Source organism: Dorea sp. AM10-31 (assembly GCF_003435815.1).
Taxonomy (GTDB): domain Bacteria; phylum Bacillota; class Clostridia; order Lachnospirales; family Lachnospiraceae; genus Dorea_D; species Dorea_D hominis.
The window spans coordinates 576,714-631,567 of record NZ_QTUV01000002.1 but is presented as its reverse complement, the minus strand read 5'-3'; the positions used below and the strand labels follow the sequence as shown (position 1 = coordinate 631,567).

The window sequence follows — 54,854 nt, the reverse complement described above, 5'->3', positions numbered from 1 at the left end:
TATGCAGTTTTGAAGGTATATAACTTACAGAAGTGATTGGTATAAAGCCAGTCGCTTTTTTGTTATAAGAAATAAAAACTATTAATCTTTTATTCAGGTATTTTAATATAGATAAATAAAAAGACGACTATCTTTTTCGGACAGTCGTATGAGAGTGACTAAGAATGAGGAAATTATTTCTTCTCTTTTTTATGACAGATTCCATACTTTTGAAGAGATGAGAGAACCTGAACTTCGTCATTACCATGAATCATCAGTAATGCTGGAAGACCCAGTTGGATATTTGCAAGTTCAGAAAGCTTTTTCCCATCAACGGGTTTGTTGTGGTTGGAAATATCGCGTATTTGTACATCAGATGAAACCTTACTGCAAATATTATGAAAGATAATAAATTGACTTGTTGTTGTGAATTTTATATTATTTTTTATCATAGCAGGCCACCTCTGTAAAAATAGATTTTCTTTTTCCTTTTGCAAGTATATAATAGATGACAAGAAATGTAAAATGTATATTCGGCATACCTGATATATAAATAAAATATAGATATGGTATAGATGTGATATAGATGGAGAGAAAAATGGACATTACATACGATTATTACCGGATTTTTTATTATGTGACAACCTATAAGAGTTTTTCAAAGGCGGCAAAAGTATTAGGAAGCAACCAGCCCAATATTACGCATTTTATGAACAATCTGGAAAATCAGCTTGGCTGTCGGTTGTTTGTACGATCTAACCGTGGTGTAACATTGACACAGGAAGGTGAATTATTATATCAACATGTCAGGATTGCTTATCAGCAGCTTCATGCAGCGGAAGTAGAGCTGGCAGGAAAACGTAGTATGGAAAGTGGGAGCGTTACGATCAGTGCAAGCGAGATTGCATTACATTTACGGCTTCTTCCGGTACTTACAAAGTTTCATAAATCATATCCCAATATTCAGCTCCATTTGTTGAATCATAGTACACCAAGAGCAATACGCGCGGTAAAAGAGGGACAGGCGGACCTGGCAATTGTAACGACTCCATTGAAGGCGCAGAAGCCTTTAAAAGTAATGCCACTGATGAAATTTCGTGAGATTGCAGTTGCAAGTCCTGCGTTTTGTCTGGATATACTAGGGAAAGAAAGAGATTCTCAGGTTCATTTAAAAGAAATTGCTTCACATCCCATAGTCAGTCTGGAGAAAGACAGCACATCATACAAATTTTATTCAGAATGGTTTATGGAACAGAATCTGATATTTACACCGAACACAGAAGTAGAGACGATGGATCAGATATTGCCACTGATTTCGTGTGGGCTGGGAATTGGCTTTTTACCGGAATTATATGTAAAACCAGCAATAGAATCTGGAAAATTGCAGATGATATCATTATATGAAAAGATTCCTGAGAGAGAAATTTGTCTGGTGGAAAATATAAATTTCCCACCGGGAATTGCAGAGGAAGCTTTTAAACATTTATTGTTGTAGAAAATGTATTTTTAGCATTGGAAATGGCAGGTGTATGATGCAGAAATGTGATTATATATATAGAACATAGGTGACATGTAAATAAAACATAGGTTATTTATTTGACTTTGAAAAAACAGCTTTCTATACTTAATAAAGTATAGAAGGCTATTTTTGTTATGGAGGCGATAATATGCAAACTGTATTACCGAGAGAAGAAGCTGTAGAAGCAATTTTTTCTAAAATATTTGAATCAAAAGAAGCATGTGGAAGATTAAAAGACGTATTTCAGGAACATCTGGAAGAAGAAAATATATCCGGAGATTCAGCAGGACATTTCGCAGAGGTACTGTTTCATGCATATAAAAATGGTGATGTTACGGCACTTTTATTGGAACTTTGTGGAAGAAGTATGTTTGACTTATTACGGGAAGCATATTTGATCCCTAAAAAATTTCACGGAAAAGCGGGTGCAAATCCGGTGCTTTTAACAGATGTAGATGGCAATCTGTTACAGGAAAAAAAGGTCTCGGCAAGAGAATATACGAAATTCAAAGAAACATACGAGATACATCAATGTGCACCGAGATCAAAAGTATATCTGGCAGATGGATATGATCTTGTACGGTCTTATGAAAAAGGAACAAAAATTGTTGAGAAAAAAGAAAACAAAAGCAGAGGCATATTGATTCTGTATGCTTTACCGGATACATGTAAGATGGGATTGACAGAGGCTGAAGCGTATGCAGTTGTATGGGAAACATTTATGCAGATTCAGAAAGCAGCACCGCGCGCAATTGTATATTACGGACAGGAAACAGGAATTAAAAAGCAAAAAGAGTTTGATGAGATCGGGGTGCTCCTGCCGATTCGCGAATTTGAGAAGAAGATGCTGCATCACTTGCAGGAAGTGGATGGTATCGTGCTGGCATGCCGGGAAAAGATGATGGAAAAAGCAGGACAGGAAAGTCTGGATCTGAATGATTAGGAAGTGATGAGGATGCAGCGAGATCAATTACGAAAAAATCATATGGATATTCTTTGGCATGAGTATACAGATGCAGGAGGAGAGAACAGACCTGTTACAGAAGCAAGCCTTACTGAGAAAGCTTCTATTATCGGCAGAGTGGGTATTATGCTCTTGTCCTGTGGAACCGGAGCATGGAGAGTGAGAAGTTCCATGAATACACTTGCAGAAGTGATGGGGATCACATGTACCGCGGATATTGGACTGATGTCGATCGAATACACCTGTTTTGATGGAGAAGATGGTTATACACAAGCTCTTTGTCTGACTAATACAGGAGTAAATACATCAAAATTAAACCGTCTGGAAAAATTTATCCGGAATTTTGAAAAGGAAGGAAAGCATATATCCGGAGAACAGTTACATCAGCTTCTGGATGAAATAGAGAAAATTCATGGATTATATTCACCTGTGGCACTGGGAATGGCTGCAGCGCTTGCGTGTGGTGGATTCACATTTCTGCTTGGCGGAGGTCCGATTGAAATGCTCTGTGCATTTATTGGCGCAGGTGTTGGAAATTATGTGCGGTGCAAATTGACAAAACACCATTTTACTTTGTTTTTGTGTATTGTATCCAGTGTATCATTAGCTTGTTTTACTTATGCGGGATTTTTAAAACTGGCAGAAATTTTGTGGGGAATATCCGTTCAACATGAAGCTGGTTATATATGTGCCATGCTCTTTATTATTCCGGGGTTTCCATTTATTACGAGTGGCATTGACCTTGCAAAACTGGATATGCGTTCGGGCATGGAACGTTTTGCGTATGCTATATTGGTTATTCTTGTCGCAACAATGGCTGCCTGGATCATGGCATTAATTCTACATTTACAGCCGGTAGATTTTCCAAAAATTTGTTTAACATCAGAAGAGCAGGTGATATTCCGGCTTCTTGCCAGCTTTTGTGGTGTGTTTGGATTTTCCATTATGTTCAACAGTCCACCGGGACTTGCAGCTGTAGCTGCAGGAATCGGAGCAGTTGCCAATACACTTCGACTTGAATTTGTTGATCTTACCGGTATGCCGCCGGCAGTAGCGGCATTTATTGGAGCGCTTACGGCTGGAATATTAGCATCTTTAATAAAAAACAGAGCTGGATATCCGAGAATTTCAGTGACAGTCCCATCTATTGTTATTATGGTTCCTGGGTTATACTTATATCGAGGCTTCTATAATTTGGGAATGATGTCGCTTTCGGTATCCGCATCCTGGTTTGCATCAGCTATGCTCATTGTTATGGCGTTGCCGCTGGGTCTGATATTTGCAAGGATACTGACAGACAGATCATTCCGTTATTGTACATAGATAACAGGAGAGGAAAATATGCGTTTAAAAAACATATTATTGGTGGTAGAAGATGTTGAGCGTTCCAGACGCTTTTATGAAGAACTGTTCGGGTTACATGTGATTACAGCTTTTGACGGAAATATGATACTGACAGAAGGATTAGTCCTGCAGGACCGAGAAATCTGGGAGAAATTAACAGGAAAAAAAGTCAAAAATGCAGGAAATAATGCAGAATTATACTTTGAAGAGAATGAATTAACAAAATTTGCAGGAAAACTGGAGGAATCAGACTGGAATATTACTTATGTGAATCCTCTAAAAGAAGAAAGCGGAGGACAGCAAGTGATCCGTATTTATGATCCGGACGGGCATCTGATCGAGATTGGAGAGTCTTTGGAACATGCAGAAAAAAGGCAAAAAGAAGGGTTTGCAAAGATGGAGAGAAATCTTGTGGATATTATGAAGGAAGAACAGGCAAAACTGGGATTTCGTAAAGAAGCAGTAAGACTGTATTATCCACTCGCTACATTGCAGCATTTCTTTCATGCAGAAGATACGGCAGAAGAGATGCAGGAGCGACTGCAGGCATTTCCGGAAGAATTTACAGACAAACTGGGAAATGTACAGGTGACGCATAAGAAAGACCGGTTTTGTATTCACATTCCGGAAGAAGGAAGTGTCTATGCAAAAGAACAGATGAAAGATAACGAGTTCATAAAAGAACTGATCAGACAGGTACAGCAGTGTGACTGTACAATTGAGGATCTTAAGAAGTTGTTTGAAGCACATTCAGATCAGGTGATTTTTGAAACTATGTCAAATGGAGAGTTTGATTATCTTCTCCGTTTTGCGGACGGGGTACCTGATGACTATTATTACTGCTTCAAAGATGAAGGCTGTCATATGGTTTATCATCGTTTTTTGCCGGAAGATTATAAAGATTTTGACTTTTAAGATTTTAATCTTGAGAATTCTGCCAAGGAAGCAAGAACAAAATTGCGGCATGCCTGAAAATATGCTATATTAAAAGTATCATTTACAAATGGAAATACATGAAGTAATAGGAGTGATCAAAATGTATCAGGAAGAGTATAAACGTTGGCTGGAGGCAGATCTGGAAGATGCAGATCTGAACCCGGAATTAACGAAAATTGCGGGAAATGAAGAAGAGATCAAGGAGCGTTTTGCAGTAGCACTGAAGTTTGGAACAGCCGGACTTCGAGGTGTACTCGGAGCCGGAACGAATCGTATGAACATTTATGTTGTACGTCAGGCAACGCAGGGACTTGCAAACTGGGTAAAGACACAGGGTGGAACACAGACAGTAGCAATCAGTTATGACAGTCGTCTGAAGAGTGATGTATTTGCCAAGACAGCAGCAGGAGTTCTGGCAGCGAATGGAATTAAGGTTCGCATTTATGACGCACTGATGCCTGTACCGGCATTATCATTTGCAACACGTTATTATAACTGCAATGCAGGTGTTATGGTTACAGCATCCCACAACCCGGCAAAATATAATGGATACAAGGCTTATGGACCGGATGGATGCCAGATGACAGATGATGCGGCAGCAATTGTATATGCAGAGATCCAGAAGACAGATGTGCTTACAGGAGCAAAATACATATCTTTTGCAGAAGGTGTAGAAAAAGGTCTGATCCAGTTTGTAGGGGATGACTGCAAGAATGCATTATATGAAGCAATCGAGTCACGTCAGGTTCGTCCGGGCTTATGCAAGAGCGCAGGATTGAAACTGGTATACAGCCCGTTAAATGGTTCCGGACTGGTACCTGTTACACGTGTATTAAAAGATATTGGCATTACGGATATTACAATTGTACCGGAGCAGGAATATCCAAATGGCTATTTTACAACTTGCAGTTATCCTAACCCGGAGATTTTTGAGGCGTTGGAACTGGGACTGAATCTTGCAAAAGAGACAGGTGCAGATCTGATGCTTGCAACCGATCCGGATGCGGACCGTGTTGGTATTGCAATGAAGTGCCCGGATGGTTCTTATGAGCTGGTAAGCGGTAATGAAGTAGGAGTTCTTCTGTTAGATTATATCTGCGCAGGACGTATGGAGAAAGGCACAATGCCAGAGAATCCGGTCGCTGTAAAATCTATCGTGTCTACACCACTTGCAGATGCAGTTGCAGCACATTATGGTGTCGAGCTTCGCAATGTACTGACTGGATTTAAGTGGATCGGAGATCAGATTGCACAGTTAGAAGAAGCAGGAGAAGTAGATCGCTTCATCTTTGGATTTGAAGAGAGTTATGGATATCTTGCCGGACCGTATGTAAGAGATAAAGATGCGGTGATTGGTTCTATGTTAATCTGTGAGATGGCAGCTTATTACAGAAGTATCGGAAGTTCCCTAAAGCAGAGAATGGAAGAGATTTATGCGGAGTATGGTCGTTATCTGAATAAGATTGACAGCTTTGAGTTTCCGGGACTGAGTGGTATGGATAAGATGGCAGGTATTATGCAGGGACTTCGCGAGAATCCGCTGACAGAAGTTGCAGGACATAAAGTTGTATCTGTAACTGATTATCAGAAGCCGGAAGAGACAGGTCTGCCGGCTGCAAATGTACTGATTTACAAGCTGGAAGGCGGCGCAACAGTAATCGTTCGTCCGTCAGGAACAGAGCCGAAGATTAAGATTTATTATACAACACTTGGCAAAGATCTTGCAGAAGCCGAAAGTCAGAAAGAAAAACTTGCAGAAGCATTAAAGCCAATTATGAAATAGTAAGATTGTAGAAAAATTAACAATAAAATAAAGCACAAAAAATAAGTTAAAAAAATATCAAAAAAGCTTCCTTTTTCTGTATTACGGGTATATAATGTGTTTAACAAGTAAAGTTCGGAAATATAGAAAAGGAGGCTTATTTTATGAATATGGATTTATGTAAACTGATCGTGGAACGTCCGTATAAGAAAGTGTATCGCTGTGAAGGCAGTATCGTTAAATTATTTGATGAGAACCATCCAAAAGTTGACATTTTCAATGAAGCAATGGAAACAGCCAGAGTTGAAGCAACCGGTCTTGAGATTCCAAAGCTTCAGAAAATAGAAAATATTGACGGAAAATGGGCGATTTTTCTGGAATACAAAGATGGTAAGACATTAGAAGAGATGATGCATGTGGACCCGGCGAATATTGACAAGTACATGTCCGACTTTGTTGACCTGCAATTACAGATACAGTCTAAGAAAGCACCGATGCTTCCAGATCTGAGAGAGAAGCTTGCAAGACAGATCAACAGTATTACAGAACTGGATGCAAGCCAGAGATACGAACTTCTAACGAGGCTGGAAAGTATGCCACATCACAGTAAGCTTTGTCACGGAGATTTCAATCCGAGCAATATTATTGTCGGAAAGAATGGAAAAATGACAGTCGTGGACTGGGCACATGCAACACAGGGAAATGCCAGTGCAGATGCAGCAATGACGTATTTGCTATTTGCGCTTAAGGATCAGGAAGTGGCAGATCTCTATCTGAAAATTTTCTGTAAAAAATCAGACACAGCAATCCAGTATGTACAGCAGTGGCTCCCGATTGTGGCCGCTTCGCAGCTTGTAAAAGAGAATGAACTGGAGAAAGATTTCCTGATGAAGTGGATCGATGTTATGGATTATCAATAAGAGAATACTTAAAGAATCTGCCATTGGCAGATTCCTGTGGATGCTACGTCAACGAAAAATGGGTAGGATTTTTCCTGCCCATTTTGAATTATAAAGGATGACTGTAAGTGACGGGGAGAGGCAAGGATAATTTGATAGATATTTTAATAAAATTTCATAAATTTAATATTTGGTTACTGTTAAAGTATATGAAATTATGTTATAATAATAACATGGTATTGGCCGCTCAAATCGAAGAATACAATGACAGAGATTTGTAGTTACAATACAACGCCGCAGTATGCGTGTTGCAAATTTTTTTTGTCAAAGAGGAGGAAAAGAAAATGGCAAAAATTACAGAAGGATATATGCCTTTTAAAGGTTATCAGACCTATTACAGAATTGTCGGAGAACAGAAAGACAACGGAAAAGCTCCGCTGATCTGTCTGCATGGTGGACCGGGATCTACTCATAACTATTTTGAAGTTCTGGATAATGTTGCAGATGATGACGATCGTATGATCATTATGTATGACCAGTTAGGATGCGGAAAATCTTATCTGGACGGACATCCGGAGATGTGGACACAGGATCTCTGGCTGGATGAGCTGGACGCATTAAGAGAGCATCTTGGACTGAAAGAATGCCACATCATTGGACAGTCATGGGGCGGTATGATGCAGATCGCATATGCAATCGAGCGTGGAGCAAAAGGCGTAAAATCCTTTATTATTTCTTCCGGACACCCAAGCAGCAGCCTCTGGGCAAGAGAAGGAATGAGAAGAATTAAGATGATGTCTGAGGAAGATCAGGCAGCAATCAATGATGCTCTGGAACGCAATGACTTTACAGGAGAAGCTTACCTGAAAGCAGTTGACAATTATATGGACAGATACTGCAACTACTGGAGAGAAGATCTTCCGGAATGCTGTACAAGAGAAAAGAAATCCGGTGGAGAAGCTTACCTGTATGGATGGGGACCGAACGAGTTCGTTCCATCCGGTACATTAAAAGATTTTGAGTACATTGACAGACTTCACGAGATCAAAGTTCCATCATTGATCATGAGTGGTATTTCTGATCTGTGTTCACCATTAGTAGCAAAGACTATGGCGGATGAGATTCCAAACTCTAAATGGATCCTCTGGGAGAGAGCGCGTCATACTACATTCGTAGACAGACATGATGATTACTGTGTTGAGCTGTTAAAATGGATGAACGAATACGACAAATAAGATTTTTAATATTTGGAAATATGCAGAAATAAGATTTTTTGCGTAAGATAAAAAGAAACGGCGTTTCATAGATGAATGATCATTTGTGAAACACCGTTTCTTCTTTATTATTACAACTCTTCCTGGCGGTCGTGATTGATAGTCTGATAGAATAAGCGGTGGATTTCTTTCGGATTGTTTGTCTGTCCAAGAATCCACATCAATTTGGCAACAAGTGCCTCGGTTGTCATATCCGCAGCCTGGAGGATGCCAGGGTGTTCGCTGTATTTCTTACCAACTTGATAAACTTCCAGATCACAGCCTTCTTCCGGAACCTGTGTCGTGACAGCGAGAGTCTTTCCGGAATCTACCCAACCGAAGATAGCTTTCTCAAAAGAATCATCGTATTCCGGAATACCTCCGATACCGAATGTTTCCAGAATGATCGCATCGTAATGTCCGCGCAACAGTTCAAAAATATCTGCCTTTACTTCTGGCGTCAGCTTCAGAACAAAGACACGGTCGTTCAGCCTCTGGTAAGATACCATATTTGCCTGAGCGGTTGTTGGTGCAATGTAGTGACGGATGATCCGGTCATCATGGATCACGGCAAGAAGTGGAAAGTTCATACTTTCAAAAGCGTCAAAACTTCTTGTTCGCTGTTTTCTTGCGCGGGTTCCGGCAACTACTTTTCCATTAAATACAATAGAAACATCACAGGAGTTATCGTCCAGTGCATAGAGAATACTCTGGTAAATATTGATCTTGGCATCCGTATATGGGTTGCCCATTGGTTTTTGTGAGCCGGTAAGAACGATCGGTTTTGCAGAATTCTGGATCAGGTAAGACAGTGCAGCGGCTGTATAAGCCATCGTGTCTGTACCATGCAGAATAACAAAACCGTCATAATCGTTATAATGTTCTGTGATAGCGTCACGCATCAGTCCCCAGAGATATGGACGCATATTTGTACTGTCGATATTCATAAGCTGCAGTACGGTCAGATCACATTTGTCTTTGATGCCCGGTACGCTGGCTGCAAGCTCTTCACCTGTCATAGCCGGTGTTAATCCGTCTCCGCCTTCTGCGGATGCAATAGTTCCGCCGGTGGCAATCATAAGTATTTTCTTCATATTAAAAACCTCTTACTTAATTGTATAGAATATGTTGTGGCACATTGAGTATTTGCAGCGAATAACTACAGAATTATGTAGCATATTTGCAATGCAAAACAGAATGCCCATAAAATAAGATATCTGTGAAAACGTAAGATGTCAATAGAAATCTGGAAAAAGAAAGCCGTATCGGGTATAATTAAATCAAGAAGTGGAAAAATACAGAAAAGAGGAGAGATTATGACAATCGAAATAGATACACATGCGCATACGCTTGTCAGTGGACATGCTTATAATACAATGCGGGAAATGGTACAGATGGCAGCAGAAAAAGGACTGAAAGGACTGGCGCTTACAGAACATGCACCAAAAATGCCCGGAAGTACGAATTTATATTATTTTGAAAATCTTGGTGTTGTTCCGCGTAAGATGTACGGAATCGATGTGCTTCTTGGATCAGAGTTAAATATTCTGGATGCGGCAGGCAGTGTAGATTTGCCAAAATCCGTGCTTCGGAAACTGGATATTGCTATTGCAAGTATCCACACGCTGTGTTTTGAAGATGAGTGGAAAAAAGAGCCGGTTACAGAAGCTTACTTAAATGCAATGGAGAATCCGTGGATTGATATCATCGGACATCCGGATGACGGAAGATTTCCGGTAGATTATCCGACGATTGTGAAAAAGGCAAAAGAGACAGGAACATTGCTGGAACTTAATAATTCATCATTACGTCCTGGCGGTTTCCGACAGAATACAAAAGAGAACGCCATAGAGATGCTGAGATGCTGTAAAGAGCTTGGAGCAAAGATCGTGCTTGGTTCAGATGCACATGTAGATGCTTTCATTGCAGACTGTACATGGTCGGAACCCATATTAAGAGAAGTGGACTTTCCGGAAGAGCTGATCGTGAATACATCGATCGTAAAATTGAAAGAAGCATTAAAACGTAATAAAAAGCTATAGACTTTACGAATTTAGTGTGTTAAAATGTAACGGTAATGAATACTGTTACAAAGGAGATAATTGCTATGAGTAAAAAAATAAGGACGGAAGCAGTGGATTATCTGTTTGAAGCTGTGCTGAGTCTGGAGAATAAAGAAGAGTGTTATACATTTTTTGAGGATATCTGTACGATCAACGAGTTGTTATCCCTGTCGCAGAGATTTGAAGTTGCGAAGATGCTGAGAGAGCAGAAGACATATCTGGAGATTGCAGAGAAAACAGGAGCTTCCACAGCCACGATCAGTCGTGTGAACCGTTCTTTGAATTATGGGAATGACGGATACGATATGGTATTTGAGCGAATTGCTAAGAATGAAGAGCAGAGTGGAGAATAAAGCGTTTATACGATAGAATAACAAAGAATTTAATAAGAATAGAAAAAAAGAAGTAAGTGAAGTTCTTACTTCTTTTTTTTGCGCTCTTCCGGTTTTGGAAGTTCGTCGATCAGTTTTTCAATGATCTGCTTCTTGACGTATACATCAAAACTCAGATTGCAGATGAAAGCGAAAATCTGAAGATTACGCTGTTCTTTATCTGGAATATCCTGAAACATCTCCATCGCTGCATTATAAGAATGTGTAACATCCTTCTGCATATTCCAAATGCGTGATTTCTCAAGTTCGCAGATATCACTGTAAATGTCTGTAATAGAGAGTCCTTTTGTGTCTGAAAAATACTGTTCCGTCAGAGGAGCAAGAATCGTTTCAATATCCTTGATAGATAAAATGTTTTTAAAATAATAAATAAAGATCATAACAAGAACATGTTCGCGTGAATACTTCTTCTTCACCGGAGGCGGGAGGAGATTGTTCTTCGCGTAATTATTGATCATAGTCTTGGTCAGGATCTTATCATCCGTATAGCGCTTGGTCGAGCGGAGACTCTCTTCCATAAAGGTAGTGACCTGATCCATATACAGGTCAATATTCGGGATGTCTTCCGGCTTGATATAGTCTATTCTGGAGATGCTGGATAAAATACTGTTCAGCAGATCATTTGTATCAATTGTCATATTATCACCTCAATGTAACCATTATATAGTATTCAAAACTAGATGGCAATAGAAATATTTTTATGCTATACTATTTGGGTAAAAAATATTGGGGAATTTGCGCAAAGCAGGGAGGTTATCATGAAGAAAACAGATGAAAAATATCAGGCATACATACAGATATTAAAAGAAGAACTGGTGCCGGCAATGGGGTGTACGGAACCGATCGCACTTGCTTATGCAGGAGCAAAGGCAAGAGAAGTACTGGGATGTGTACCGGATAAAGTACTGGTAGAAGCCAGCGGAAGTATTATAAAAAATGTAAAAAGTGTCATTGTTCCGAATACGAATCATCTGAAAGGAATTCCGGCGGCAGTGACAGCAGGAATCATTGCCGGAAAGGCAGAGAAAGAGCTGGAAGTTATCGCAGAAGTGACACCGGATGAGATTGAGCAGATGATCACATTTTTAAAAGAGACGCCGATTACAGTTGAACATATCGATCAGGGGATTACATTTGATATTGTGCTGACGTTGTATAAAGAAGATTCCTATGCGAAGGTAAGAATCGCAAATTATCATACGAACATTGTACATATTGAAAAAGATGGTGAAGTGGTATTTGACATTCCGGTAGAAGGAGAGAACGAAGAAGGGCTGACGGACAGAAGCCTTCTGGACATGAAGTCTATCTGGAATTTTATTAATACGGTAGATGTTGTCGATATTAAAGAAGTAATCGGTCGTCAGATTGAGTATAATACAGCGATTGCAGATGAAGGTCTGCGCGGGGACTACGGAGCAAATATCGGAAGTGTTCTCTTAAGTGCGTACGAAGATGATGTCCGTACAAGAGCGAAGGCGAGAGCGGCAGCAGGATCGGATGCACGTATGAACGGATGTGAGTTGCCGGTTATTATTAACGCTGGAAGTGGTAATCAGGGAATGACATGTTCGTTACCGGTTCTCGAATATGCAAAAGAGCTGAATGTGACAGAAGAGAAGAAATACCGTGCACTTGCGTTATCAAATCTGACAGCGATCCATCAGAAGACCGGAATTGGAAGACTTTCCGCATATTGTGGAGCAGTCAGTGCAGGTGCGGCAGCAGGGGCTGGAATTGCATACCTGTGCGGTGGCGGCTATGAAGAAGTTATTCATACAGTTGTGAATGCACTGGCAATCGTATCCGGTATGGTCTGTGATGGAGCGAAAGCTTCCTGTGCAGCGAAGATTGCGGCATCTGTAGATGCAGGAATTCTTGGCTATAACATGTACCTGAATGGACAGCAGTTCTACGCCGGTGACGGAATTGTAACAAAAGGTGTGGAGGCAACGATCCAGAATATCGGTCGTCTCGGTAAAGAAGGTATGCGTGAGACGAATGAAGAGATTATTAAGATGATGATCGGAGAATAGGTAATGAGACAGACGGTACTGTGCTACAATTTAAAAGGAACGAAAAAAGGAAGAAAACTCGGAATGATTTTCAGCTATCTCGGGTTTAAAGTGCGTCATATTCTGCCGGAAGAATATCATATTCCGGTAGGAGAACTGGCAGAGGGCAAAACAGATGCGGAGACAAAGAGCGAAGAAACGGACGGCGAAGAGCCATTTACAGACGAGATGCTTATCTTATGTCCGGCATCGGAAGCGTCCCTCGACAAAGCACTATTTATGATGCGCAAAGAAAAAGTGCAGGTTCCGTTAAAAGCAGTTCTCACACCTTCTAATCAGGAATGGGATTCGGTTTCACTGCATGATGAGATTTTGAAAGAACATAAAGCAATGTCTGACAAGAAAGGAAATTAAGAACTTTGAGTATTTACGATACATTAAATGAACCACAGAGAGAAGCCGTATTTCAAACGGAAGGTCCACTTCTTATTCTTGCCGGTGCGGGTTCCGGGAAAACAAGAGTGCTGACTCATCGGATTGCATATCTGATCGAAGAACAGGGCGTAAATCCGTGGAATATCCTGGCAATCACATTTACGAATAAGGCAGCAGGTGAGATGCGGGACAGAGTTGACCAGCTGGTTGGATTCGGTTCAGAAAGCATCTGGGTAAGTACCTTTCATTCGATGTGTGTGCGGATTCTCAGACGTCATATTGAACTGCTGGGATATGATACAAATTTTACGATTTATGATACAGATGATCAGAAGACGTTGATGAAAGATGTCTGCAAGCTACTGGAGATTGATACAAAACGTTTCAGAGAGCGTGCACTTATGAGTGCAGTTTCCCAGGCGAAGAATGAACTGATCACACCGGAAGAGTTCCGGCTGAATGCGGGTGGAGATTTTGCACAGCGGAAAATTGCAGATGTTTACGAAGAATATGAGAAACAGCTCCGCGCAAATAATGCGTTGGATTTTGACGATCTGCTTTTTAAGACAGTACAGCTTTTCCAGACGCAGAAAGATGTTCTGGAATATTATCAAGAACGTTTCCGTTATATGATGGTAGATGAGTATCAGGATACGAATACTGTACAGTTTGAACTGATCCGGTTGCTTGCTGCAAAGTACAGAAATCTCTGTGTAGTAGGAGACGATGACCAGTCCATTTATAAGTTCCGTGGCGCGAACATTAAAAATATTCTGAACTTTGAAAAAGTATTTGAAGATGCGAAAGTGATCAAACTGGAGCAGAATTATCGTTCTACACAGAATATCCTGAATGCGGCGAACGCTGTGATCAGCAACAATGTGGGAAGAAAAGCCAAAACATTGTGGACAGATAATGACGAAGGCGATAAGATCCGTTTCCGTCAGTTTGATACCGCATATGATGAAGCAGAATTTATCGTAGATGATATCCGAGAACAGGTAGATAGAGGAAATGGCACTTATAATGATAATGCTATTTTATACCGGACGAATGCACAGTCGCGTATATTTGAAGAGAAATTTGTCACAGCGAATATTCCATATAAGATCGTCGGAGGAATCAACTTCTATGCAAGACGTGAGATCAAAGATCTGCTGTGCTATCTGAAGACAATTGACAATGGCAAAGATGATCTTGCTGTCCGTCGTGTGATCAATGTGCCAAAACGTGGAATCGGTCTCACGAGCATTAACCGTGTGCAGGATTATGCGGCAGCATATGATATCGGATTTTATGATGCACTTCTTTCTGCAGATGCAATCCCGAATATTGGAAGAGGACTTTCAAAATTAGAATCCTTTGTTGCACTGATTGAACATTTCAAAGTGGATGCAAAAGATATGACGCTGTCCGATCTGATGCAGGAGATTCTGGATGTTACAGGTTATATTGACAGTCTTATGGCAGAGGGGCCGGAAGAAGCAGAAGCGCGAATTGAGAATATTGACGAGCTTAGAAGCAAGATCGCGACATATGAAGAAACATGCGAAGAAAATAACGAACCGGCTACGTTGAATGGATTTCTGGAAGAGGTTGCGCTGGTTGCGGATATTGACAGTCTGGATGAAGACACTGACTATGTTGTGCTCATGACACTTCACAGCGCGAAAGGTCTGGAATTTTCACACGTATATCTAGCAGGACTGGAAGATGGAATATTTCCAAGCTATATGACAATTACGGCAGACAGTCCGGAAGAACTGGAAGAAGAGAGAAGACTCTGTTATGTCGGAATTACAAGAGCGGAGGAGGAACTGACATTAACCTGTGCAAGAAGACGGATGATCCGCGGAGAGACACAGTATAATAAAATATCCCGTTTCTTAAAAGAGATTCCGATGGAACTTTTAAGTACAGGCGGTATTTTCAAGAAAGAAGCGCCAGTGGAAGAACTAGCGAAAGCAAGTGCTTATATGCAGGCAAAACAGGCATTTCACACAAAACCATTTGCGGCATCGAATCCATTTTCCACAGCGAAACCTGCAAAAGAATTTGGCACACCAAAGGGAGACGGACCGGGTTATGATGTGGGCGATCGCGTTCAGCATGTCAAGTTCGGGGAAGGAACTGTGACGGCACTTGTGAAAGGCGGAAGAGACTACGAAGTGACAGTTGATTTTGACAGCGCAGGTACGAAAAAAATGTTTGCAATGTTTGCAAAACTTCGGAAAATTTAACATAAAAAGATAGTAATCTGAAAACGATAGTGTTATAATAAGACCAATAACTGAATCGCGTGAGATCACGAGAAAGGATGTGGGAGCATGAGTAGAGTAGATGAACTTATTGCAGCAACCAAATTAAGCGAGCTGGTGAATAAAAAGGAAGAAGATAAGCAGTGTAAGAACGTATTATGGGCACTGGCAATCGTAGGTGCAATTGCAGCAGTAGCAGGAATCGCCTATGCAGTATACTGCTTCTTTACGCCAGATTATCTGGAAGACTTTGAAGATGATTTTGAGGATGATTTCGATGATGATTTCTTCAATGACGAAGATCAGGTATAAGTCTTACAAAAAAGTAAAAGAAAAGCAGGTTTTTTGCCTGCTTTTTTTCTTGCTATAGTGAGAGAAAAAGTTTTTTCGTTATAGCAGGGAAAAGATAAGAACGAATTTCGGGATAAGGAGATCTTAAGATATGGACGGACAATGCTATGCATTACTCATTGATGCGGACAACGTATCTGCAAAATATATCAAACCGATTTTGACAGAGCTTGCGCGTTACGGCAATATTACTTATAAGAGAATTTATGGAGACTGGACAAGTACACAGCATTCAAGCTGGAAAGATGAACTTTTGAAAAATTCCATCACACCGATCCAGCAGTTCAGTTACACACAGGGGAAAAATGCAACGGACTCTGCAATGATCATTGATGCAATGGATATTTTGTACACGAATGATGTAGATGGATTCTGCATTGTGTCTAGTGACAGTGATTTTACAAGACTGGTAAGCAGACTTCGTGAAAGTGGGAAGAATGTGATCGGTATGGGTGAAAATAAAACGCCGGAGCCGTTTCGCAAGGCGTGTGATAAATTTACTATTTTAGAAAACCTGTTAAATGAACAGGAACCGGGAAGAACAGAGACACCACGGGAAGGTTTGAGCAAAGAGAAGATTGAAGAAGACATTGTGAAGATGATACTGGAAAATGATGATAACAATAAGCAGACAGGACTTGGCGAAGTCGGAAGCCGCCTTGTAAGCCTGCATCCGGATTTTGATGTGCGAAGCTATGGATACAACATGCTTTCCAAATTTCTGGAAGAATTTCCGAAACTGGAGCTTGTAAAAAAAGGTAAGTTCGTTGCAGTTTCTCTGAAAGAAAATCATGGAAAGAAAACGGTTGTTGACCGGTATGTACAGAATCTGGTGAAGAATGCCGGAGAGAAGGGAATTGAGTTGAGCACACTGGGCAACCGTATTTATGAGAAATACAAAGATTTTAAGATCAATGACTATGGATACGCACAGTTTAATCAGTATGTGAAGAGTGTAGACCAGATAAGGGTAGAAAAAGCAGGAACAATACTGATCGCAAAATATAAAGAACAGAAGTAATCCTGTGGGATGAAAATCAAGAAGATAGAATGAATCAAAAAAAGTATTATTTAAACAGGAAGGAATAGAAAACATGAAAAAGGGACAGGTCTGGGAAGGAATCGTAAAAGAGGTAGATTTTCCAAATAAAGGAAAAGTATTTCTGCCGGAAGAAGATCGTACCGTGATCGTGAAAAATACAGTGCCGGGACAGAAGATCAGATTTTCAGTAAATAAGATCCGCAAAGGGAAAGCAGAAGGAAGACTGCTGGAAGTGCTGAAGCCATCAGAGAAAGAGATTCCGTCTGTTTGTCCACATTTTGGACAGTGTGGTGGTTGCACATATCAGAATCTGCCATATGAAGAACAACTGGCAATGAAAGAGTCACAGATTAAGAAAATGATGGATGAAGCTGTGAATGGCAAGTATGTCTGGGAGGGAGTAAAACCAAGCCCGGTAAAACAGGCATATCGTAATAAGATGGAGTTCTCTTTTGGAGATGAGTATAAAGATGGACCAATCGCACTTGGTATGCATAAAAGAGGCAGTTTTCATGATATTGTCAATGTGACAGACTGCCAGATTGTGGACGAAGATTACCGAAAGATTCTTGACTGTACATTAGAGGCAGCAAGGGAGTCGGGACTTCTATATTATCACCGCATGAGACATACCGGATATTTTCGCCATCTGCTTGTAAGAAAAGCTGTGAAAACAGAAGAGATTTTAGTAGATCTTGTAACGACAACGGAAACAGATGCACAGGCATTTCTGGATACATGGGTGAAAAAGCTTCTGGAATTGGAACTCGATGGTAAAATGGCAGGTATCCTGCATACAAAAAATGACAGTGTTGCTGATGTAGTAAAAGATGAAGGAACGGAAGTGCTCTATGGACAGGATTATTTCTATGAAGAACTGTTAGGGCTGAAATTCAAGATTACTCCATTTTCGTTCTTCCAGACAAATTCGCTGGGAGCGGAAGTGCTGTATGAGACAGCGAGAGAGTACATTGGAGATATCAATGAGAAGGTTATCTTTGACTTGTATAGCGGAACCGGAACGATTGCGCAGATCCTTGCACCGGTAGCAAAAAAAGTTGTCGGTGTGGAGATTGTGGAAGAAGCGGTTGAAGCGGCGAAGGAAAATGCTGCGCTTAATGGCCTTGATAACTGCACATTCTGGGCAGGTGATGTGCTGAAAGTGATTGATGAACTGGGCGAAGTGCCGGATCTTATTATGCTTGATCCACCGCGTGACGGCGTGAATCCAAAAGCACTGATGAAGATCCTGAATTTCGGCGTGGATCGTCTTGTATATATTGCCTGTAAACCGACCAGCCTTGCCAGAGATCTGGAGATGATCCAGGGTAGAGGATATAAGGTGGAGAAGATCTCCTGCGTAGATTTATTTCCGAATACGTACCACGTGGAAACGGTCTGTTTGCTGTCGAGAAAAGATAAATAAAGGCTGAAAAGTGGCGTATTTCCGGGCTTTTTGTGAGGTTAGTATTATCATAGAAGCCTTGCGGAAAGCTCGGTTTTCTTATATGGAAACATATCTACTTTTTAGTCTGACCGGAGAAAAAGTGGATGACCGAAAAAATGCAGTAGGGTTTAGGCTGCGGATTAGATGTCATAGGTTGTGGCACTGGGATTGTTGTCAGAGACGACCGCAGTTTAGGCCACTCGATACTAAGGGGCAGACTTGGCAGTGGAATAGATGTTAGTGAAGGAGAAACTTTCATGGGTCAAATATTTGATTTTAGTGAAATTAAAAAAAGTGAAAAGACAATAAGAAAAACTTGGTCAGAATTCCGAGATGCTTTAGCAAAGAATCAAGATTTCTTTTCAATGTTGTTGTCAAATGATGAAATGAAACATCAGGTGATGGGAATTTTTTCTGATGAGATTTATACAAGTCTTAGAGAATCAGTATAAAGGCGGTGAAAGACAGTGTTCGATAAATTTCGACTAAAAGAAGTGCTGGTAGAGTACAAAAAACGCTTTGTGCAACAACAGTGGCCTAATGAAAAATATAAATGGGAGGCTGTGCAATGCTTTCAGTTGAATTGGGATGTCAATTCAGATGATTTTGCACAGATGCTAACAAAGTCACTTGCTCAGACGGCTAATTTGCTGGCGTCGGTAAATAACTTCCCAGCAAGAATGATTACCAAGTTTGCAGAGATTGCGCCAGAAGAAGTGCGCTCAATGTATATTGAATTATATGATGAGAGTAAGGATTTATATGAGAGAGTAGCCAGCTTCAAAAATAAATCTAATATGTTATTAGAGAGGTATGGCAATGGAACAGCTCAGCATTACCAGTATGAAAATGCGATAATGACATATTTATGGCTTCGTTATCCGGATAAATACTACATTTATAAATTGAGTGAAGTAAAAACTGTCTCATCGGAGCTGGAAAGTGATTATCGATTCAAAAAGGGGGCCTATGCTGATAACATCAGGAACTTTGTGGCATTTTATGATGAGATTTGTGGTGAACTTCAGCAGGATGATGAACTTAAAAATCTGCTTAATTCTCAGCTGACATCTACATGTTATGCTGATCCTGAATTACGAACTCTTACAATAGATGTGTGCTTCTTTATTTCTCGCTATTGGAACAAGGAGGAACCAGGTCCTAAAGTGGATGAGTGGTGGCCGACAGATTATACTCCGGCGTTAACTGTTGAAGATTGGGTTGGCCTTCTGGGTGATTCGGAAGTGTTCAATGAAAGTAGTCTGGAAATCATGAAAAGAATGAAAGACTACGGCGGCAAGGCAACATGCACTCAGCTTGCTGTGAAATATGGAGAGACAAAGAACTTCTATAATAGTGGCTCTGTTTCACTTGCTAGAAGAGTTGTTACCAAAACGGGATGCCCAGTTATGGCAAGAGATGAAGAGAATGCTCGTTTTTGGCCAGTGCTTTATGTTGGAAAAAATGCCAACAAAGATGAGGAGGGCTCCTATGTTTGGAAACTTCGTGATGAGTTATCAGAAGCACTTGAACAGGTTGATTTAACGAGTGTGCATCTTTATGCACAGCTTCCTGAAGGAGAAGACGGACAGCGATACTGGTTCTTGAATGCAAATCCTAAAATGTGGAGCATGTCCAGCATGCCCGTTGGAGAAGTACAAGATTATACATTATATAATGATAATGGTAATAAGCGTCGTATTTTTCAGAATTTCTTAGATGCAAAGGCTGGCGATATGATAATCGGCTATGAGTCCACACCGGTAAAGCAGGTCGTTGCAATTCTCAAAATTAGTGCAGAACAAGATGGAAAATCAATTTATTTTGAAAAAATAGAAGGGCTGTCTTCTCCAATTGATTATGCAACTCTGAAAGCTTGTCCAGAACTTGAAAAGATGGAGTACTTTGGTAATCCGCAGGGGAGTCTGTTCAAGCTGACAAGGGGTGAATATGATTTCATTTATGACATGATTCGTGATGAAAATCCAGCACCACCTGCAGCAGATAGTATTGAAAAATATGACAAAGAAAAGTTCTTAAATGATGTATATATGACTGAAGCAAAGTATGATCGCTTAGTTGCAGTTTTGAAAAAGAAGAAAAATATTATTCTTCAAGGTGCTCCAGGTGTTGGAAAGACATTTGCGGCAAAGAGACTTGCATATTCGATTATGGGTGAGAAGGATGATGATCGCATAGAGTTTGTGCAATTCCATCAGAATTATTCCTATGAAGATTTCATGATGGGGTATAAGCCGGTTGAAGATGGATTTGAATTGAAATATGGTATTTTCTATAGATTTTGCCAAAGGGCTGCAAACCATCCTGATAAAGATTATTTCTTTATCATTGATGAGATCAACCGTGGAAATATGAGTAAGATCTTTGGTGAGTTACTCATGTTAATTGAGGCAGATTATAGAGATACGAAAGCAACATTAGCCTACAATGGACTAAGCTTCTCTGTCCCAAAGCGTCTACATATCATTGGCATGATGAATACTGCTGATAGAAGTCTGGCTATGATTGATTACGCACTTCGTCGTCGTTTTAGCTTCTTTGATATGGAGCCAGGATTTGATTCGGAAGGTTTTATTAAGTATCAGGAAGGATTCGCAAATGACACATTCAATACTCTGATTGACCGCATTAAGGAACTGAATAGAGAAATTGCAAAAGATAAGTCGTTAGGTAAAGGATTCTGCATTGGCCATAGTTATTTCTGCAATGCAGATGAATGTACTGATGAGAGGATGCAAGATGTGGTTGATTTTGATGTATTGCCAATGTTAGCTGAGTATTGGTTTGATGATACCGATAAACTGCAGCGTTGGGAGAATATTTTGCACGGTGTATTTCAATGACAAAGGATAAAAGCATTCTAATCAATAATATTTATCACATGCTTTCTTATGCCTTTCAGACGCTGAATCAAGAGACATACGATGATGTTGCAGTGGAGTCTTTTGATGAAATGTATAATCTGCTGGCTGCAATCCTAGCAAAAGGCATAGGGGTGCAGCTGAAGCAGGGACTCTACAGAGAATACATAAGTCGTCAGGAAGAGCTGCCTGTTATGCGTGGTAAAATAAACATGCCAGGAACAATAAAAAACAAGCTGGCACATGAAAGAGTGCTTACCTGTGATTTTGATGAGCTGTCAGAAAACAACACATTAAACCAAATCCTGAAAACGACAGTGATGCTTCTTCTGCGAAACGGAAAAGTGCAGGAAAAATATAAGGATGACTTGAAGAAAAAAATGCTGTACTTCTCCAATGTGGATGTTATAGAGCCTACGGGGATAAAATGGTCGTCCATTCGTTTTCAACGTAATAATCAAACTTATAGAATGCTGGTTAGTATCTGTCAGTTGATTATCGAAGGAATGCTTATTACAACAGATGCAGGTGACTATAGATTGGCGTCCTTTGTAGATGAGCAGCGCATGTGCGGACTGTATGAAAAATTCATTCTGGAGTATTACAGCATACATTATCCAGCATTATCTGTCAGTGCATCACAGATTCCGTGGTCGCTAGATGATGGTGTTGGGACTATGCTTCCAGTTATGCAAAGTGATATTCACTTGCAGCATGGAAATACGGTACTCATAATTGATGCAAAATACTACAGTCACACAACACAGGTACAGTATGATAAACATACTCTTCATTCAAATAATTTATATCAGATTTTTACCTATGTGAAAAACCGTAGCTATCAATTTGGAGAAAAAGAGAATACAGTTTCAGGTATGCTTCTTTACGCGAAGACGGAAGAAGAAATCCAACCGGACAATGTGTATCAGATGCATGGTAGTCAGATAAGTGTTAAGACGCTTGATTTGAATTTACCGTTTGCTGAGATTGCTAGTCAAATGGATAGAATTGTGGAGTCACATTTTTCTGGATTAACAAAGGCATATTAAAGTTATTAAATTTGGTGTGATTTTCAATTGTGAAATGAGATGCAATAAAAAGGAGGCCTCCTATTGAAAAAGAAAAAAGATGAAATAACTATCCGTTCCAGCGCGGCAGAATACCTGACCTATGTTGCCTCAGTTGGCGATCAGCAGGACAGTATTGAGATGCGCTATGAGGATGAGAATATATGGCTGACACAGAAGATGATGGCAACATTGTACGATGTCGGCACTAACACTATAAATTATCATATTAAGAAAATCTTTGAGGACAGTGAGTTACAAGAGGATTCAGTTATTCGAAAATTTCGAATAACTGCCGCCGACGGAAAAAGCTACAGCACAAATCACTATTCCTTAGAGATGATCATTGCAGTAGGATTTAAGGTAAATTCTGAGCGTGCGGTGCAGTTCCGTAAATGGGTCAATCAAATTGCAAAGGACTATACCATCAAAGGCTGGGTTATGGATGACGAGCGTCTCAAACGCGGAACTTATCTGACAGAAAAGTATTTTGATGAGCAGTTAGAACGAATTCGTGAAATTCGAGCAAGCGAAAGAAAGTTTTATCAGAAAATAACTGACCTGTATGCCACAGCCATTGATTACGATAAGAATTCTGCAACTACCAGGAGATTCTACGCAACAGTTCAGAATAAAATGCATTACGCAGTTCATGGTCATACGGCGGCTGAACTGATTGTAGAAAGAGCTGACCATACAAGAGAGCATATGGGATTAACTACTTGGGCAGATGCTCCTGAAGGCAAAATTAAGAAGAGTGATGTTACGGTTGCCAAGAATTATTTGAGTCAGGATGAAATGAAACAGCTGAATCGTATGGTTACTGCATACTTGGATTTTGCTGAGAATATGACATTACGGCATATTCCACTCACGATGCAGGATTGGGAAAAACGGCTTAATAGCTTTATTGAAATGTTTGATTATGGTATTTTACAGGATGCAGGGAAAGTGTCAGCTGAAATTGCAAAGCTTCATGCCGAGACTGAATTTGAAAAGTATCGTGTTATCCAGGACAGATTGTTTATGTCTGACTTTGATAAGTACATGATGGAATTGGAAGAGAATGCGAAGAAATAACGGGATTGTTTCTCCCTTTCAATGCCGCATTTTCAGAATTAATAAGGTCGAGTGCATGGAAACCTGGCTATCAGTTAGGACGAAAAATAGCTGTTGACCTGTTTTTATACGAAGAACAGACAAGGTGGAGGCGATGGCGGTTCTTCGTCAAATTTGACTTTTATGTTGGAATCACTATAATAGTAGAAATGATTAAAAAAGTTGAACTTTTTCCGTAAACGGACGAGGTTCAGGCTGCGATATATATAGCAGAATGTATCAAGATATTTTTGCTACAGAATTTATTGATATGTTTCCGCAAACAAACGGAGATATTTGGGTACATGCTATATTAGTCTGGATCGGTTCCCGAAAACTGACATCAATCTGGACGTATCGTACCATGTGGAGACTGTGGCGGTGATGAGCAGAGAACACGGTTAATAGACCTCCGGACATGAGGATGATTCAGTTATTCGAAAATTTTGGATAACTGTCGCTGATGGAAAAAGCTTGTAAGTAATATATAGAATTTGAAAACAATAGAAAGGGAAATACCTGTGAATTACGATAAAATCGTTCAGGGAATTATGGATATTGGCGAATCGCTGCTGTGTACAGGCGCGGAAATCTACCGGGTGCAGGACAGTATTGATCGCATGTGTGCAAGCTATGGCTTCCTTCGGCAGGATGTATTTGTGATACAGAACAATATTCAGATCACGGTGGAAACAAAAGAGCATGAAATGATCACGCAGATTCGTCATGTCGAGACGACAGGATTCAATTATGACTGGTTGGATGCATTAAACGGGTTATCCAGATATATATGCACCAACAGACCGGACGATGAAGAATTGCAGAAAAGATATCGGGAAATTATGGACGCACCAACACAGAAAGCATGGATAACCGTTCTTGCGCAGATTGTTGGAGGTACCAGTTTTGCGGTGTTTTTTGGATGTAATTTCGGAGACGCGCTGATAGCGCTGGTGCTGTCCGTGTTCATCGTGTTCTTTGGAAAATGGTTGGAGAAGCGGGAAGAAAATCTCTTGATCTACAATCTGATACTTTCTTTTCTGTCAGAAGTATTTGTTGTTCTGGCATTTCGGGCAGGAATTACGGGGCATCCGGACTGGATCATGATTGGTGTTGTAATGCTGCTTGTTAGTTCGCTTGGTCTGATTAACGGAATCAGGGACGTAATGCAGGCAAATTTTATATCCGGCTTTCTGGAAATTATGAATTCACTACTGGGAGCATTTGGAATTGCTTTTGGAATTGCATTTGCCATGATGTTGATGAAATGGAACGGCACAGATCATTTTGTGATAAATCCAAGTGTCTGGATACAGATTGTATCCTGCACAATAGGCTGTATAGGATATGCAAGCTGGTTTGGCATCCGCGGAAAAAAGATGGTATATTCCGGAATCGGCGCATTCATTACATGGGGAATCTATTTGCTTGCAGTTGCATGCAATGGAAATAATTTCTATTCAGTTATTATATCGTCCTGCTTTGTGGCAGCTTATGCGTATATGATGTCCAGACTCATGAAATCTCCTTCAACGTTGTTCCTGACAGGTTCGGTTTTTCCACTGATGCCGGGAGCACGTCTTTACTATATGATGGCGGGGATGGTTGCCGGAAAATATGCAATCGCATTTGAGCATCTGACGGTTATAGCGGAAACCTGCATTGGGATTGCCTTTGGATTCTGGATTATAGATATTGTAGTGAGAAATATAAGGAAAACCGGGAAAAAATTACAGACAGACCATAGTCTGTACATTGGTTTAAACGATAGCAGAAAATGTCGAAAAAGATTGAGGTAAGACGGATTTTGGCATACAATGATTGTATATATATGCAAAAAAATGCATGAACATGGACAGAATACAGATATACGGAATGTTTGTATCATTTTTTATAGAAAATCAGAGTAATGGAGGACATAGAGATGGATATAAGAGAGTGTTATGAAAAAATGGGAGCAAGTTATGATGATGTTCTGCAGAGAATGGGCAGCGATGCGCTGGTAGAACGTTTTACAGGAAGTTTCTTAAGTGACGGAAGCTACCAGATGATCGCAGATGGCATTGAAGCAAAAGATGCAGAGACAGCTTTCCGAGGTGCACATACATTAAAAGGAGTATGTCTGAATCTTGGCTTTCAGAAGTTATACGAAGTGAGCGCTGAACTAACAGAGGCATTAAGAGATCGTGAGCTCAAAGGGTATGAAGAACAGTTTGCAGCGGTACAGAAACAGTATCAGATCACAGTAGAAGCAATCAGGGAGTGGCAGCAGGAACAGAATTAAAAGCCGGAACGGCTAAAAGGAGAATAAATGGATACACAGTTATCAGAGATAAGGCTGACAAAAGAACAGGCAGAAGAACAATTGGAGATTTTTAGACGGATATACAGTAAAGTCCGACTGCTCAGTGCAGAAGAACTCAAAGAAGAAAATACAACGCAGGCAGGAAAAGGCGAAAACTACTGGAAAGAGTCATGCCTTGGCGCAGGGAAATACTGCGACGATTGTGTTTGCGTAGTTGCGTTGAAAGAGAAAGCACGGAAGACACAGCTGAAATATATAGGCACAGAACTATATGAGGTAACTGCACAGTATGTGGAAGTTGACGGGCAGTCCTGTGTATTGGAGATGATACAGAATCTGGGAAATGGAGCAGACATTGCTCAGTCAGATGAGATCAAAGATACGAAAGCATTTTATGAAGCATTGTATACGGATGCTCTGACAGGAGCATACAACCGCAGATATTATGAAGACCAGATCAAGAAGAAATCCATGCATGCCGGAGTTGCAATGTTCGATCTGGATGATTTCAAATTAGCAAATGATACATACGGACATGATATCGGGGATGCATTTTTAAAGACAGAAGTTGCTGTAATCAAGAAGATGATCCGTAAGACAGATGCCCTGATTCGCTATGGCGGTGATGAGTTCTTGCTGATTATGCCGGGAATATCGGAAGATTCTTTTGAACAGAAGCTTCGTGATATCCGCAGACAGATCTGTTTGGTGGAGATGCCGGAGAGTATCGGAAGCAGGATTTCTGCCAGTGTTGGAGCGGTTATGGCTCAGGGAGAGCAGATCTGGGACGCAATTGCACGTGCGGACCGTTATATGTATCAGGCAAAGTCACATAAGAATGCAATCGTGACAGAATGGGGAACCATTGCCATGGATGACAGCCTGCCACAGGTGAACGCAAAGAAGAAAAAGCGCCAGCGGATACTGATTGTTGATGATTCCGAGATGAACAGAGAGATCTTATACGAGATGCTGAAAGATGAATTTGATATACTTGAGGCTGAGAATGGAAAGGAAGCACTGGAAGTCCTGGAACGGTACGGATGCGAGATATCACTGGTGCTTCTGGACATTGTAATGCCGATCATGGATGGATTTGAAGTTCTTGGACACATGAATGAAAAAGATATGATCGAAGAGATTCCGGTTATCATGATTTCCAGTGAAGATTCCGCATCTTTTATCCGTCGTGCATATGAGATGGGTGTATCGGATTATATCAGCAGACCGTATGATGCGCAGATTGTATATAAGCGTGTTTATAATACGATCAAGCTGTATGCGAAACAGCGGAGACTGACAGCAATTCTGACAGAACAAATCCGTGCAAAAGAAGAAAGCCGTAAGATCATGATCGGAATTCTGAGTCATATTGTAGAGTTCCGTAATGGTGAAAGTGGACCGCATGTGCAGCATATCAATGTATTGACACAGTTATTGCTCGGAAGACTGGTTCAGATCTCGGATCAGTATCATTTATCATGGATGGATCGTGATCTGATCGTGATGGCATCTTCCCTGCATGATATCGGTAAGATCGGGATTGATGATAAGATTCTGAATAAAAAAGGCCAGCTTACAGATGAAGAATTTGAGATTATGAAACAACACACTGTGATTGGTGTGGAGATTCTGGAAGATTTACAGTATTATCAGGATGAACCTCTGGTGAAGACAGCGAGAGAGATCTGCAGATGGCATCATGAACGTTACGACGGACGAGGATATCCGGATGGACTGAAAGGAGAAGATATTCCGATCAGTGCACAGGTTGTATCACTGGCAGATGTGTATGACGCACTGGTGAGCAAGCGTGTATATAAGGCAAGCTATTCCCATGAGAAAGCAATGCAGATGATTCTGAACGGAGAGTGCGGTGCATTTAATCCGCTGCTTCTTACCTGTCTCAAAGATATAGAAGGTGAGATACAGGAGATGGTTTACGATACGGATGTTGTAATGTTTGATTCTGCCCAGAAAGAACATGAGAAGATAGGAAAGATAATAGAAATGTCTGAAAAATCTGGGGGGGGGCAGTACTAAAAGTTAGTGAACTTCTGAATATGGACGACAAAATCAGATAACAGAAAGACAGCGGGTCACATCGGGAAAAGTGAGTGGAAATATGAGGAGCAGTTTTGAGATACCGTTATCTGGTACGGCCTGATTTAGAATTATAGGAAAAAGGATTCAGAAAAAAGGGAAGAAATAAGCATTAAAAAAACTGGAAGAACTAAAAAGGAGAAAGTCTTGACAATTGTATTTTTCTATAATATTATAATTGGCAGATATAGGTACTGATTACTGACGGATAATTGTGGAGAACCACAGGGGAATCAAGTATTAGAAAGACAAGCCGACCGTCTGGGCAACATTTATTCGAAAGGATAGATGTTGTCCTTTATTTTACTACTATTGTATAGACAGGAGAAAATAAAGGACCGAGAGAAACTGTCGGTAAAAAGGACACAGATCAGGAGGATATGACGATGAAAACAGATATTGAAATTGCACAGGAATGTACGATGGAACCGATTACGAAGATAGCAGAAAAAGCAGGAATCCCGGATAAATATCTGGAGCAGTATGGAAAATACAAAGCAAAGATTGATTATAATCTGCTGAAAAAGTCAGAAGCAAAAGACGGTAAACTGATTCTGGTGACTGCGATCAATCCAACTCCGGCAGGGGAAGGTAAGACAACAACAACGGTAGGCCTTGCGGATGCGATGCAGAAGCTGGATAAGAAGGTTATGGTTGCTTTAAGAGAGCCTTCTCTCGGACCGGTATTTGGAATGAAAGGCGGAGCAGCAGGCGGCGGATATGCACAGGTCGTTCCGATGGAAGATATCAACCTGCATTTTACAGGCGATTTCCATGCGATTGGTGCGGCAAATAATCTGCTTGCAGCAATGATCGATAATCACATTTATCAGGGAAATGAGCTTGGCATTGATCCGAGAAAGATCGTATGGAAACGCTGCGTGGATATGAATGACAGACAGCTTCGTTTTGTAACAGATGGTCTGGGAGGAAGAGTCAACGGTGTACCGAGAGAAGATGGCTATGATATTACAGTTGCTTCTGAGATTATGGCAGTTTTATGTCTGTCCAATGATATCAAGGATCTGAAAGAACGTCTCGGTAAACTGATTGTCGGATACACATATGGAAAAGTGTCCGAGCAGAAACCGGTAACAGCGCATGATCTGCATGCAGAAGGCGCGATGTGTGCACTTCTGAAAGATGCATTGAAGCCGAATCTTGTACAGACATTGGAACATGTTCCGGCAATTGTGCATGGTGGTCCGTTTGCAAATATTGCACACGGATGTAACTCTGTGACAGCAACGAAGATGGCATTAAAATTAGCCGATTATGCGATCACAGAGGCAGGTTTTGGAGCGGATCTTGGAGCAGAGAAGTTCCTGGATATCAAATGCCGTATGGCAGGTCTTAAGCCGGATGCGGTAGTGATCGTTGCAACTGTACGTGCACTGAAATACAATGGAGGAGTTCCGAAACAGGAGCTTAATGAAGAGAATCTGGAAGCACTTGAGAAGGGACTTCCGAATCTTATGAAACATGTACATAATATTAAACATGTATATGGACTTCCTTGCGTAGTTGCAATCAATGCATTCCCGACAGATACACCGGCAGAACTTGCGTTAATTGAAGAAAAATGTAAAGAAGCAGGTGTGAATGTGGCACTTTCCGAAGTGTGGGCAAAAGGTGGAGAAGGCGGAATCAAGTTGGCAGAAGAAGTAATCCGTCTGTGTGATGAACCAAGTGACTTCCATTACAGTTATGAGCTGGAAGGAACGATTGAAGATAAGATCAACCAGATCGTACAGAAAATTTATGGCGGTAAAGGAGCGGTACTGACTGCAAATGCGAAGAAGCAGGCAGATCAGCTTACAGCACTTGGATTTGACAATGCACCAATCTGTATGGCGAAGACGCAGTACAGTCTGACGGATGACCCAAAGAAACTTGGCGCACCGGAAGATTTTGAGATTACAGTAAGAAATCTGAAAATTTCTGCAGGAGCTGGATTCATTGTCGCACTGACCGGAGATATTATGACTATGCCTGGACTGCCGAAAGTACCGGCAGCAGAGCGTATAGACGTAGATGATGAAGGCAGAATTACAGGTCTTTTCTAAGAATAAGAGAAAATATGGATGCCGCACAGACGAATAGAGTCTGTGCGGTGTTTTGGTTCTGATATTGTTATGGTATACGGAGGAAACTGCCAGTGGCAGACTCTGCATTTTGTGTATTCGGAGAAAAAATATCGGAGAAAGAGCTGACAAATATTATAAAAAATAAGCTTGCATAAAAGAAAAACTCGTGTTATTCTATATTCACTTTTAGGAGAACATTCTGTAATCCAGAAAGTGATTCTTAGCCGTAAGGCATCTTACATTCGGTGTTTTATTTTCAAAACAAGATCCGATGAAGACAGTTAGTTTAATTATGGGAGAGTGATGTTTCTTCGAAGGAGGATTGTATTTATAAGAGACGTAGCTCTGGAACCAATTCTCAAATTATCCTGGGATTGCCATAATGCAAGACAAGGGAAAGGAGAACATTTTATGAAGAAAAGAAGATTAAGTGCATTTGTAATTGCGCTTGCACTGGCAGTGGGAAGCGTATTTCCCGCATTTGCAGCAGAACACATTGTAGACACATCGAAAAAAGGTTCACTTACGATTTACAAGTATGATATAACAGGCGCCGGCAAAGCTGGTATACAGGCAGGAGAACCGGGAAACGGGCGGAAAGATGAATCTGTAGAGAACAAGTTAAAGGATTACGCAATGGAAGGTGTGGAATTTACCTGTCTTCGTGTCGGAGATGTGGATACATACAGTAAGAATGGGGATGTGAAACTAATATATGGAATCCCGGATATTTTGGAGAAGATTTTAGGTCTGGAGAAGAAAGCAGCCACAGAGACAAAAGATGGAACCTGTTATTATACAGCAGATCAGATTCAGACAGCCATGAGGAATGCACTTGCGGATAATGTGACAACGAAGAACCGTTTGGAAGATTATGTAAAAGCCGGAGAGAAGATGACGCTCACGGACACAACCGGAAAGACAACGAAAGCAGGTCTGGAACTTGGTTTGTATCTGCTTGTAGAGACGAAAGTACCCGAGGATGTTACCGATACGACAGATCCGTGGTTTGTACAGCTTCCGATGACGGATGCAGGTGGAGAAAGCTGGTTTTATGATGTGACCTGTTATCCGAAGAACCAGACTGGAGATCCGACACTGGATAAGAAGGTAAAAGACCGGGCAGATGGAAAATCTGGGTACAAAGACACGGTGACAGCTTCAGAAGGTGCAGCACTGGATTATCAGTTTATATCAAAACTTCCGCATATTACAAGCACATCAACTTATCTTAGTAAATACACATTCAAAGATACAATGGCGAAAGGTCTTCGCTATGGAGAAAATGCAGTTCTTGCATTTTATGATTCCGCAGAAAAAGCAACAACAACAAATATAGATAATGTCGCCGGAAGCGGTGCGGTGGCAGTGTGGACGAAGGATTCAGGAAAATTCACACAGGATTATACGAAAAATGAGGATGAAAGTTCCCAGATGCTTCTTGGCATGACAAAAGAAGGATTAAAAGAAATTAACGAAAATTATTCGGATAAATATCTGGTTGTGTATTATACCGCAACCGTCAGATCTGAAGAATCGGTTGTAACCGGAGATAAAGGAAATCCAAACGATGTTACGCTTGAATGGAGAAGAACAAGCGACTCTTATTACGACACGCAGGATGATAAGGCACTTGTTTATACTTATGGGATCCATTTGAAAAAGACATTTTCAGATGGAAAAGGAGATGCCACGCAGGTACAGTTTGTATTGCAGAATCAGACAGATAGATATTATGTAAAGGCGAATGGAACAGACGGTGTCTACTATGTGACAGGAAAAGAAGAAGAAAGAAATAAAGCAACAGACTTTACACCTGCAGCGGACGGAACGCTCTTGATCCATGGACTGGAAGGAGATACTTACGTGCTGACAGAGACACATTCGGATCAGGGATACAGTCTCTTGAAAGAACCACTTCAGATTGTGATCCACGGGACAAAAGGTGTAGTAAGCAGTTCGGCAAAAGGAACAGAAAGCTCGGTGCAGGTTACAGCGGCTTCTGCAACAGTCGATGGGACAAATGCAATAATGGAGAAATCTTCCACTGATCCGGCTTCTACAAATGCGCTTGTGAAAATGGAAGTGCAGAATGCAAAAGGTTTTTCGCTTCCGAAGACAGGAGGAAGAGGGCTGTATCTGCTTACGATCGCAGGTGTGATCCTGGCAGGAACAGGAATGATGTTTACTACCGGAAAAAGAAAAAAAGATGAAAAAACTCCATGCGTAAAATAATACAGATCGGATTGATCCTGGCAGGGATCGGAATGGCTTCTTATCCATGGATCAGTAACAGTTTGTATGAAAAAGAAGCAGGTTCCCGGATACAGGTATATGAAAAAAAGAGCAGGGAACTTCCGAAGAAAAATTATCAAAATCTTATGCGGGAAGCAAGAGATTACAATGCGAATCTTGCAAAAGCGGATGTGATACTGACAGATCCATTTTCATCAGAACAGAGTAAAAAAAATACCGGAAAGGATTACCGGGAGATATTACATATCCCCGGAAGTGAAGTAATGGCATATGTGGATATTCCGGGAATCCGTATATATCTTCCGGTATATCATGGAACGGACGGTGAGGTGCTGGAAAAAGGAATCGGGCACCTCGGTGCGACAAGTGTTCCGGTTGGCGGTAAAGGAACCCATGCAGTACTTACCGGGCATACAGGACTGGATAAAGCAAAATTATTTACAGATTTGGAAGAGGTCAGAAAAAAAGATCAGTTTTATATTCATGTGCTGGGAAAAATCCTGGCATATGAAGTGGACGATATTTCTGTTGTACGTCCCGATGATACGAAGAAACTGTATGTGCAGGGAGAGCAAGATCTGGTGACGCTTTTAACCTGCACGCCGTATGGAGTGAACAGTCACAGATTACTGGTCAGAGGACATCGTATTTCTTACCGGAAGGAAGCATACAGAGAAGAAAAGCATAAGAAAAGGAAGACCAGATGGCAAAAGGAGTATCGGAAAACTTTGCTGATCGCAGCGTCGATGGTTGTGTGCGTTGGAATTTTAAAAAGAAAGTGGACATCTGAGTGATGAAAAAGACAAAGCTTGCGGGGATTGTTTTGTGGTTACTTGGAATATGTCTGTACTTTTATCCGGATGTGGCAACAGATCTGCAGGAGATAAAAGTACAGGCATTTGTAAAAACGTATGAGCGTGAACATAAAAGCAGACGAAGGAGTGTAACAGGAAGCAGGCAGGAAGAATACGGATATATTCAGATCCCGAAAATGAATGTGACGCTGCCACTTTATAGAAATGAGACAGAAGAACATCTTGCGTGGGGAGCTGCTATTTTAAAAGAAAGTGGACTTCCAGAGGAAAAAGGGCAGAATTGTATCATTGCAGCGCACCGGGGATACCGGGGAAAGCCTTATTTCCGGGATATTGAAAAGCTGGAGTATGGTGATGTAATTTATGTGCGGACACCTGAGCAGAAACTGGAATATAGAGTGCAGGATATGGATATCATCCGGCTGGAAGAAACACAGAAAATAAAAAAAGAGAAAGATATGCTTACGCTTCTGACCTGTCATCCATATCGGGGGAATGGAAAATTCCGTTACCTGGTATATTCAGTCAGAAAGCGAAGAAAAGAAGGAGACAGGAGCATGACAGAATGCAGGAAGATACAGAAAACGCAGGATGTACGGGTAGAGCAGTATTTCCGGAAAATCTGCGGAATAATTCTGCTTATATTATTGCTGACCGGAATATGGGGAATGTCTGCAAAGGCTGCCAGACACAGCTTGTCAAAGAAAATAGATACGAGCAGTCACATTGTGACTTATCAGTGGAAAAGTAATGCAAAGTTCAATACCGGAAAAGGGTTACAGTACATAAGGGAAAATGCCTGTGTGCTGCTTCATTATATGGATGGCGAACTGGGGCAGTGTGTCTATGCGGAGCAGGATACACCGGTTGGTCCTGCGAAAGAATTCGATGTGACAAAAGACAGCCGCACAAGCTGGATGTATGAACGGAAAAACGGATATGAGAAATATAAATATATTGGTATCGCACAAGAATATCTGCTTTCAGGAAAAGTCACACTTCGTGGGATTACCGGGAGCAGTAAACTGATGAAACTTCCGAAAAACAAAAGACAGATGCTCGCCCAGGGATTCAGCTGGTATATGCAGCATGCATCCTACAACCGGACGGAAGGAAAGACGGTAAAGCTGATCAGTCAGGTTCCGGATTTTGGTGCATCGAAACAGATCATTCTATATGATCAGATCTATACGGAAGCAAAGAATATACTGGGAGATTATACGATCACAGAGAAAACTTACAAACTGGAGAGGGATGGAAACACTCATCAGCCGATCGCTGTTTTTAAAATTGTGACGAATCCAAAACCGGTCATAAAGAATGTAGAAAGAAAAGGTGCCGGTGAGTCATCCCAGAAAGTATCACTTCGGATCGACAAGAGAGACATTCGTACAGAAAGAGCACTGGAAGGAGCTGTTTTTCAGTTAAGCTGTGACGGAAAAGCGATTGTGGATGTGATAACGGATGCAGATGGGAAAGCGCAGTATATTTATGAGCGGCTGTTGAAGACGAAGACATACACGGTGTCAAAAAAATATGTGTCAAACTGGGATGATCTGGATAAAAAGAAGAAATCAGAGGCGACAGAAAATGGCTATTATCAGAATAAAAGTCTGGCAGAAAAGGCAGCAAAAAGAGAGATAAATAAAAAAGTTCAAGCGGAACTGGCTTCTTTGCAGAGTAAGTTCCACTTATGGAATATAAAAGAGATAAAAGCGCCTTTCGGTCACAGGATTTCCGATGCAGACGGAGTGATGCTCACAGAACAGACGGAGAAAGATCTAAAAGTACAATTGTGGAATTATCCGGAAGACAGAGAACTTAAGCTTGAAAAGATCAGTGCAGAAAAAGAAGAGAGTGCGGAGACATCCCTGGCAGATGCAATTTATGGTCTGTATGCGGAAACAGAAATAATGGACAGTGATAACAAGCGGGTGCTCTATGTACCGGGAGAAGAAGTAACGGAACTTTGCACAAACCAGAAGGGGCAGGCGAATGCAGGAGGACTTCGCCCGGGAAAATATTATTTAAGAGAAAAAGAAGCTCCGAGAGGATTCTTGTTGGATGACACTGCTTATCCGGTGGATTTACGGACTGAAGATCAGAAAATTACTGTACAGGATGCTATGATCAGAGGAAAGATTCGTATACATAAAACATGTGGCAGACAGGATGGTACAGACAGTATGCCGGAAGAAGGGGCAGCGTTTGTACTGTATGACAGTCAGGGAAGAAAGGTTGAGACTCTGCTTACAGATTTAGAAGGAAAGGCAGAATCGGGATGGCTTCCTTATGGACATTATCGTCTGGAACAGATACAGGGAATTGGAGGATACAGTTTTCTGGCACCGCTGACAGTTGCGGTTACAAGAAATCAGAAAATCTATGAGATAAAAGGGCATGACATGCCAGCATATGCAGGTATTGCAATTTCAAAAGTAAAGAAACTATTTGATGCTGAGACAGGAATGAACGAATGTGAAGCAGAAAAAGGTGCTGAATTTGAAATCCTGGACGCATCCGGGAAAAAGGTGGAGAGTCTTGTTACTGATGAGAACGGAACAGCATACAGTCAGGAGATGGAGCCGGGAATTTATACGATACATCAGAGTAAAGGTGCGGAAAATTATAAAAAGATTCCGGATTTTAAAGTGACGATAAAGTCAGGAGAAGAGCGCTTATTATCTTATTATCTGGAAGATGAGAGTACTGCGCAAAAGATACGGATACGAAAAACCAAGGAAAAGGATGGCAAAGAGACACCGGAAGCAGGAGCGGAGTTTGAAGTATTGAATGAGAAAAAAGAGAAGATGCAGACACTTGTAACAGATGAAAAAGGAGAAGCCTGTGCTTTACTGGATATGCTTTCCTCTGGCGAATCATTCTTTGTAAGACAGACAAAAGGAGCAGAAGGTTATTCCTTTGCGGAAATCTTTGATTCGTCCAAAGAAACACCGGTAGAAGAAGACGGTCATCTCGTCTATACATTCAAAGCAAAAGATGTATTTGAGGATTATGCGTTTATTCACATAAAGAAAATGATGGTTACAGATCGTCCGTCAAAGACAGAAACTGTGACACAGCCGGAAGCAGGAGCCAGGTTTGAGATTCGGAACGAGCAGGGAAAAGCAGTGGAGACACTTACGACAGACGAAAAAGGGGAAGCAGTAAGCGGAAAACTTGCATTTGGAACATATATGATTCATCAGATAGAAGGAGTGTCAACGCACAGATTCAGCGAAGACAGGAAAGTCATCCTTGGGAAAGAGCAAAAAGGAAAAACGGAAGTAATTACTATAATAAATGAAGAAAATTTGATTTCTTTTGAATTAACAAAGCGTTCGGCAGAGACCGGAAAGCTTTTAAATGATGCAACTTATCTTGTGCTGGATGAGAAAGGAGAAACGGTTGCCAGATTTACAACCGGACAGGGGGAGGAGACAGAAAAGCAGGGAGCCGGGATGTGTCGTCTGCCTTACGGACATTACACACTGAAAGAAATTGTATCACCTGATGGTTATAAATGCAGTCAGAAGAAAGAATTTACAATTACATTCAAAGACGCGCCGGATGGAATTATGAAAATGGAGGATCAAGATGTCCCGGTTCGTGGGAAGATCCAGATGACGAAGATGGGTGACCGGTTACATGGATTTTCACAGGGGCAGTTCCAATACAGAACTGGGCAGGTGGCAGGAGCTGTCTATGGATTGTATGCAAAGGAAGATATCTGCCTGGATGATGATTCGGTATTGTGGAAGACAGGAACATTGATCGATAAGAAGAGGACAGATGAATCCGGTAACATAAAATTCACACGCAAACAGGCAGATGGAACAAAGACAGAATTATTTCCACTTGGAATATATGAAGTACGGGAGCTGGAAGCACCATATGGCTATCGAAAAGACGAAGAGATATATGAAGTCCGTCTGACATGGGATGAAAATGCCAAAAAGGAGAATAAAGTCACATCGCCGGATGTACCGGATAACAATACGGATGAGTCACTGCCTGTTACATACCCGGAAGCGAGCAAGGGACGTTATATTTTAAAGTCCGGAAGAGAATTCCGAAGAATACTCCACAGCGTGGAAGATAAGCTTGACACAATAACATTTACAAATGAAAAGGCACCGGAAGGAGCGTCATATAAAGATGTATCTTCATTGGAGGATGGAAGTGTTGTGATGTGGATGGAAGATCAGAATTGCATGATTTCCACGCAGACGGAAGAACAGGATGTCATTCTGAACGCAGACAGTTCTGCGGTGTTCAGACAACTGGTTATGTTGGAGAAGATTTATTTTGATGCTATAGAGACTTCCAGTGTGATCAATGCAAATGATATGTTCAGCAGATGTACAAAATTAAAAGAACTGGATTTGACAAGATTTTATACAAAAAACATGAAATATGTAAAAAATATGTTTCGAAATTGTACGAGTCTGGAAAAAATCTATGCCAATACAAGAATCGAAAATGAGGAGACAGAAGGCTCGCCGGTTCCGGTGAAGGCGGACGTAAGTCCGAAATATGATTTTACAGTAGGAAGTGTTTATAAAACGGAAGATTTTAATTTTCAGCTTGTGTATAGTGACGGTTCCAGGAAAGAAGTATATCCTTCGGACGAAGAAGTACAGATTTTGCCACAGAAAGCAGAAAAAGAAGGAAAAGAGACGGTTGGATTTGTATTTATAAAAGGAAGTCTTGCAGATTATCCGAAAGCAGAGACAATCGTACAGGTTGTAGATGTAATAGATGCAGACAGGCAGGAAGTGAAAGATGTTGATTTCCGGTTGGAAGCAGAAGATACACTCCTGACGCAGACAATTGAAATTGGAAAAGAAGATGAAAGTGGAAATCCGGTAGAAGGAGCTCTGTTTGGTATGTATGCAGGCAGAGAGATCCGGAATGCGGACGGAGAAATTCTCTTCCGGAAAGGCGAACGAATTATGGAAGCACAATCAGAAAGTACAGGAGAAGGAACAAGTTCGAAAGTAATGTTTTCCGGACTTCCATCGGATCTTTACAGTTCTGGCGCAGATGGATTATATGAAGTAAGAGAAATAAGAAGTGCACCGGGGTACAAGATTGAAAAAGGAACGAAGAACAGTTGGAGTTTTGATGGAGAACCGAAAGAAAACAGCAGGACAGTAACAGTCAGCAACCGGAAACTTGAACATGCGGAACTTGTGAAGATATGGGACGACAATCGTAATGCGGCAGGAAAACGCCCTTCGGAGATTCTTATTTCTGCAAAAAAAGACGGAACAGAAAAGACATATACATTATCGAAAGAAAATGACTGGAGGCTGGAAACAGACATTCTGGTTGCAGAGATGAAAGAGTGGGAGTTGTGTGAAGAAGTACCGGAAGGATATGAATCTGACGGGATGATTACAGATGAGAAGAAAGGAGTCTGGACGGTGACAAATAAAATTAAGGACCGGCGATGCAATCTGCAGGTAGAGAAGAAGTGGGAAGATGAAGACAATCTGGATGGTATCCGTCCGGATAAGGTAAAAGTGTATCTGTATCAAAATGGTATTCCGTACCGGGAAACAATTTTGCAGGAGGAAAATAACTGGAAAGATGAAAAAAGCTTTGAGGATCTTCCGGCAGAAGATGAGAAAGGAAGAGCTTATGTTTATGAATTCCGGGAAGAACAGACAGAACTTATTGACGGAAACAAGGAGACAGGATATTTACCGCTTTATACGGAAGAAGAGACAGAGGAAGAGAACAGAAGTTTTCTGAAAACGACAATTACGAACCAGCATGTTCCGGAGAAAGGGAAAATTATAATCTTCAAGAAAATTAAAAAAGATGAGATTGACTGGGAAAAATGGAGACCGGAGTTTTCATTTACACTTCATGGAAAAACGCTTTTGGGCGAGGAAATCAACCAACAGGGAATCCTTTCTTTTACAAAAGAAGAAGTCAGGTATCTGTTGGAAGAAACGGATGGATATATTACCAAATCTCTGGAGTTTACAGATCTGCAGCCGGGAACCTATACGGTGCGGGAAGAGCAGACAGATCCTTATTACCGGCTGTCACAGATAAGCTGTACAGACGAAGGTGTGAAGATTGATGAAACAAACCAGGAGATAACCTGGCGGATCGGACGTGACGGACAGTCACAGGGGAGAAGAACGCTGGAAGGACATGCTGTATTTGAAAATCGTGCAAGAACCGGAAAGATCCAGATTATGAAAACAGATGAACATGGAAATGCGCTTGCCGGAGTTTTGTTTGGAATCTATGATGCTAATGGAAAGCAGGTTGCCGTGTCCACATCAGGAAAGGATGGGAAACTGGCATTTTCCGGGCTTAAAACCGGACAGTATGAGATAAAAGAATTGCAGACAGTTTATGGAAAAAGTAAACTGACAAAACCAATTTCTGTAACAATCCCACTTGTGCTGAAAAAGGAAGAAGCAGAGAAAGAAGGAGCCGATGTAGAGAAAGCAGTTGTTTTTCGGGATTCCTGTTATTATTATGATCTTTCTTACCAGATAAGTAACAGCGCTGTTTTAGAACTTCCGGAGACAGGTGCGCACATTGGATATGGATTATTGCTCGCAGGGATGGCATGTATGAGTATGGGAATGTATGCAGGAAGAAAAAGGAGGAAAGGTAAATATGCAGGAAAAGGATAGACAGTCTCTTTGTACCGGAAAAAGAATTGCCGTTATACTGACAATAAGCATTCTTGTACTGGCAACAGCCGGAATGGCTCTATGGAATGTATTTGCGGCAGAGTCAGCATATAAATCTGGTAGCATGGAGATCAGACTGGACGGAATAAATATGCCTTTTCTCTCACCGGAAGATAAAAATCCGGGAGTGCAGACAGCAATCGGAAAGCTGACACTATCCAGAACAACTGCCCCGACGATAGAAGAACTGCGTGCAAAGTCTACGAAATGGAATGTAAGTCTGAAAGTAGCAGATGGATCAGGAAATGCAGTGAACCGGTATAATTTCCGTATTGGAAAATATGTGAATGGAGAATTTACGGCAGTGACGCAGGTCAGTACCGGTAAGGATGCAAATCAGGGATATTATTATATATTTAATATTCCGGTGACGTTTACAATCCCTGCACATAGCCAGATTACCGGGCAGTCTGTCACAAAGAACTGCCCGGATGGCAGATGTCTCTATTATACAGATGCTGCCGGAACGAAGAAGCTTGCGAAAGAGAAATGCACAGATGAAGTGACAATCGTAACTGTTTACCTGCAGGTAAATGCAGCACAAACCGGATTAAAGACATATTCCGGAACGCGTTATGAAGGAGCAACTGCAGGAATTACACTGGAGCGTCCTAAGTATCAGGTTACATTTCGTGCGCCGAGATGTACAAACTGGCAGACAGAGGAAATAAAGAAAGAAGTTTCAAGAGGAGAAAGTGTCGGTAAACCATTGGAACCGAAAAAAACAGGATATCGTTTTGAAGGATGGGATAGATCCGGGGAGGAAATGAGCTGTGTAAAAAGTAATCTTAGCATCAACGCAGTGTGGAAACCGGAAGAGTTCAGCTATCGGTTTCATGCAAATGGAGGCAGTGGAACGATGGATGTATTCCGGCTGGAATATCTGGATTCAGGAAAGCTTCCTGCCAATCAATATGTAAGAAGAGGATATTTGTTCCTGGGATGGAGTAAAGAAAAGCGTGGCGAAGTAATGTACAAGGATGAAGAACGGATGCATGCAGACAATCCAGAAGAATGTAAATATAATCTGTATGCCATCTGGAAGAAAAAGCGTGCGAATTTTTATCTGACAGAAGTGAAAGAAGATGCAGATATGTTTACAGGTGATGGAAAACTGACCGGCGGTAATGGAACAAAGTATCAGGAACATTTCACTGACTCGTCTTATGCACATACCGATCAGGAAGATGACCCGGGATATTTTACCGGGAAAGAATAAAAAAAGTAGGTGGTATCAGATGTCTGTACCGGTTATGTGAATCGCCGTGCTTTTTTCCGTAGCGATCGGTGTAATCTTCGGATTGTATCCGGCAAATAAGGCAGCTAAGAAAAAACCGGTGGAAGCACTTCGGTATACGGCTTGACATTTTCCGTATCTTCCTACAAAATAGTAGAGCATCTTTTAACTTTAACATCATTTTACAATAAGAGGAAAAAACGATGGCAAGCAAACAGACAAAAGGAAGCTGCGAGAGCTGCACTTATTTCACATATGATGAAGATTATGAGAGCTATGTATGCGATATTAATATGGATGAAGACGAATATATGCGTCTTATTTCCGACCAGCATTACCAGTGCCCGTACTATCGCAATGGTGATGAATATATGGTTGTAAGAAAACAGATGTAAGTAAATATAGTAATAAGTTCCGGTCTGTGGTAAAATAATTCTTAGTATGTTTACGTTATGGAAAGGACCGGGAAAATGATCATTACAATTATTGAAACAATTTACAGATTTTTATGGGGAGATTTCCTGCAGATACCACTTCCTGGCGGTGGCTCTGTAGGAATATCCCTGCTTATTATCTTGCTGATACCGGTAGGAATTTATTTTACAATAAGGACAAGAGTGTTGCCTGTCCGGTTATTTTCGGAGATGGTGAAGGCACTTCTTGAGAAAAAGAAAGAAGAGAGCAGCCTTTCTACATTTCAGACATTGATCGTGTCTACGGCAACACGGGTAGGCATGGGTAACCTGGTCGGCGTGGTAGCAGCAATCTCAGCAGGAGGAGCCGGGGCAGTGTTCTGGATGTGGATAACGGCAGTGATCGGCTCATCTACGGCATTTATAGAAGCAACACTGGCACAGCTTTACAAGGAGAAGGACCCTCTGTACGGTGGTTACCGGGGCGGTCCGGCTTATTATATACATCACTATATAGAAGATAGACAGGGAACGAAGAAAAAGCATGTACTGATTGCTGTTTTATTTGCAATATCCGGACTGATCTGCTGGTGCGGAATCAGCCAGGTGATCAGCAATTCGGTAGCATCTTCATTTGAAAATGCATTTTCTATTCCACCTTTATATACTACGATCGTTCTGGTTATTCTGGCAGCGTTTATTGTGTTAAGAAAGAATGCGACCGTGAAAGTTCTGGATGTAATTGTACCAATTATGGCAGTGTTTTATTTTGCAATCACCGTTTTTTTGATCATGACACACATTCCGAGCCTGCCGGGTGTATTTTCCAGAATTTTCAAAGAAGCATTTGGCTTCAGACAGGCAGCTGCAGGTGGCTTTGGAGCCGTGATCATGAACGGAGTGAAGAGAGGACTGTTCTCTAATGAAGCAGGTTCCGGTTCAGCACCTTGTGCAGCCGCAGCTGCTGAATGTGAGAGACCGGGAAAAGCCGGACTTGTACAGGCTTTAGGTGTATTTATTGATACGATCGTGATTTGTAGTTGTACAGCAATGATCATGCTGCTTGCACCGGAGAAAATGCTGGCAGGAAAAGAAGGAATGGAGCTTTTACAGGCAGCTATGCGGTATCATTTCGGGGAAGCCGGAGTTATATTTATTGCGATCACGCTGTTTTTGTTCAGCTTTTCAACATTCTTGGGAATCCTTTTCTATGCGAGAAGTAATGTTGCTTATCTGTTTGGAGATAACTGGTTTTCCCAGACAGCATACAAAGTGCTGGCACTGGTAATGCTTTTCATCGGAGGAATCGCGACATACACATTTGTCTGGGATCTGGGGGATGTCGGTATCGGACTTATGACCATTTTCAACATTGGGATTTTGTATCTGATGGGTGGCCAGGCACTTGCAGAGATGCGGGATATGGAGAAAAATATGAAATAAAAAATGTTACGATTGACTAACAGGCATGTGCGCTCATACAATGAAAAAAAGAGGTGATAGTATGCAGGCACTTGCAGAGGCGAACGTAGGAGAAGACTACACGATTAAATGGATGTTCGGAGTACCGGAAGTGCTGGATCTAATGGCACAGTACCAGATAAAAGAAGGTGTGGATATCCACATTATACAGAAGTTTATCGGAGGATTGATCATCGGAACGAATCAGGTGAGAATCGCGATCAGCGATGATGCAGCATGGAGAATCAAGGTGTAACAGCCTTGATTCTTTTTATATTGTAGGTGTGGAAATTTATTCCGGATTTTGCTATGATAAAAATGATATGCGAATGATCGGAGAGAATTGTGGAAGTACGAAGTGCGGAACAATTCGTATGGAATCTATAGTACATGACAGCTTATGAATACAGACAGGAGGAAAAAAGATGGATATAAAAAATGCAGCACTGATCGGACTGGGAGCGATGGGCGTATTTTTCGCGCCACGTATGGAGGAACATCTTGGAAGAGAGAATTTCTGCGTGATCGCAGAAGGGGAAAGAAAAGAAAGACTACAGACAAAAGGCGTGACAGTCAATGGTGTAAATTATCATTTTCCAATCTGTACTCCGGAAGATGGAACACCGACAGATCTGATCATTATGGCAACAAAGGATCTGGGACTTGCACAGGCAATTAAAGATATTGAGAAATTTGTCGGACCGGATACACAGATCTTATGCGTTATGAACGGTGTGAACAGTGAGGAGCAGGTAGCGGCAGCATATGGATGGGAGCATGTACTGTATTCTTATATGCGGATGTCGATTGTAATGAAGGATGGAAAAGCAGATTTTGATCCGTACTGGGGAAAGATTTATTTTGGGGAAAAAATAAATGAGACATTGTCCGGGAGAGTAGAAGCAATAAAAGAAGTATTAGAACGCTGTGATATTCCATATGTGATCCGGAAGGATATGTTGAACGGGCTGTGGTTTAAATATATGTGTAATGTTGGTGAGAATCTGACCTGTGCACTTCTTGGTATTCCGTTTGGCGCTTATGTAAAAAGCAAAGAAGCAAGTGCTATCCGCGTAGAAGCAATGGAAGAAGTCCGTGCAGTTGCAAAAGCAAAAGGAATTATCATTACCCAGGAGCAGTTAGACGACCAGTATGAAACGATCAAAAGAATCCCGCCGCAGAATAAGCCGTCTACGCTTCAGGATATAGAAGCAGGAAAGAAGACAGAGATTGAGATGTTTGCAGGCGAGATGGTACGCATGGGAGAAGAACTTGGCGTGGCAACACCTATTTGCCGGCTGTTTCTGAACGGAATTAAAGTACTGGAGCAGAAAAATGACGGATTGTTTCAGTTTTAAAATGACCGGTAAGCTGGCAGCAGAATAAAAATTATAGAAGAAAAGAGATGAATATGGAAATACAGAATATTATTTTATACTTTTTTATTTACGGCTTTCTCGGCTGGTGTACAGAGGTTGCCTATGCCGCAGTCAAGGAACGGAAATTCGTAAACCGTGGGTTTTTGAACGGTCCGATCTGTCCAATCTATGGAGTCGGTGTTGTGATCGTTGTACAGCTTTTAGATCCGTACGCGCATCAACTTGGATTATTATATTTACTGTCGATTGTGCTTACAACGACACTGGAGTGGCTGACCGGATTTGCGCTGGACAAATTATTTCATCACAAATGGTGGGATTACTCGGAAGTTCCATTTAATCTGAATGGCTATGTGTGTATTCCTTTTTCGGCGGCGTGGGGTGCAGCGTGTGTATTTGTTGTAAAGATCGTCCATCCGCTGATCTGTAAACTGGTACTGCTTGTACCGAAGTGGCTGACAATCGGTGAGGACGTTGCATTTGGTATCAGTATTTTTGTTGATATTTCCGTAACGGTAGCTGCAATCCTGAAATTTAATAAACGTCTGGAGAAAATGGAGGAGATTGCCGCAGAGTTCCACCGGATCTCTGATCAGATCGGCAGCGATATTTACAAAAGTGTCATGGAAGGCATGGAACGCCAGGAGCGCATAAAAGAACAGACAGAAGCGAGAAAAGAGGAGCTTCGTGGTATGTATCTGGAATTGCAGAAACGCAGTCCTAGAATGACAACACGTATGCTGCGTGCATTCCCGAAGATGCAGCCAAGACTTCATAAGGAGCAGTTTGGAAGATTAAAAGAGTTCAGACGTTCAGAATGGCTTGCGACGAAAGCACTGAAAAAAGCAAGAAAAGCAGCAAAGAAAAATAAATAACAAAGAGGCGAAAGCAATGGCAGAGCGAAAAACATATATAACAAAAACGAGAACGGAGATTCTGGAATATCTGAAACAGAACTGGTCAGTAACGGTCAGTGCTTCCGATATTAAGAAGCATCTGGAAGAAAAAGAGATAAAGGCAAATACGACAACGATTTACCGTTATCTGGATAAACTTCTGGCAGAACATGTAATCATCAAGTATGCGGATGCCGGATCAGAAAGAGCAGTTTATCAGTATTCCGGAGAGATGGGGCATTGTGTACAGCATTTGCATTTGAAATGTGTCAAATGCGGAAGAATCCTGCATCTGGACTGTGGGTTTATGGATGAGTTCCGCAACCATCTAAAAGAAGATCATAAGTTCCGTCTGTTGTGTGAAGGAGATCTGCTGCATGGGATCTGCGGTGACTGCGAGAAAAAAATGGAAGATAAATAAGCAAATGAGTTGCAAATATCGAAGAAGATATTGACAAATAACTGAAAAAGCATTATTGTGTTAAATGCAAATGAGTTGCATTTTTGGAGGATGATTAGGATGAAGAAGACATTCCGTTATCGTTTCAGCACAGTGGTGCTTTTTTTATTGGCAATTTCCATGCTTGTAACCGGATGTGGAAAGGAAAGCAGCATGGAGCGTAAAAAAGCAAATGGAAAAGTACAGGTTGTGGCGAGTTTTTATATGATGTATGATCTTGCAAAAAAAATAGGCGGAGATCAGGTGGAAGTGAAGAACCTTGTTCCGGCAGGAACAGAACCACATGAATGGGAACCAGGCGCAAGAGATGTAGCCAGTCTGGAAGATGCAGATGTGTTTGTATATAACGGCGCAGAGATGGAACACTGGACGGATACAATTTTAAATACATTGGATAACAAAGAGCTTGTTGTCGCAGAAGCAAGTAAGGGAGTTAAGCTTACAGGCAGTGATCCGCATGTCTGGCTTGCACCGCTCAATGCAAAAAAGGAAATGGAAAATATCAAAGATGCACTGATAAAAGCAGATCCAAAACACAGAAATGTTTATGAGGAAAATTACAAAAAAAATGCCGAAAAATGTGAAAAACTGGATGAGCGGTATAAAAGAACACTCGGTCAGATTAAGAGAAAAGAAGTGATCACGGCGCATGAAGCATTTGGATATCTGTGCCGCGCTTATGATCTGAAGCAGATTGGTATTGAAGGGATTCAATCAGATTCGGAGCCGGATGCTGCAAGAATGAAAGAAATCATCCAGTTTGCTAAGAAACATGATGTAGGTACGATTTTCTTTGAGGAACTGGTAAGCCCGAAAGTGGCAGAGACGATCGCAAAAGAAATCGGTGCAAAGACGGCAGTGTTGGATACACTTGAAGGAATGAGCGATGAAGATCAGAAAGCGGGTGCAGATTATTTTTCTGTGATGGAAGAGAATCTCAGGACACTTAAGAAAGCTCTCGATAATTAAGAAAAATAAGAAAGCGTTTTGGGAAAAGACAGTGAGGGTAAACATGCAGAAAGCAGGTGGCAAAATGGAAGTTATACAGATGAAGGATGTTTCTTTTCATTATACCGGGGATGTACCTATATTGGAAAATGTAAATATATGTCTGAACAGTGGTGATTATGCAATCCTGACCGGAGAAAACGGAAGTGGAAAAAGTACGTTCTTAAAGCTCCTTTTAGGAGAATTGGAACCGGATCAGGGAACTGTGGAGATTTTTGGAAAAAAAATTGGGAAAGCGGATTTTAAAGAACTTAAGATTGGTTATGTGCCGCAGAACAGTATCAGTGGGAACAAAGACTTCCCGGCAACCGTAGAGGAAGTGATGATGACAGGTCTTTACCGCCCTTTCAAGAAGCGGCTGAGCAGAAAAGCGTGCAGACAAAAGATCACAGTGGCGCTGACAGAACTTGGAATGGAAAGTTTCCTGAAACGAAGAATCGGTGAGCTTTCCGGTGGACAGCAGCAGCGTGTCATGCTGGCAAGAGTTCTGGCAGCAGATCCGGGACTTCTCATACTGGATGAGCCAACCGTCGGCGTAGACTCTGTTTCACTGGAAGCACTTGCGAAAGTGTTACAGAAAAAGAACGAAGAAGGACTTACGATTTTGATGGTAACACATGGAAATACAAAATTATTCTGTGGAGTAAACAGACATTTTAAAGCAGATGAAGGAGGCATTACAGAGTAATGGAGATTTTACAGTATGGATTTATGCAGCGAGCTTTTGTAGTAGGGCTTCTTCTTGCAGTGATCACGCCGTGTATCGGAATTACGATTGTATTAAAGCGACTGTCCATGGTGGGTGATGCACTGTCACATTCGTCACTGGCAGGTGTAGCACTTGGACTTTTACTTGGAATCAATCCGGTACTTGGTGCGGGGGCGCTTTGCATTGTTGCGGCATTTGGAATTGAAGCTATTCGAAAAAAAATACCGCGTTACTCGGAGATGGCAATTGCGATCATTATGTCGGCGGGAATCGGGCTGGCAGGTGTGCTTTCCGGTTTTGTGGAAGACAGTGCGAACTTTAACAGCTTTTTATTTGGAAGTATTGTGTCGATCAGCAGGGGAGAAATGCTCGCAGTATGTATCATTAGTGTGGCAGTCCTGCTTGTGCTTGGCATCTTTTCCAGAGAACTTTTCTATATTGGATTTGACGAAAATGCGGCAAGAATCTCCGGCGTTCCGGTCAGACAAGTGAACTTTATTTTCACGATTCTGACAGCGCTAACGGTATCGGCAGCATCCAGAACGGTCGGAACACTGATCGTGTCCTCCATGCTGGTAGTTCCGGTTGCCTGTGGGATGCAGATGGCAAAGAGTTACCGCATGACGCTGGTGTGTGGAGTGATCGTTGCAGTGGTCACGACAATTACAGGATTATTTTTATCTTACTATGTGGGAGTGAAACCGGGAGGAACAATCGTACTGCTAGAAGTACTGTGGTTTCTCGTTGTAGTGATCGCGAAAAGAGTATTTATACGATAGATAGAAAATTAACAAAGAAGTTCTACCATATCATGTGTGAGAACTTCTTCTTTTTTATGTGGGATTATGCCGAAAAATATTTGAAACGCAGGATGTCTTATGGTAACATAAATGCATTGGCAAAATATTTAAGGGAAAAGGGAAAAGGGAAAATGGAAGTATTTGTAAAAGTTATGAACATGGTCAACGACATCATATGGGCACCGGTTATGTGTGTGTTCCTGATGGTTGCTGCACTTTGGTTCACAGTAAGACTTCGCGGCATGCAGGTGAGACGATTAAAAGATATGGTTCACTGCCTGCTCGAAGAAGGCCACAATGACAAAGATACAGGTCTGTCACCATTTCAGGCATTTGCGACGACGGTCGGAGGACGTGTCGGAACTGGTAATATTGCCGGAACAGCGACAGCGATCTTCATGGGTGGTCCGGGAGCATTGTTCTGGATGTGGATCACAGCGATCTTAGGAGCATCTACCGGAATGGTAGAGTGTATGCTCGGACAGGCTTATAAGACAAGAAATCTGGGAGAGCTGACCGGAGGTCCGGCATTCTACATGTCCAGAGGAATGAAGAATAAATATTTCGGAAAGGTACTTGCTGTACTGTTTTGTATTGCGGTATTTATCGGACCGGGATTTTTACTTCCGGCGATGCAGACACAGACAGCAGCTACAGCAGTAAACGGAGCGTTTGGACTTCCGTTTATTGTAGTTGGACTTGCAATGACAGTGATCGTCGGTATCGTCATCATGGGCGGTATCAAACGAATCGGACAGGTTGCAGAATTTCTGGCACCGATCATGTGCGGTGTTTATTTCCTGATCACGATTCTGATCATCGTAATGAACATCCAGAAAGTACCGAGTGTATTTGGATCTATTTTTACAAGTGCATTTGGTAAGGATGCTGTATTTGGCGGAATCGTAGGTTCCGCAGTTGCATGGGGAATTAAACGTGGATTCTTCTCCAATGATGCAGGTAATGGTATGAGCCCGTTAATATCAGCTACAACAGACACCTCACATCCTGTAAAGCAGGGACTTGTGCAGGGATTATCTGTATATATTGACACATTGCTTGTATGTACCTGTACCGGAATTTCCGTATTGATGGCAGGAACTTATAATGTCTCAGCAGACGGTGGTAAGAGCGCAGCACTTCTGATTGAACACGCGCCGGGAGTACAGTACGGAATCGCATTCATGCAGGAAGCGATGTCCGATACAATTGGAAAAGCAGGAGCAATGCTGCTTGCAGTGATGTTGTTTATCTTTATTTTTACAACCATGTTGTCTTATTCTTATCAGTTAGAATCAACATGCAAATATCTTTTTGGAGAGAACAGGATGATTGTAACTGTAGTCAGAATTTTATTTTTAATTTTCTGCCTGTTTGGAATCTTGATCGACGGAGATACCATCTGGCCAATGGGTGATATCGGAGTCGGCTGTATGTTATGGGTAAATACATTCAGTGTTCTGCTTCTGACACCGAAAGTACTGAAGATTGTAAAGGATTATGAGACACAGATTAAGCTTGGATTAGATCCTTTATTTGATCCTGCGACAGTTGGTATTGAAGACGAAGCTGGTGTATGGGATACATATGTTCAGAAGAAAAAGGAACGCGGAGACTATGAGAACGAATCACTTGGATACGCAAAGAAATCATAGTATCTGTTTTTGAAGAAAATGGAGCCTATCCGGAAACTTATATCGGATAAGGCTCTAATTTTGGTTTTAACGGGGGCGTGCTTGTGGATCAGACGGATGATCCGAGAATAAAAGATGCTGTGAAGATTGCGTATCTGAAAAAAATGTGGGATAATAAAAGCAGGCTATTTACAGGAACGACAACAGATGTAACAAAGAAAATGAGAGAGGTGGCAGTGTGAAGAAGTATAAGATAGGCTTGTATGAAAAAGCAATGAGAAGTACACTTTCCTGGAAGGAAATGCTTGAATGTACAAAAGACTGTGGATATGATTACATGGAGATCAGCATTGATGCTTCAGAGAAGCGTATCAGCCGTGTGTATATGAGTGAACAGGAGCGTAAAGAAATCGTAGATGCAATGTTTGAGACGGGAGTCCCAATCCAGTCTATGAGTGTCAGTGCATTGACAAAATACGCAGTAGGAGATCCGGATCCGGAGATCCGTAACCGTGGCATGGAGATTGCAGTTAAATCAATTGAATTTGCAGCAGCAATTGGCATACGTACAGTGATGATTCCGGGATATGATATTTATTTTGGAGAATCTACAGTAGAGACGAAACGGTATTTCCTTGAAAATATCCATATTATGGCAGAAGTGGCAGAGAGAGAAGGCGTGCTTCTTGGATTTGAGACAATGGAAAATGAATTTATGAATACAGTCGGAAAGGCTGTTCATTATGTAGACCGTGTCAATTCTCCGTATCTGAAAATCTATCCGGATGCTGGTAATATTACGAATGCAGCGGTTTTATATAAGCATGATGTGTGTGAAGATCTGTTGCTTGGTGAAGGAAGACTGATCGCACTGCATTTGAAAGAAACAAAACCGGGAATTTTCCGCGAAGTTCCATTCCTGACCGGACACGTGGAATTTGAGAGAGTCATTAAAACGGCATGGAAACTGGGCGTGCGCCGTTATGTAACGGAACTCTGGGATGTAGGGCAGGACAGTTGGAAAGAAGATATTTGCTTTGCAAATCAGAGTATGAGAAAATTACTGGATGCACAGGAATAACATGAATACATGACAAATCAGAAAACCTGATTTTTGAAGCTATAACAGAAAGAGACTACCTGTTGAGGTGACACACCCTGCATCAGGTAATCTCTTTTTATACGGAACAATTAGCAACTGCAAATTAGCAGATTTAATAAATCTTACTTCCATTCTTCACCGGTGAGACGGATGTCAATATAATGCATCCTTTGTCGGTATCACTTCCGAGAATACGGATTTCACTTTTTACATCACCGATCCGGATCGGTTCAAAATTACATATACAGACAACCTGTTTTCCAATCAGTTCTTCCGGTTCATAATTTGTAAGCTGTGCCGAACTGTTTTTAATACCGAGTTCATCACCGAGGTCTACAGTGATTTTATAAGCTGGCTTTCGCGCTCTTTTGTTCAGGGACACGGCAGTAACTGTGCCGACACGCATGTCAATTTCATCAAAATGTTCTAAAGAAATCATAGCGATACCTCCTCAGATAATATATAGAATAGTATATGCTATAGTATATACTTAAAGTGTTTGTGAAACAAGTATCAATAAGAAAAGAAGTTTATTGAAAAAATGTGTGAAAGAACAGTTATGTAACATAGAGAATGGTTATAAAAGGGTGGAAGTACGAAAGAAAATCATTTATAATAGGAAAAGTGCCGAAAATGAATCAGGCATATTGAATCATGATAGAAAGAGGGCATTTTTATGTATACAATAAAGAAATTTATTCAATATTATGCGCCGTATAAAGGTGTATTTTTCCTTGATCTTGTATGCGCGGCGGTTATAAGTCTTGTGGATCTGGCATTTCCGCAGATCCTTCGTACAATGACGAAGACATTATTTACCGAAACACCAGAGAAAATACTGCATGCGCTATTACCGGTCGGAATTGTTTTGCTGATTGTATATCTTGTGCAGATGGGCTGTAAATATTATGTCAGCTATCAGGGACATATGATGGGAGCGAGAATGGAACGCGACATGCGCCAGCAATTATTTGAACATTATGAAAAATTATCGTTTTCTTATTATGATCAGAACAATTCCGGACAGATGATGAGCAAATTAGTTTCAGATTTGTTTGATATATCTGAGTTTGCACATCATGGACCGGAAAATTTATTTATCTCACTGATTAAGATCATCGGTTCGTTTGTATTTTTATTCCTGATCAACTGGAGACTGGCGATTCCATTGCTGGTGCTGGTTGTATTTATGCTGTTTTTTTCTTATGGACAAAATCGTAAAATGCAGGAAACTTTTATGGATAACCGGAGAAAGATTGGAGATGTGAATGCGAGTCTTCAGGATACACTTGCGGGAATCCGGGTTGTGCAGTCTTTTGCAAATGAGACAGTTGAATGTGAAAAATTCAAGAAAAGCAATGAAGGATTTTTAAAATCCAAAGATGCCAATTATCACTGTATGGGAAGTTTTATGAGTGGAAATCTCTTTTTCCAGGGATTGATGTATCTGGTGACGCTTGTGTTTGGTGGATGGCTGATCGCACATGGACAGATGGAAGCTGCTGATCTTGCCATGTATGCATTATATATCGGAATCTTCATCAGTCCGATCCAGATTCTTGTAGAACTGACAGAAATGATGCAGAAAGGCTTATCCGGTTTTCATCGTTTCCTGGATGTTATTGATACAGAGCCGGAAATTGTAGATGCGCCGGGAGCAGAAGAACTTACAGATGTAACAGGGCATGTCTGCTATGAGGATGTTTCTTTCCATTACAGCGATGATGATACATCGGTACTTTCCCATGTGTCATTTGAAATTCCGGCAGGAAAATCAATTGCACTTGTCGGACCTTCCGGAAGTGGAAAGACAACCATCTGTTCTTTACTTCCGAGATTTTATGATGTGACAGGTGGAAAAATAACGATTGACGGAAAAGATATCAGAAATCTTACACTCAAGAGTCTTCGTGAGACGATCGGGTTGGTGCAGCAGGATGTCTATCTATTCTGTGGAACAATCCGGGAAAATATTGCATATGGAAAACCGGGAGCTTCGCAGAAAGAGATTGAAAGTGCAGCAAAAAAGGCGAATATTCATGATTTTATTATGGGATTACCGGATGATTATGATACATTTGTAGGAGAACGTGGAACAAGACTGTCCGGTGGACAAAAGCAGAGAATATCGATCGCCCGCGTATTTTTGAAGAATCCATCAATCTTGATTCTGGATGAAGCAACCAGTGCATTGGACAATGAAAGTGAACGTCATATCCAGAAGAGCCTGGAAGAGCTGGCGAAAAACCGCACAACCATTACGATCGCACATCGGTTATCTACGATACGGAATGCGGACGAGATACTTGTTGTAGCAGAGAGTGGAATTGAAGAACGCGGTACGCATGAAGAACTTTTGAAAAAAAATGGCATTTATGCACATTATAATGAAATGGTGTAAGAGTTTAATAAACAGATGATATCAGAGAGTGAGGCAGACAGATGAATGAATTATTCGAAGTAATTGAAAAAAAGATAAAAGAAGCAGGATACCCGAGAAAGATTTCCGGAGCAGATGTATATGATGATATCTGTGACCAGATTGAAGGAAAAGAAAACGGAGAGTATATTTTATTATCCAAAATTGAGGATGATGTAATTTTTGAATATCATATTACAATTCAGGATGAAGATTTTAATCTCGGAATCTTAACAATGAAAACACCGGAAGGTACGTTCGAGGCAGATTTTGACGCATAAAAAGTGCCGGAGCGAAAAATAAGTTGATGAACAAGAGGTGGCTCTTTGGGAAAGACAAGAAAGAAATATACAATCAAAAGAAAAAAATCAAAAGCAGTTTTTAAAGCTGCAGATTTTCTGGAAGAAGGAAGGATTGCTTTTCTGGATTCCGAATATGTGACGTCACAGAAGAAAGGCGGTCCACCGGCAAAACTGGTATCGCTTGGTATGGTGATCTGTCGGGAGAATTTTGAGGAAGTAGAGAGGTTCCATTCTTATATTTATAATGATGAACCGCTGCATGATAAATTCCGTGAGCTTACCGGGATCACGGAAGAGGAGCTCCTGCAGGCACCACCTTATGAACAGGTTATGAAAGAAGTGGCAAGAAAACTGCGCGCACGTAATGTCAGAATAATCTGCGTATGGGGACCGGATCAGCAGGTGATCAGCCAGGATTTAAAATATTACCGGACAGGCATTTCCAAACACATTCGCAAGACAGTGAGTCAGATGCTTGAACAGATGCGTGATATTGAGGGAATCTATTCCAGAAAGCTGAATATGCACAGCATAGGCATTGCGAATCTGAAGCTGTTATGCGGACTTGGCTCTTCTGTCAGTCATGATGCACTGGAAGACGCAGTGGATTTGAAAAATGTGATTGCATATCTGGATGTACACGGCTGTCCGGAGCGTGCGGCACAGATGCTCAGACAATATATGAAGGAAAAAGAACTGTATTGCAGATACCGGAGATTCCACGAGAAGTGGGATGGAATATCGGAAGCTGTAGTCAGAAAAAGCAGAGAGCTTATAAATGAACTGGAGAAAAGCGGGATGATGGAAGCGAGAGCGCTCCTAGATGACTTGAGAGTGATCTGTACCGGAGAAGACAGTTCATTTGAAGAACCGGAAGAATATATGGAGCGGATGAAGGAAAAATGACTGATCACATCATTCTAAGTGTGACCAGTCCTGTTTTGGTGGGAGAACCACGACTTGTTGATTTTGTGCGTGGAGAGGCTGGTTACTGTACTTTTACTTCTCCGGCAAGTACTTTTTTGTAATCTTCATAA

47 protein-coding genes, 1 pseudogene and 1 riboswitch (1 of these 49 only partly in view) are annotated in these 54,854 nt (G+C 41.3%); of the genes and pseudogenes, 43 read left to right on the top strand and 5 right to left on the bottom strand.

Features of this window, described 5'->3' with window-relative positions; genetic code table 11:
• Positions 1 to 173: 173 nt before the first annotated feature.
• Positions 174 to 431 (bottom strand): HPr family phosphocarrier protein, encoded by a 258-nt coding sequence (locus DW125_RS06100; protein ID WP_117537397.1) that lies wholly within the window; start codon positions 429 to 431, stop codon positions 174 to 176.
• A 146-nt stretch (positions 432 to 577) separates the two neighbouring features.
• On the opposite strand from DW125_RS06100, the gene DW125_RS06095 reads away from it, so the two are divergent.
• The 7 genes from DW125_RS06095 to pepI all read left to right on the top strand — a co-directional run bounded on the left by DW125_RS06095 (position 578) and on the right by pepI (position 8,638).
• The gene (locus DW125_RS06095; protein ID WP_117537396.1) at positions 578 to 1,474 is read left to right on the top strand and encodes a LysR family transcriptional regulator; all 897 of its coding nucleotides are present in this window, start codon (positions 578 to 580) and stop codon (positions 1,472 to 1,474) included.
• 172 nt (positions 1,475 to 1,646) lie between these two features.
• A complete protein-coding gene (locus tag DW125_RS06090; protein ID WP_021861457.1) occupies positions 1,647 to 2,441 on the top strand; it encodes a DUF4866 domain-containing protein in 795 nt (264 codons plus the stop codon).
• A 12-nt stretch (positions 2,442 to 2,453) separates the two neighbouring features.
• The gene (locus tag DW125_RS06085; protein WP_117537395.1) at positions 2,454 to 3,785 is read left to right on the top strand and encodes a threonine/serine ThrE exporter family protein; all 1,332 of its coding nucleotides are present in this window, start codon (positions 2,454 to 2,456) and stop codon (positions 3,783 to 3,785) included.
• An 18-nt stretch (positions 3,786 to 3,803) separates the two neighbouring features.
• Positions 3,804 to 4,721: a DUF3877 family protein gene (locus tag DW125_RS14390; protein ID WP_021861455.1), complete on the top strand. Its 918-nt coding sequence runs from the start codon at positions 3,804 to 3,806 to the stop codon at positions 4,719 to 4,721.
• 121 nt (positions 4,722 to 4,842) lie between these two features.
• Positions 4,843 to 6,525 (top strand): phospho-sugar mutase, encoded by a 1,683-nt coding sequence (locus DW125_RS06070; RefSeq protein ID WP_021861454.1) that lies wholly within the window; start codon positions 4,843 to 4,845, stop codon positions 6,523 to 6,525.
• Positions 6,526 to 6,668: 143 nt separating this feature from the next.
• Entirely contained in the window at positions 6,669 to 7,424 is a 756-nt protein-coding gene (locus DW125_RS06065; RefSeq protein ID WP_021861453.1) for an aminoglycoside phosphotransferase family protein, read from the top strand.
• Positions 7,425 to 7,747: 323 nt separating this feature from the next.
• Positions 7,748 to 8,638: a proline iminopeptidase gene (gene pepI / locus DW125_RS06060; protein ID WP_021861452.1), complete on the top strand. Its 891-nt coding sequence runs from the start codon at positions 7,748 to 7,750 to the stop codon at positions 8,636 to 8,638.
• A 110-nt stretch (positions 8,639 to 8,748) separates the two neighbouring features.
• On the opposite strand, the gene DW125_RS06055 is transcribed toward pepI, so the two are convergent.
• A complete protein-coding gene (locus DW125_RS06055; RefSeq protein WP_117537394.1) occupies positions 8,749 to 9,750 on the bottom strand; it encodes an asparaginase in 1,002 nt (333 codons plus the stop codon).
• A 222-nt stretch (positions 9,751 to 9,972) separates the two neighbouring features.
• Here DW125_RS06055 and DW125_RS06050 point away from each other — a divergent pair, with 222 nt between their 5' ends.
• Entirely contained in the window at positions 9,973 to 10,698 is a 726-nt protein-coding gene (locus DW125_RS06050; RefSeq protein ID WP_117537393.1) for a phosphatase, read from the top strand.
• Between the two features lie 65 nt (positions 10,699 to 10,763).
• Positions 10,764 to 11,072 (top strand): YerC/YecD family TrpR-related protein, encoded by a 309-nt coding sequence (locus DW125_RS06045; protein ID WP_021861449.1) that lies wholly within the window; start codon positions 10,764 to 10,766, stop codon positions 11,070 to 11,072.
• Positions 11,073 to 11,137: 65 nt separating this feature from the next.
• Here DW125_RS06045 and DW125_RS06040 read toward each other — a convergent pair whose 3' ends face one another.
• A complete protein-coding gene (locus tag DW125_RS06040; RefSeq protein WP_021861448.1) occupies positions 11,138 to 11,749 on the bottom strand; it encodes a DUF1836 domain-containing protein in 612 nt (203 codons plus the stop codon).
• A gap of 120 nt (positions 11,750 to 11,869) precedes the next feature.
• On the opposite strand from DW125_RS06040, the gene DW125_RS06035 reads away from it, so the two are divergent.
• From DW125_RS06035 to DW125_RS05895, 31 genes and pseudogenes are all read left to right on the top strand, one after another.
• Positions 11,870 to 13,147, top strand: coding sequence for an L-cysteine desulfidase family protein (locus DW125_RS06035; RefSeq protein ID WP_117537392.1), 1,278 nt, complete (start codon positions 11,870 to 11,872; stop codon positions 13,145 to 13,147).
• Positions 13,148 to 13,150: 3 nt separating this feature from the next.
• A complete protein-coding gene (locus DW125_RS06030) occupies positions 13,151 to 13,540 on the top strand; it encodes a DUF3783 domain-containing protein (RefSeq protein WP_021861446.1) in 390 nt (129 codons plus the stop codon).
• 5 nt (positions 13,541 to 13,545) lie between these two features.
• Positions 13,546 to 15,801: a DNA helicase PcrA gene (pcrA, locus tag DW125_RS06025; protein WP_021861445.1), complete on the top strand. Its 2,256-nt coding sequence runs from the start codon at positions 13,546 to 13,548 to the stop codon at positions 15,799 to 15,801.
• A gap of 87 nt (positions 15,802 to 15,888) precedes the next feature.
• The gene (locus DW125_RS06020; protein ID WP_021861444.1) at positions 15,889 to 16,131 is read left to right on the top strand and encodes a hypothetical protein; all 243 of its coding nucleotides are present in this window, start codon (positions 15,889 to 15,891) and stop codon (positions 16,129 to 16,131) included.
• 130 nt (positions 16,132 to 16,261) lie between these two features.
• Positions 16,262 to 17,191 carry an NYN domain-containing protein gene (locus DW125_RS06015; RefSeq protein ID WP_021861443.1) on the top strand — a complete coding sequence of 310 codons (930 nt, stop codon included), beginning with the start codon at positions 16,262 to 16,264 and terminating at the stop codon, positions 17,189 to 17,191.
• Positions 17,192 to 17,264: 73 nt separating this feature from the next.
• A complete protein-coding gene (gene rlmD / locus DW125_RS06010) occupies positions 17,265 to 18,638 on the top strand; it encodes a 23S rRNA (uracil(1939)-C(5))-methyltransferase RlmD (RefSeq protein ID WP_021861442.1) in 1,374 nt (457 codons plus the stop codon).
• 278 nt (positions 18,639 to 18,916) lie between these two features.
• Positions 18,917 to 19,111, top strand: coding sequence for a hypothetical protein (locus DW125_RS14210; protein WP_021861441.1), 195 nt, complete (start codon positions 18,917 to 18,919; stop codon positions 19,109 to 19,111).
• A 15-nt stretch (positions 19,112 to 19,126) separates the two neighbouring features.
• Complete coding sequence (locus tag DW125_RS06000; protein WP_117537391.1) at positions 19,127 to 21,523, top strand: AAA family ATPase; 2,397 nt, start codon at positions 19,127 to 19,129, stop codon at positions 21,521 to 21,523.
• Complete coding sequence (mcrC, locus tag DW125_RS05995; protein WP_117537390.1) at positions 21,520 to 22,590, top strand: 5-methylcytosine-specific restriction endonuclease system specificity protein McrC; 1,071 nt, start codon at positions 21,520 to 21,522, stop codon at positions 22,588 to 22,590. Before DW125_RS06000 ends, mcrC begins: the two co-directional genes overlap by 4 nt.
• A gap of 63 nt (positions 22,591 to 22,653) precedes the next feature.
• Positions 22,654 to 23,688: a virulence RhuM family protein gene (locus DW125_RS05990; protein WP_021861438.1), complete on the top strand. Its 1,035-nt coding sequence runs from the start codon at positions 22,654 to 22,656 to the stop codon at positions 23,686 to 23,688.
• Between the two features lie 539 nt (positions 23,689 to 24,227).
• Positions 24,228 to 25,505, top strand: coding sequence for a threonine/serine ThrE exporter family protein (locus DW125_RS05985; RefSeq protein WP_021861437.1), 1,278 nt, complete (start codon positions 24,228 to 24,230; stop codon positions 25,503 to 25,505).
• A 125-nt stretch (positions 25,506 to 25,630) separates the two neighbouring features.
• A complete protein-coding gene (locus DW125_RS05980; RefSeq protein ID WP_021861436.1) occupies positions 25,631 to 25,990 on the top strand; it encodes an Hpt domain-containing protein in 360 nt (119 codons plus the stop codon).
• 27 nt (positions 25,991 to 26,017) lie between these two features.
• Positions 26,018 to 28,054, top strand: a complete 2,037-nt coding sequence (locus DW125_RS05975) for a diguanylate cyclase (protein WP_021861435.1) — start codon at positions 26,018 to 26,020, stop codon at positions 28,052 to 28,054.
• 247 nt (positions 28,055 to 28,301) lie between these two features.
• Positions 28,302 to 28,388: riboswitch (ZMP/ZTP riboswitch) on the top strand.
• A 106-nt stretch (positions 28,389 to 28,494) separates the two neighbouring features.
• A complete protein-coding gene (locus tag DW125_RS05970; protein ID WP_117537389.1) occupies positions 28,495 to 30,180 on the top strand; it encodes a formate--tetrahydrofolate ligase in 1,686 nt (561 codons plus the stop codon).
• A 432-nt stretch (positions 30,181 to 30,612) separates the two neighbouring features.
• Positions 30,613 to 32,436, top strand: a complete 1,824-nt coding sequence (locus DW125_RS05965; protein WP_021861433.1) for a SpaH/EbpB family LPXTG-anchored major pilin — start codon at positions 30,613 to 30,615, stop codon at positions 32,434 to 32,436.
• Entirely contained in the window at positions 32,424 to 33,251 is an 828-nt protein-coding gene (locus DW125_RS05960) for a class C sortase (protein WP_021861432.1), read from the top strand. The genes DW125_RS05965 and DW125_RS05960 overlap by 13 nt, the downstream gene beginning before the upstream one ends.
• Positions 33,251 to 39,937 (top strand): sortase, encoded by a 6,687-nt coding sequence (locus DW125_RS05955; RefSeq protein ID WP_021861431.1) that lies wholly within the window; start codon positions 33,251 to 33,253, stop codon positions 39,935 to 39,937. Before DW125_RS05960 ends, DW125_RS05955 begins: the two co-directional genes overlap by 1 nt.
• Complete coding sequence (locus DW125_RS05950) at positions 39,921 to 41,216, top strand: InlB B-repeat-containing protein (RefSeq protein WP_158549894.1); 1,296 nt, start codon at positions 39,921 to 39,923, stop codon at positions 41,214 to 41,216. Before DW125_RS05955 ends, DW125_RS05950 begins: the two co-directional genes overlap by 17 nt.
• A 40-nt stretch (positions 41,217 to 41,256) precedes the next feature.
• A pseudogene (locus tag DW125_RS14575) lies at positions 41,257 to 41,361 on the top strand (ABC transporter permease); the annotation flags it as partial.
• Positions 41,362 to 41,437: 76 nt separating this feature from the next.
• Positions 41,438 to 41,629, top strand: a complete 192-nt coding sequence (locus DW125_RS05945; protein ID WP_021861429.1) for a DUF6472 family protein — start codon at positions 41,438 to 41,440, stop codon at positions 41,627 to 41,629.
• A 75-nt stretch (positions 41,630 to 41,704) separates the two neighbouring features.
• Entirely contained in the window at positions 41,705 to 43,090 is a 1,386-nt protein-coding gene (locus DW125_RS05940; protein WP_021861428.1) for an alanine/glycine:cation symporter family protein, read from the top strand.
• 61 nt (positions 43,091 to 43,151) lie between these two features.
• Positions 43,152 to 43,364 (top strand): FeoA domain-containing protein, encoded by a 213-nt coding sequence (locus DW125_RS05935; RefSeq protein ID WP_021861427.1) that lies wholly within the window; start codon positions 43,152 to 43,154, stop codon positions 43,362 to 43,364.
• 169 nt (positions 43,365 to 43,533) lie between these two features.
• On the top strand, positions 43,534 to 44,466 hold the full coding sequence (locus tag DW125_RS05930) for a ketopantoate reductase family protein (protein ID WP_117537386.1): 933 nt from the start codon (positions 43,534 to 43,536) through the stop codon (positions 44,464 to 44,466).
• Positions 44,467 to 44,519: 53 nt separating this feature from the next.
• A complete protein-coding gene (locus DW125_RS05925; RefSeq protein ID WP_117537427.1) occupies positions 44,520 to 45,362 on the top strand; it encodes a putative ABC transporter permease in 843 nt (280 codons plus the stop codon).
• 16 nt (positions 45,363 to 45,378) lie between these two features.
• The gene (locus DW125_RS05920) at positions 45,379 to 45,804 is read left to right on the top strand and encodes a Fur family transcriptional regulator (RefSeq protein ID WP_021861425.1); all 426 of its coding nucleotides are present in this window, start codon (positions 45,379 to 45,381) and stop codon (positions 45,802 to 45,804) included.
• 99 nt (positions 45,805 to 45,903) lie between these two features.
• Positions 45,904 to 46,812, top strand: coding sequence for a metal ABC transporter substrate-binding protein (locus DW125_RS05915; protein WP_117537385.1), 909 nt, complete (start codon positions 45,904 to 45,906; stop codon positions 46,810 to 46,812).
• Between the two features lie 43 nt (positions 46,813 to 46,855).
• Positions 46,856 to 47,539 carry a metal ABC transporter ATP-binding protein gene (locus DW125_RS05910; RefSeq protein WP_021861423.1) on the top strand — a complete coding sequence of 228 codons (684 nt, stop codon included), beginning with the start codon at positions 46,856 to 46,858 and terminating at the stop codon, positions 47,537 to 47,539.
• The gene (locus DW125_RS05905; protein WP_021861422.1) at positions 47,539 to 48,339 is read left to right on the top strand and encodes a metal ABC transporter permease; all 801 of its coding nucleotides are present in this window, start codon (positions 47,539 to 47,541) and stop codon (positions 48,337 to 48,339) included. Before DW125_RS05910 ends, DW125_RS05905 begins: the two co-directional genes overlap by 1 nt.
• Before the next feature lie 152 nt (positions 48,340 to 48,491).
• Complete coding sequence (locus tag DW125_RS05900; RefSeq protein WP_158549893.1) at positions 48,492 to 50,015, top strand: alanine/glycine:cation symporter family protein; 1,524 nt, start codon at positions 48,492 to 48,494, stop codon at positions 50,013 to 50,015.
• Between the two features lie 83 nt (positions 50,016 to 50,098).
• Positions 50,099 to 50,236 (top strand): hypothetical protein, encoded by a 138-nt coding sequence (locus tag DW125_RS14005; RefSeq protein ID WP_158549892.1) that lies wholly within the window; start codon positions 50,099 to 50,101, stop codon positions 50,234 to 50,236.
• Positions 50,233 to 51,075, top strand: coding sequence for an L-ribulose-5-phosphate 3-epimerase (locus tag DW125_RS05895; protein ID WP_021861420.1), 843 nt, complete (start codon positions 50,233 to 50,235; stop codon positions 51,073 to 51,075). Before DW125_RS14005 ends, DW125_RS05895 begins: the two co-directional genes overlap by 4 nt.
• Before the next feature lie 133 nt (positions 51,076 to 51,208).
• Here DW125_RS05895 and DW125_RS05890 read toward each other — a convergent pair whose 3' ends face one another.
• Entirely contained in the window at positions 51,209 to 51,535 is a 327-nt protein-coding gene (locus DW125_RS05890) for a tRNA-binding protein (RefSeq protein WP_021861419.1), read from the bottom strand.
• A gap of 237 nt (positions 51,536 to 51,772) precedes the next feature.
• Here DW125_RS05890 and DW125_RS05885 point away from each other — a divergent pair, with 237 nt between their 5' ends.
• The 3 genes from DW125_RS05885 to DW125_RS05875 are packed head-to-tail and all read left to right on the top strand — an operon-like array spanning position 51,773 to position 54,723.
• Entirely contained in the window at positions 51,773 to 53,497 is a 1,725-nt protein-coding gene (locus tag DW125_RS05885; protein ID WP_021861418.1) for an ABC transporter ATP-binding protein, read from the top strand.
• A gap of 41 nt (positions 53,498 to 53,538) precedes the next feature.
• The gene (locus tag DW125_RS05880; protein ID WP_021861417.1) at positions 53,539 to 53,796 is read left to right on the top strand and encodes a hypothetical protein; all 258 of its coding nucleotides are present in this window, start codon (positions 53,539 to 53,541) and stop codon (positions 53,794 to 53,796) included.
• Between the two features lie 45 nt (positions 53,797 to 53,841).
• Positions 53,842 to 54,723, top strand: coding sequence for an exonuclease domain-containing protein (locus DW125_RS05875; protein ID WP_117537384.1), 882 nt, complete (start codon positions 53,842 to 53,844; stop codon positions 54,721 to 54,723).
• Positions 54,724 to 54,805: 82 nt separating this feature from the next.
• Here DW125_RS05875 and DW125_RS05870 read toward each other — a convergent pair whose 3' ends face one another.
• On the bottom strand, positions 54,806 to 54,854 hold the 3' portion of the coding sequence (locus DW125_RS05870; protein WP_117537383.1) for an aldo/keto reductase. 980 nt of this gene lie beyond the right edge of the window; 49 of the gene's 1,029 nt are visible here — the last part of the coding sequence; the start codon falls outside the window, past its right edge — the gene reads right to left on this strand; it ends in the stop codon at positions 54,806 to 54,808.

Excerpts from the sequence above, each read along its gene's own strand:
- DW125_RS05915 (WP_117537385.1), top strand. The coding sequence starts at position 45,904 with ATGAAGAAGACATTCCGTTATCGTTTCAGCACAGTGGTGCTTTTTTTA.
- pepI (WP_021861452.1), top strand. The coding sequence starts at position 7,748 with ATGGCAAAAATTACAGAAGGATATATGCCTTTTAAAGGTTATCAGACC.
- DW125_RS05960 (WP_021861432.1), top strand. The coding sequence starts at position 32,424 with ATGCGTAAAATAATACAGATCGGATTGATCCTGGCAGGGATCGGAATG.
- DW125_RS14390 (WP_021861455.1), top strand. The coding sequence starts at position 3,804 with ATGCGTTTAAAAAACATATTATTGGTGGTAGAAGATGTTGAGCGTTCC.
- DW125_RS06040 (WP_021861448.1), bottom strand. The coding sequence starts at position 11,749 with ATGACAATTGATACAAATGATCTGCTGAACAGTATTTTATCCAGCATC.
- DW125_RS06050 (WP_117537393.1), top strand. The coding sequence starts at position 9,973 with ATGACAATCGAAATAGATACACATGCGCATACGCTTGTCAGTGGACAT.
- DW125_RS06085 (WP_117537395.1), top strand. The coding sequence starts at position 2,454 with ATGCAGCGAGATCAATTACGAAAAAATCATATGGATATTCTTTGGCAT.
- DW125_RS06055 (WP_117537394.1), bottom strand. The coding sequence starts at position 9,750 with ATGAAGAAAATACTTATGATTGCCACCGGCGGAACTATTGCATCCGCA.
- DW125_RS06070 (WP_021861454.1), top strand. The coding sequence starts at position 4,843 with ATGTATCAGGAAGAGTATAAACGTTGGCTGGAGGCAGATCTGGAAGAT.
- mcrC (WP_117537390.1), top strand. The coding sequence starts at position 21,520 with ATGACAAAGGATAAAAGCATTCTAATCAATAATATTTATCACATGCTT.
- DW125_RS06035 (WP_117537392.1), top strand. The coding sequence starts at position 11,870 with ATGAAGAAAACAGATGAAAAATATCAGGCATACATACAGATATTAAAA.
- DW125_RS06020 (WP_021861444.1), top strand. The coding sequence starts at position 15,889 with ATGAGTAGAGTAGATGAACTTATTGCAGCAACCAAATTAAGCGAGCTG.
- DW125_RS05950 (WP_158549894.1), top strand. The coding sequence starts at position 39,921 with ATGCAGGAAAAGGATAGACAGTCTCTTTGTACCGGAAAAAGAATTGCC.
- DW125_RS06030 (WP_021861446.1), top strand. The coding sequence starts at position 13,151 with ATGAGACAGACGGTACTGTGCTACAATTTAAAAGGAACGAAAAAAGGA.
- DW125_RS05935 (WP_021861427.1), top strand. The coding sequence starts at position 43,152 with ATGCAGGCACTTGCAGAGGCGAACGTAGGAGAAGACTACACGATTAAA.
- DW125_RS05890 (WP_021861419.1), bottom strand. The coding sequence starts at position 51,535 with ATGATTTCTTTAGAACATTTTGATGAAATTGACATGCGTGTCGGCACA.
- DW125_RS05925 (WP_117537427.1), top strand. The coding sequence starts at position 44,520 with ATGGAAATACAGAATATTATTTTATACTTTTTTATTTACGGCTTTCTC.
- DW125_RS05965 (WP_021861433.1), top strand. The coding sequence starts at position 30,613 with ATGAAGAAAAGAAGATTAAGTGCATTTGTAATTGCGCTTGCACTGGCA.
- DW125_RS05930 (WP_117537386.1), top strand. The coding sequence starts at position 43,534 with ATGGATATAAAAAATGCAGCACTGATCGGACTGGGAGCGATGGGCGTA.
- DW125_RS06065 (WP_021861453.1), top strand. The coding sequence starts at position 6,669 with ATGAATATGGATTTATGTAAACTGATCGTGGAACGTCCGTATAAGAAA.
- DW125_RS05955 (WP_021861431.1), top strand. The coding sequence starts at position 33,251 with ATGAAAAAGACAAAGCTTGCGGGGATTGTTTTGTGGTTACTTGGAATA.
- DW125_RS14210 (WP_021861441.1), top strand. The coding sequence starts at position 18,917 with ATGGGTCAAATATTTGATTTTAGTGAAATTAAAAAAAGTGAAAAGACA.
- rlmD (WP_021861442.1), top strand. The coding sequence starts at position 17,265 with ATGAAAAAGGGACAGGTCTGGGAAGGAATCGTAAAAGAGGTAGATTTT.
- DW125_RS06045 (WP_021861449.1), top strand. The coding sequence starts at position 10,764 with ATGAGTAAAAAAATAAGGACGGAAGCAGTGGATTATCTGTTTGAAGCT.
- DW125_RS05940 (WP_021861428.1), top strand. The coding sequence starts at position 41,705 with ATGATCATTACAATTATTGAAACAATTTACAGATTTTTATGGGGAGAT.
- DW125_RS05945 (WP_021861429.1), top strand. The coding sequence starts at position 41,438 with ATGGCAAGCAAACAGACAAAAGGAAGCTGCGAGAGCTGCACTTATTTC.
- DW125_RS06090 (WP_021861457.1), top strand. The coding sequence starts at position 1,647 with ATGCAAACTGTATTACCGAGAGAAGAAGCTGTAGAAGCAATTTTTTCT.
- DW125_RS05900 (WP_158549893.1), top strand. The coding sequence starts at position 48,492 with ATGGAAGTATTTGTAAAAGTTATGAACATGGTCAACGACATCATATGG.
- DW125_RS05970 (WP_117537389.1), top strand. The coding sequence starts at position 28,495 with ATGACGATGAAAACAGATATTGAAATTGCACAGGAATGTACGATGGAA.
- DW125_RS05905 (WP_021861422.1), top strand. The coding sequence starts at position 47,539 with ATGGAGATTTTACAGTATGGATTTATGCAGCGAGCTTTTGTAGTAGGG.
- DW125_RS06095 (WP_117537396.1), top strand. The coding sequence starts at position 578 with ATGGACATTACATACGATTATTACCGGATTTTTTATTATGTGACAACC.
- DW125_RS05880 (WP_021861417.1), top strand. The coding sequence starts at position 53,539 with ATGAATGAATTATTCGAAGTAATTGAAAAAAAGATAAAAGAAGCAGGA.
- DW125_RS05920 (WP_021861425.1), top strand. The coding sequence starts at position 45,379 with ATGGCAGAGCGAAAAACATATATAACAAAAACGAGAACGGAGATTCTG.
- DW125_RS05910 (WP_021861423.1), top strand. The coding sequence starts at position 46,856 with ATGCAGAAAGCAGGTGGCAAAATGGAAGTTATACAGATGAAGGATGTT.
- DW125_RS06015 (WP_021861443.1), top strand. The coding sequence starts at position 16,262 with ATGGACGGACAATGCTATGCATTACTCATTGATGCGGACAACGTATCT.
- DW125_RS05975 (WP_021861435.1), top strand. The coding sequence starts at position 26,018 with ATGGATACACAGTTATCAGAGATAAGGCTGACAAAAGAACAGGCAGAA.
- DW125_RS05980 (WP_021861436.1), top strand. The coding sequence starts at position 25,631 with ATGGATATAAGAGAGTGTTATGAAAAAATGGGAGCAAGTTATGATGAT.
- DW125_RS06100 (WP_117537397.1), bottom strand. The coding sequence starts at position 431 with ATGATAAAAAATAATATAAAATTCACAACAACAAGTCAATTTATTATC.
- DW125_RS05885 (WP_021861418.1), top strand. The coding sequence starts at position 51,773 with ATGTATACAATAAAGAAATTTATTCAATATTATGCGCCGTATAAAGGT.